The sequence below is a fragment of the Actinoplanes sp. NPDC023714 genome (genome assembly GCF_040639855.1).
Classification (GTDB): Bacteria; Actinomycetota; Actinomycetes; order Mycobacteriales; family Micromonosporaceae; genus Actinoplanes.
On sequence record NZ_JBFAAR010000003.1, the window covers coordinates 797,745 to 853,665 of the forward strand.

Below are 55,921 nucleotides of genomic sequence, written 5' to 3' on the forward strand. Positions count from 1 at the left end.
CCAGCACGGTGCGTAGAATGCCGAGGTCGAGCGAGGTCGTCTCCTGCGGGAAGCCGCCGGCGATGCCCGCGTTGTTGACGAGGACATCGAGCCGGGACAGTGAGGCGGCGGCCGCGGCGACGCTTTCGTCGGAGGTGACGTCCAGGGCGAGGCCGAACGCGTCCGCCCCTTCGGCGCGCAGTTTCGCGACGGCCTCCTCGCGGCGTTCGAGGTCGCGCGCCCCCACGGCGACTCTGAAGCCCATCGATGCGAGACCCTGGGCGATGGCAAAACCGATTCCCTTGTTCGCGCCGGTGACCAGCGCGGTTTTGGTGCCGTTCATGAAAGCGATGTTCCGCCGGCCCGGAGGAAAGGTCCAACACCATTCGGGTACGCCGTAATACCCTGCGGATATCAGCCCCCATAAACTGTGTCCGTGGACGACCTGGAGACCCGCGAACTGCGCTACTTCCTCGCGGTCGCCGACGAGCTGCACTTCGGCCGGGCGGCGGCCCGTCTCGGGATCGCGCAACCGCCCCTGTCCCGCGCGATCGGCCTGCTCGAGCGGCGGCTCGGCGTCCGGCTGTTCGACCGGGACCGCCGCGGGGTGGCGCTCACCGACGCCGGCCGGGTGCTGGTCCGCGAGGCCGGCACGGCCCTCGACGCGGTCGCGGCCGCCGCCCGCCGGACCCGCCGGGCCGGTGATCCGCACCGCCCGCTCGTCCTCGTGACCAAGGCCGGCGCCTCGCACGAGCTGCTGCGACGCCTGCTGGACGCGGTGGAGAGCCAGCCCGAGGTCGTCCTCTGCGAGGTCGGCGAGCAGGCGCACTTCCTCCGCGACGGACGGGCCGACGTCGCCATCATGCACCGCCCGGTCGACGACCTGGCCGGCTTCGACACCGAGGACCTGCACACCGAGGGCCAGGTGGCGATCGTCCCGGCGGCCCATCCGCTGGCGACCCGCGACAGCCTGACGCTCGCCGAGGCCGGCGCCGTCCCCGGCCTGCCGATGGCGCGCTGGCCACGACTCGACGGCACCTATCCGGACGGGCCCGGCCCGGAGGTGCGCACCCAGTCGCAGCTCGCCCAGCTCGTGGCGCTCGGCCGTACCCTGCTCGTGATCCCCGCCTCGAGTCGCGCCTGGCAGTGGCCGGAGCACGTGGCCGTCCCGGTGGTCGACGCCCCGGACATCACGACGGTCCTGGCCTGGCCGGCCGGCAGCCGATCGCCGGAGATCGCGGCGCTGGTCCGGACCGCGACGACGGCCATGGAGCGCGTCGAAAGGACGTAGGTTCGAACCCATGAAGACGATCGTGTTCAGCGGCACCGGCGACAGCACCGTCCTCACGCTCGTCGAGCGTGACCTGCCCGAGCCCGGCGACGGCGAGATCCGGGTACGGATCCACCGGTCCGGCGTCAACCCGACCGACTGGAAACGCCGCGCGGCCGGCGACCTCGGGTTCGCCGAGGTCACCCCGAACATGGACGGTGCCGGCGAGGTCGACGCGGTCGGGCCGGGCGTGCTGTCGCACCGGCCCGGCGACCGGGTGTGGGTCATGCTCGCGGCGCACACCGGCCCGTACGGGACCGCCGCCGAATACTCGATCGTCCCGGCCGCGCACGCGTTCCCGCTGCCGGAAGGCGTCTCGTACGACACCGGGGCCGCGCTCGGCGTCCCCGCGGTCACCGCGCACCGGGCGCTGACCGTGTCGGAGGCGGGCCCGAGCCGTCTCGAGCCGGGTGCGCTCGACGGCCGTACCGTATTGGTCGCCGGCGGCGCCGGCGCGGTGGGCCATGCCGCGATCCAGCTGGCCCGGTGGGCCGGCGCGACCGTCGTGACGACGGTGAGCAGCCCGGAGAAGGCGGCCCTCGCGCGCGCGGCCGGCGCCCACCACGTCGTCGACTACACCAGGGGCGAACCGGCGAAGGAGATCCGCGCGGTGGCCCCGGACGGCGTCGACATCATCGTCGAGGTGTCGGTGGCCCGGAACGCCGAGCTCAATCAGGCGGTCGCCGCGAACCACGCCACCATCGCGATCTACGCGAACAACGGCGGCGACACGGCGGCGTTCGACATCCGCCCGCACATGATGATCAACGCCCGGGTGCAGTTCCTCATCCTCTACACGGTCGGCGAGCAGGCGCTGCAGGCCGCTGCCGAGGACGTCGGCGCGGCCCTGCGCGACGGCGCGCTGCCGGTGGGGGAGGAGCACGGCCTGCCGCTGCACCACTTCCCGCTGGAGCGCACGGCCGAGGCCCACGACGCCGTCGAGCGGGGAGTCGTGGGCAAGGTACTGATCACTACCGACTGAGAGGCGCTCTGCTCCCGGTTCGAAACCGGCCATCCGTACGGTGTTCGCATGCTCAGCTTCGAAACCTGCTCGCTCGACGTGGGCTTCGACAACCGCGAGGCCGCCGTGCGCCGCATCGCCCGGGTCGGCATGCGCGTCGCCGGCCACCTGGACGCGATCGCCGCCGGCATCGCCGCCGAGGCGGGCGCCACGGCATCCGCGATCACCCTGGTTCTGGACCATGTGGTGGTCGCGGCGGGTGCATCGGGCCTGGGAGGTTGGGTACGGGAGTCCCGCGGCATGCCGGCCGCATGGTCGCCGTGCCTGACCGTCGCCAGCCACGACCGGCCCCGCGTCATCGGCGACATGCACGAGGAGCCGGGCGGCGTGCTGCGGACCGCCACCGTGTTTCCGGAGCTGCGCTCCTACGCCGGGGTGCCGATGCACGCCGACGGGCACGTCGTCGGAGCGATCTGCGTGCTCGACGGCCGGCCCGGCGCCTTCAACGAGGGGACGCTCCACCTGCTGGCGGCCGCCGGCGTGCGCGTACACCACCTGCTCGGCCTGTAATACCCGTCCCCGCCCTTCCATCCGCGGTGTTCAATGTCCGGATGGACGTGGTGTTCGACGCGGTGGACGCGGCGCTGGACAGGGTCCGGCGCCGCCTGCCGGCCACCCTGCTCGGCGTCGGCGGCGTCCTGTGGGTGCTGGCGACGGCCGTCTTCACGTGGGTGGCGCTCACCGAGGGCAACCTGGGGTCGGGCGCCGCCCTGACCGTGCTGCCGGGGACCCTGCTCGTCATGGTCGCGGTGCGTGGCCTCGACCGGCTGCGCCGGCCGATCTGGCCGCTCGGCGTCGCGCCGCTGGTGGTGCTCGCCGGCCTGATGATCCCGTCGGTGCCGCCGTCCCAGCCGATCGAGATGGTCATACCGGTCGTCGCCTTCCTCTACGCCCAGCTCTTCCTGGCCGTCGTCGCGGCCGCCGACGAGCTCCACCGCCGCCGTGCGACCCGGGCCGGCGAGCAGCGCCCGGCCATGACCGCCATCGGCCGGCGCCGCCTCCTGCAGACGAAGATCCTGCTGGCGACGCTCGTGGTGCTCGTCCTGTCGCAGACGGCCGGGGATCGGATATCGCTGGAGAACCGGGTGGCCGACCAGCCCGGGCAGGCCACCTTCGAATTCCTCTTCTCCTGCTTCTCCATCCCGATGTTCGTGGGCATCTGGTGGCGCCGCCGCGGCCTGGCCTGGTACGCGGCCATCGCCCTCCCGGCCGTCTTCGCCCTCAGCCTGCTGCCGCGGCCGCCGGAGGCCCTCGGGGAGGTCATCCTCACCCAGGGCTGGATCATCGTGGCCGCGACCTGGCAGTGGCTGAAGGCGGCCCGCGCACCGTTCTGGCCCCACCCGCCCCGGCCCCCGCGACCCCCGCACGAGGCCTGGCAGCAGCGCCCACCCCAGGGCTGGCCGCAGCCGCCCGCCCAGTCCTGGCCACAAGCGCCGACCCGGTCCTGGCCGCAACCGCCCGCCCAGCCTTGGACGCCACCGCCCGCCCAGCCCTGGACGCCGCCGTCCCCGCCGTCGCCGTGGCAGCCGCCACCGCCCCAGCCTTGGCCGCCGGGCTTCCCGCCGTCCTCACCGCCCGGGAAGGATCCGGGGTGAGGACGGCCTACGCGTACGGATCGCGACCCGGCCCCCGCACCGCCGCGGCGGCCGCCTCCGCGATTCCGGCGGCCGCTCCCATGGTGGCCCGGACCGCAGATGCGTCCGGAGTCCGTCGAGCATGGTCGCCGCCTCCTGCACGGTCCGGAGGTCGGAGAGGTCCAGGGCCGGCAGCGTGAAAAGCATGCTCATCAGTGTTCCGTAACCGGCCTGACACATTGACCGAACCGATTACGGCAGTTACCGTCACGGCGTGAGAGCGCTCTCACAGCGCTGAAATCCCCCGTCATCCCCGAACCGGAGGCTTCTCCATGGCCTTGTCCGCCCGCCGCAAGCCGCCGCGACTGGCCGGCCTGATAGCCGCCGCGGTGGCCGTCAGTTCCGGCATTCTGGCCGTGTCGATGACCGGGACGGCGAATGCCGCCACGGTCGGCGCCGGCAGTTACACCGAGACGCTTCCGGCCGGCGCGAAACTGCCGACCGGCTGTGGAAACGTGTCGGCGAATCCGCGGGAGAACGTCACCGCGAACGCGCCGAAGGGTGCCGTGCCGACCAACGACTGGTGGTCGTCGCTGCTGTTCAAGAAGGGTGACGACTGCGCCTTCTCGCAAGCCCTCTACGCGCACCCGGCCGCCTACCGTCCCGTTTCGAGCGGGCTTGGTTTTTCGTACGAACAGACGCCCGCGATCAGTGGCAGCCCGACCGGCCTCGGTGAGTACCACTACCCGTACGCTCAGAAGTTGGTTGTCGGGGTTGCCGGCCTGAACGCGCCGAAGGCGCTCGTCGACGACTGGACGGACTGGACGGTCACCCCGTCGTGGCGTGACGGCACGCGCACGCTGAAGGCGACGATCGGCCACGGCCTGCCGCTGACCTACTTCCAGGCGACCGGCGGCGACGCCCTGATCACCGTGACCGGCCCGCCCACGGCGTGGTCGAACAGCGGCAACCGGCTCGGGTTCTCGATCGCCGGCCAGGACTACGTGGCGTGGGCCCCGGCGGGAGCGACCTGGACGGCGAGCGGCAACACGTACCGGTCGAGCCTCGCCGGAAAGGGGTACTTCACGGTCGGCGTGCTGCCGACGACGTCGGCGACCAGCGTCGCTGACAAGATCGCCCTGGCGGACGGCTGGAATCGGTACGCGCACAACCACGTGACCGGCACGCGGGTCTCCTACTCCTACAACCAGGCGAGCGGGACGGTCAGCACCACGTACGGATTCACCACGACCGCTCGCGAGGGCACCGGCACCGGCACGGTGATCGCGCTCTACCCGCACCAGTGGCGGTACCTGACCGGGTCGACGCCGTCGCCGCAGACCTACGTCTCGCCGCGCGGCCGCATGAAGATCGTCACGGGCACGCAGTTCCAGACGACCATGAAGTACACCGGCGTGCTGCCGGAGATCCCGGCGGTCGCGGACGGCAGCGGCGCCGACCTCACCACGATCACCAACTACCTGAACGCCGAGCTGGCGAACCCGGCCGACTTCCGGGGTGACGACACCTACTGGACCGGCAAGGGCCTCGGCCGCGCCGCCCGGATCGCGGAGATCGCCGACCAGCTCAACCTCACCGGCGTCCGGGACAGCGCGCTCACTGTGATCCGGACCCGGCTCACCGATTGGTTCACGGCGTCGGCCGGCAAGACCTCGCGGGTCTTCTACTACGACAGGAACTGGGGGACCCTGATCGGCTACCCGGCGTCGTACGCCTCCGACGAGGACCTCAACGACCACCACTTCCACTACGGCTACTACGTCGCGGCGGCCGCGACGCTCGCCAAGTTCGACCCGAACTGGGCGTCGAGCGGCCGGTACGGCGGCATGGTCGACCTGCTGATCCGGGACGCCAACAACTACGACCGCGCCGACACCCGGTTCCCGTACCTGCGGGACTTCGACATCTACGCCGGCCACGACTGGGCTTCGGGGCACGGCGCGTTCGGGGCGGGCAACAACCAGGAGTCGTCGTCGGAGGGGCAGAACTTCTCCAACGCGCTGATCCAGTGGGGTCAGGCGACCGGCAACACGGCGGTCCGGGACGCCGGCATCTGGCTGCACACCACGCAGGCCGCGGCGATCAACGAGTACTGGTTCGACGTCACCGGCGAGAACTTCCCGTCCCAGTGGGGGCACAACTACGCCGCCATCGTGTGGGGTTCCGGCGGCGCGTACGCCACCTGGTTCAGCGGGGAGCACGCGCTGGTCGTGGGCATCAACATGCTGCCGATGACCGGCGGGCAGCTCTACCTCGGCGACCACCCGCAGTCGGTGATCAACACGTATGCCGAGCTGGTCCGCAACAACGGCGGCGAGCCGCAGCAGTGGCGGGACATGCACTGGCAGTTCCTGGCGCTCGGCGATCCGGACGCGGCGCTCGCGAAGTTCCGGGCGAGCGGCGGGAACTACACCTCCGAGGAGGGCGAGAGCAAGGCGCACACCTTCCACTGGATCCGCAACCTCGCGGCCCTCGGGACGATCGACAAGACCGTGACGGCCAACCATCCGCTCGCCAAGGTGTTCACCAAGAACGGCGTGAAGACCTACGTCGCCGCCAACATCACGAACAGCACGCTGAACGTGGCGTTCTCGGACGGGCGCACGATGAGTGTCGCGCCGGGGAAGACGGCTACGGTGGGTGGCCTCACCTGGAGCGGCGGCAACGCGAGCGGCGGGGGAACGGTGACGCCGTCGCCGTCTCCCTCGGCCGGTTGCTCACTTCTCTCGCAGGGGCGGGCGGCTACCTCGTCGTCGGTCGAGGAGGGCTACCCGGCCGCCAACGCGGTCGACGGCAACGCGACGACCCGCTGGTCGAGCGCCTTCGCGGACCCGCAGTGGCTGCAGGTCGACCTCGGTTCCACCCGGGCGCTGTCCCGCGCGGAGCTGACCTGGGAAGCCGCGTACGGCAGGGCGTACACCATCCAGACCTCGACCGACGGCACCACCTGGACCACCGCCGCGACCGTCACCGAAGGTGACGGCGGAACCGACACGCTCGCCCTGAGCGGGAACGCCCGCTACGTCCGGATGAACGGCACGGCGCGGGGCACGACCTACGGCTACTCGCTGTTCGAGTTCAAGATCTACGGAGGCTGCGGCACGCCTACGGCCACGACGCCGACGACCAGCCCGACGACCGCCCCCACCACGACCGCCCCGACCACGACCGCCCCGTCCGGCACCTCCTGGCAGCCGAACGTCGCCTATGCCGCCGGCGCGGTCGTGACCTACAACGGCGCGCGCTACCAGTGCCGCCAGGCCCACACGTCACTCGCGGGCTGGGAGCCGCCGAACGTCCTCTCCCTCTGGCTGCCGCTCTAGAAGACCACCGATGAGCAGGGCCGGGAGCTTTCGCTTCCGGCCCTGCCTCTTCTGTACGGGTGGGACATCAGCTCACGGCGCGCGCCGCCACCAGAAGCGATCGGCGACCACCTCGTGCAGCCGGCTCACGCGTTTGCGCAGCAGTTCCCCGCCGGCGATCCGGATGTCCGCGGCGAGATAGTTCGCCTCCCGGACCTCGCAGGCCGCGCGGAGGTGATCCTCCGGCAGCCCGGTCTCCCCGGCGACCGCGTCGAGGACGGCCGTCGTGTGCGCACCGCTGTCCGCGATCACGAAGAACCAGTCGTCCATCGGCTCCCCGAACCGGGCCCACTCGAAGTCGAGCAGCGCCGTGAGCGTCCCGTCGCAGGCGAGCCAGTTGCCCCAGTGGCAGTCGGCGTGCACCGGCGTCGTCGTGGCGGCCCGTTCCGGCGCCCGCCCGGCGATGGACAGGAGCCCGTCGAGAAGAGCGGGCGACAGGCCGGGCACGTCCATCGCCGTCAGGCCCTCGATCTCGGCGAGCAGCCCGGCCCGGCTCGCGAAGCCGCCGTGGTCGAGCGGCTCCCGCAGCACCTCCGCGGCGTGGGCCGGCGGAACCCACTCGTGCAGGACTCGCAGCCGTTCGACGGCCTGCCGCGCCAGCGACACGGCGGTGCCCTCGCCGGCCTCGGGCAGGCCCATCCCCGGAACCGTCCCGGGCACCCGCGCGTAGGCCGCGTAGCGCACCCCGCTCCCGTGCACCCCGCTGCCGAGGAGCCGCGCCGTGAGCCCGGCCGGCAGGCTCGAGCTCAGCGCGATCTCCCGGTCCAGCCGGGCGTGGCCGGCGGAGTCGATCACCTTCACGACGACGTCGGCGCCCACGTGGACCGCGTGCGAGAGGCTGTCCGCCACGGTCATCGGCCCGGGGTCGCGTCCCAGCACGGCGGTGGCGATGGCCCTGGCAGCGTCCGGTCGGGTCGTCACATCGGTCGATCTCATGTGATCACCGTAGGCGGTCCGCCGGCGTTGTAGAGTCCTGGACTGTGCCGCCGGAGCTGAAGGGGGACCACCTCATGACAGTGGCCCGGCTCACCCTCGACCCGGCCTTCGTCGTCGGCCCGGTGGATCGGAGGCTCTTCGGGTCCTTCGTGGAACACATGGGCCGCTGCGTCTACACCGGCGTCTTCGAGCCCGGGCACCCCCGGGCCGACGCAGGCGGCCTGCGCACCGACGTGCTCGACCTGGTGCGCGAGCTGGGAGTCACGACCGTCCGCTATCCGGGCGGCAACTTCGTCTCGGCGTACCGATGGGAGGACGGCGTCGGCCCGGCCGGCGACCGGCCCCGCCGGCTCGACCTGGCCTGGCGCACCCTGGAGAGCAACGCGTTCGGCCTCAACGAGTTCATGCGCTGGGCCGGGCTGGCCGGCGCCGAGCCGATGATGGCCGTCAACCTCGGCACCCGCGGCCCGGCCGAGGCCGCCGAGCTGGTCGAGTACTGCAATCTGGACGCCGGCACGGCCGCGGCCGACCTGCGCCGCGAGCACGGCGTGGCCCGGCCGCACGACATCCGGCTCTGGTGTCTCGGCAACGAGATGGACGGCCCGTGGCAGATCGGCAGCCGCACGGCCGAGGAGTACGGCCGGATCGCCGCCCGCGCCGGGCACGCCATGAAACGCGTCGACCCGGGCATCGAGCTGGTCGCGTGCGGCAGCTCGGACGCCGGGATGCCGACGTTCGCGGCGTGGGAGGCGACCGTCCTCGAGCACGCGTACGACCAGGTCGACTACCTGTCCCTGCACGCCTACTACGACCCCGAGCAGTACGACGAGGCGAGCTTCCGGGCCTCGGCGGTGCACCTCGACGCGTCCATCGACGCGGTGCTCGCCACCGCCGACCACGTCCGGGCGAAGCTGCGCCGCACCAAGCGGATCAACCTGGCCCTCGACGAGTGGAACGTCTGGTACAAGTCGCGGCACGTCGAGCCGGAGAACCGCGGCATCGAGGACAACCCTGCGCTGATCGAGGACGACTTCACCGTCACCGACGCCATGGTGGTCGGCAACCTGCTGATCAGCATGCTGCGCCACGCCGACCGGCTCACCGTCGGCTGCCAGGCCCAGCTCGTCAACATCATCGCCCCGATCCGCACCCTGCCGGGCGGCCCGGCCTGGCGGCAGACGATCTTCCATCCGTTCGCCCGGACCGCGCGGCTGGCCCGCGGCACCGTGCTGCGGCCCGCCCTCACCGCGCCGCCGATGACGACCGGCCGGTACGGCGACGTCCCGGCCGTCGACGCGGTGGCCACCCTGGACGGCCGGGATCTCACGGTGTTCGCTGTCAACCGCGGCACCGAGCCGATCCCGCTGCGCCTGGACCTGCGGGCGTTCGGCGTGCTCCGCCCCGGCGAGCACCTCGTGCTGGCGAACGCCGACCCGCACCTCACCAACACGGCCGACAACCCGGACCGGGTCACGCTCGCCGTGCGCCCCGGCGGCACCGAGGTCCTGATGCCGCCGGTCTCGTGGCACGCGCTGAGCTACGTCCTCATGCGGGAAGCGTGAACGGGGTGACTAGAGGTCGCCCATGTCTCCGGTGGCGGGCGTGCCCGGCTCGAGGCCGTAGCTGAGCATCACGGCGCCCTTCGGCGACGTGACAGCGGGCTCGAGCAGCTTCAGGTTGGCCGGCACCTCGCCGCCGTCGAACACCTTCTTGCCGGTGCCCAGCACGATCGGGTAGACGAAGAGGTTGAGCCGGTCGAACAGCCGCTCGCGGAGCAGCGACTGCACCAGGTTGACGCTGCCGATCACGTGGACGTCCTCGTGCCGGTCACGGATCTCGCGGACCGCGGCCGGCAGGTCGGCGCCGAGCTGCGACGAGCCGGCCCAGGTCAGCTTCGGGGCGCCGCGGGAGGCGACGTATTTCGGGATCCGGTTGAAGGTCGCGGCGATGCTGCTGTTCGCACCGTCCTCCTGGTGCGGCCAGTACGCGGCGAAGATGTCGTAGGTGCGCCGGCCCAGCAGCAGCGCGTCGGTCTTCCGGATGCCGGCCTCGACCCGCTCGCCGACCGCCTCGTCGAAGAGCGGCGCCTGCCACCCGCCGAACGGGAAGTCGTTCTCCGGGTCCTCCTCCGGGCCGCCCGGCGCCTGCGCGACCAGGTCGAGCGTGGTGAACAGGTCGATGGCGATGATGCCCATGATGTCCTCCTCGTTGGTCCGTCACCCCGGTAGACCACGGCCGCACCGGAAACTCACCGCTCGGCGAGCGAAGCGTCGCTCTACGAGGTGCTGAAACCGGTGATCGTGTAGCAGGCCTCGTCGTCGACGGCGTTCTCCTCGGAATCGATCCTGATCCCGGCGGGCCGGCCGGCCGGGTCGGTGGTGACCTCGGCGATGTGCGCGCCCTGGCTCCGGGCCGTGTCCACCTGGCCGAGGAGGTCGCCCAGCGTCGGCATCCGCTCGGTGCCGAGGGTCTCGACCGCCCATTCGCCGCCCTCGTCGAGGCTTTCGGCGGCGCTGACCGCGCCCTGCTCGACGGTGATCCGGAACTTCCCGATCAGGGCGCGCTCCCCGCACCGGGAATCGAGGTCGTAGCGGTAGGAGGCGGGTTCCCGCCACTCGGCGGCGGCCGGCTCGGGGGTTCCGCCACAGCCGGAGAGGGCGGCCGTGGCCACTGCCACGACCGCCCATCGGCGTCTCTGATCCGTCATGCCGCTTCGACGGGGCCGGCCTCCGCCGGGTTCCGGGCCGTCATCAGCTTTCGGAGAGACGATCAGCCCGCTTGTCGATGTCCTTCGCCTGCGCGGTGACCTCCGAGCCGAGCCTGTGCAGCCGGGCATTCGTGGCGGCGTCCGGCGACCGTTCGGCGCTGCGATGCAGGATCGCCTCGGCGATCTCCAGCCGTTCGGCGGTGTCGTGCATCGCAGCGGCGGTCCGGTCCCGGTGATTCTCGTCGCGCGCGGTCACACCGTCGCGGTACCCGAAAACGATCAAACAAATCATTCCGAGTGGATGCCCTCGGCGGTGAGCCGCTCGCCGATCCGGTGCAGCGCGTTGCGCAGCCGCCACTTCGCGGTGCCCTCCGGGATGTTCAGCGCCACCGCCACCTCCCGGTAGGTCAGCCCGTCGTAGTACGCGAGCAGCACCGCCTGCCGATGCGTGGCCGGGAGGTCCGCGACCGCCCGCCGCACCTGCGAATGGGTGGCCGACACCAGCACGGCCTCCTCGACCCGATGCTCCGGCTCGCCCTCGACCACGTAGGCCAGCGCGTGGGCCTGCGCCCGCCGCCGGCGCACCCAGTCGATCCCGCGCCGCCGGGCGATCATGCTGAGCCATCCGCCGAGCGGCGCCCGGTGCGGGTCGAACCGCTCGGGCCGCTGCCACAGGTCGACGAAGACCTCCTGGGTGATGTCCTCGGCCGCGCCGCGATCGCGCGTGGTCTGCAGCGCCAGGCCGTAGACGAGCGGGCTGTAGGTGTCGTACACCTCCGCCAGGCACTCCTCGGAACCGGCGATCAACCCGTCGCGGATCCGCACGTCCTCAGCGTCCGGAAGTGTGCGCATCTCACTCACACCCCATCGTCGAAGCCACCGTGAGCAGGCCGTTCGCGGCGGCCGCATCGCCGCTGACCGCCGCGCCGGCCACTTCCGGCTGGAGCCGCCCGGCGAGCAGGCGGCAGAATCGGTCGGCCGGCATCGACACCTCGGCGACCGCGACGCCCTCGCCGACCAGGTGGTCGCGGCCACCCTCGCCGGTCAGCGACAGATGGACCGCGCCGCGATGGCCGGCCGCTCGCATGGCCGCCGGCAGCAGCGCCAGCGCGAACCCGACGATGTCCGCGGTCTGCCGCCCGTTCGGCCGCTGCGGCGGCAGATCGAGCACCGCCCGCACGTCCTCGGCGTGGATCCACGTCTCGAATCCACGCTGGATCATCGCCTCGCGCATCGGCCGCCGCAGCGCCCGGCGCCCCGCGAGCCGCACTTCCCGCCCGAGAAGACCGGCATCCGCGTGGCTGAGCGCGGCGATGATGGCGCCGGCTTGGGTGCGCCATTCCTTGCGTACGTCGGAAGCCCCGCCACCCACCGGAATGCCGCCGCGCCCGTGGGCCGGGGATGTGCCGGCCTCCAACGGCTCGGCGTCGTCCCCGCGCGTCCGCGGCATGCCGGCCTGCGGTGGCTCGGCGTCGTCCCCGTGGGTGTGCCGCGGGCCGGCGCTCGCCGGGTCGGCGCCTCGTCCGTTCCAGCGCGCGGCGCCGGCGCCGGCATGGGGTCCGCCTATCCCCGCCGCGGCGGCGACCAGGCGATCGTTGCCGGACAGGTGGACCATCAGAGCGGTCACGGTCGGGTGTGGTTTCGACGGGCGGCGCCACTGGTCGGCGCTGAGGGCGGCCAGCAGCGTGTCCAGTTCGGCCACCTGGGCGGCGTAGACGTCGCTGAGCCGGCGCGCCTCGGTGAGCCGGGCCGGCCGGGCCGCGAGGGCGGCGGTCAGCACCCGGGAGCGCAGGGCGGGCGCCGGCCGGCGGGCCGCGGACGCGCCGATCCACTCGGCCGTGCGGGAGAGCGTGTCGATCTCCGCGGCGCAGGCCGGGCAGGTGGTCACGTGCTCGGCGACGGCGGCCGTCTCGTCGGGGGAGCAGGCGCCGACCGCGTACGGCCCGGCGAGGTCCCCGATGTGTCCGTTCTCGAACATTTGATCTCCGCTGCGAGGGCGGTCCGTGGGAAACGTGAAGACTGGCACCGATCGCTCGGATTCCGTGTCGTTGATCCGGCCCTGTCGCAAGTGGGACAACGGCCGCCGAGATGTGACCCCGGTCACAACACCGATCGATCTCCGTCTAAGCCGCGGGGTCGGCCGAACGCTGTGTGCCAGTCGAACGGCTCGAGGGGAGAAACCTCCATGCCCAAAGCCCACATCGCTCTGCTCGCCACCGGCGCCCTGGTGGCCGGCCTGTTCAGCGGCGCGCCACCGGCGGCCGCGGCCCCGGCTTCGGTGACCCGGGACGTCAACGGGGTTCCGCACCTGCGGGCCGGGAGCCAGTACGACCTGTTCCGCCTCCAGGGCCGGGTGCACGCCGAGGACCGGATGTTCCAGATGGACGTCTCGCGCCGGCGGGGATCGGGCACCCTCGCCGAACTGATCGGCAGCAGCGCCCTCCCGAGCGACGTCCAGATGCGGACCATGGGTTTGCGCCGCACCGCGGAGAAGGGCCTCACGCTTCTGTCGGCGGACACCCGCACGGCACTCCGGGCGTACACGGAAGGGGTCAACGAATGGCTCGCGCGCGGCGATCTGCCTGAGCAGTATCGGACCGTGCGGGTCACGAAGGTGGCGCCGTGGACCGAGGTGGACAGTCTCGTCGTGATCAAGACGCTGGCGTTCAGCCTCTCGTTCGATCTCGACATCGATCGGACCACGGCGGTGAGCGCCTACGACGCGGCCGGCTACGACGGCCAGAAGGCGGTCTTCGGCGACCTCATGCCGTTCGCGCCGTTCCGGCAGGCCACGCCGGGGGAGGACTTCCGGCCGACCCCGCGGGTGGACCAGCCGGAATCGGTCACGCGGATGGCGGACGACTACCTCGCCCGAGCCCGCCAGGCCCCGCCGATCGAGGAGGCGCTGAACCGTTCCGGCGACCGCGGCTCCAATTCCTGGGTGATCGGCGGCCGGCACACCGCGAACGGCCGGCCGATCCTCGCCAGCGATCCGCACCTCAGCCTCGAATCGCCGTCGACATTCCACCCGATCGATCTGCGCGGCGGCGGATTCGACGTTCGCGGCGACAGCCTGCCCGGGGCGCCGTTCGTGATCCTGGGACAGAATCAGAGGATTTCGTACGCCGCGACACAGCATTTCATGGACGTCACCGACACCTACGTCGAGAAGGTCCGGCCCGACGCCGCGTCGCCGAGCGGCCTGTCCACCCTCTATCGGGGCGGGCGCGAGCCCGTCGTCGCCATTCCCGAGACGTTCCGCGTCAATCCGCGCGTGGCCGGACGACAGGACGCGCTCGACGTGGTGCCCGCCGGCGGGGCGATCCCGGCCCGCACGCTCATCGTGCCGCGACGCAACAACGGACCCCTTCTCTCGTACGACGAGAAGGCCGGCACCGGGTTGTCGGTGCAGTACACCGGCTTCTCGCCGTCCGCCGAGCTCGACGCGTTCCGGCTGTTCAACCTGGCCGGCGACGTGGACGACTTCCGCGAGGCGCTGCAGTTCTTCGACGTGGGCGGGCAGCATTTCGTCTACGCCGACGTGAAGGGCACGATCGCCTACTTCACCAATTCCGAGATCCCGGTGCGCGAGGACCTGCAGGCGGGAAAGGTGCACGGCAACCCGCCCTATCTGCTCCGGGACGGCACCGGAGGCAATGAGTGGCTCCCGGTGCGGAACCGGCAGCCACATCAGGCGCTGCCGTACGAAATAGTGCCTTTCCGGGAATTGCCCTCGGTGGTGAATCCGTCGTCCGGGTTCATCGTGTCGGCGAACAACGACTCGACCGGGAACACCTTCGACAACGACATGCTGAACCAGCGGCGGCCCGGCGGCGGAATCTCCTACGTCAGCTTCTTCCACAACGGATTCCGGGCCGCGCGGATCACCGACATGATCCGTGCCGCGGTGCGCCGGGGCGGGATCACGCCCGAGGACGTGGTCGCCATGCAGGCCGACACCACGGCGATCGACGCGCAGTTCTTCGCCCCGATGATCGCCGCCGCGCTGAAGAGGGCCGCGTCCGGTTCCGATCCGGCGCCGGCCGCCCTGGCCTCGGACAAGCGCATCGTCGAGGCGGCCGGTCGCCTGGCCCGGTGGAACCACACCTTCCCGACCGGCATCGCCGAGGGCTACGACGCCGCGGACGACGGCGACCGGCTCGCCCCGCCTGCCCGGCAGGAGATCGACGCCAGCGTGGCCGCCACGATCTACGTGCTGTGGCGCGGCCGGTTCGTCACCGAGGTCTTCGACAAGCACCTGAAGGCCGGGCTGCCACCGGCCGGCGACTTCCACGCGATGCAGGCCCTCAAGCGGCTGATCGCGCGCGGCGGCGCCGGCGAATCCGGCATCGACTTCTTCGCGGTGCCCGGCATCGAGGACCCGGAGGCCCGGCGCGACTACCTGATGCTGAAGAGCCTCGGCGACGCGCTGACCCTGGCGGCCGGCCCCTCCTTCGAGGCGGCGTTCGCCGGTTCCACCGACCAGGACGACTACCGGTGGGGGAGGCTGCACCGGATCACGCTGGTCTCACCGCTGGGCGCGCCCTACTCGGTTCCGTCGGCGGGCAACCGCTTCGCGCCGCCGCTGGCCGGCCTGTCCGGCATCCCGGTCGACGGCGCCGGCAACGTGCCGGACGTGGCGGGCCACCCGCTGCGCGCCGACACCCCCGAGAAGTTCGTGATCAGCCTGGTGCCGGCCCGCCGCTTCGTGGCCCAGGCCCAGCCGTCCGGATGGCGGACCCTGGACGCGCTGCCGGGCGGCGTCAGCGAGCGGCCCGGCGACCGGTTCGAGCAGAACCTGCTGCGCGGCTGGCTCGCGAACGACCCCTATCCACTGACCACCCGCTGACCCTCCGGATCTCCGGCTCCCTCCGCGAGGGCCAGGGCGTGTGCCCGGCCCGGGCAGCGGCGGGGGCCGGCGCCGAAGGCCAGGTCGCCGGCGAGGCGGACCTCGACCACCTCGCCGGCCTCGACGGTCCGGCCGCCGATCGTGGTGGCGGTCAGGGCCTGGCGCTTGGTCGCGACCACCGGGGGATCGTCGCGCAGGACGGCGTCGATCGTGCGGTCGCGGGAACGGGCGATGAGGGCGGCGGTGGCCTCGCAGGCCTGAACCAGGATGCCGATGCGGGCCGCCGTGGCCTCGTCGAAGGTGCCGCCGAACACCCGGACCAGGGCGTCGACGGCCGGGTCCGCCAGGGCGTCGTCGCCGGTGCCGGGCTGGTAGGCCTGGGCGGCCGCGCGGACGAGACCGACGACCGGCTCGGTGACGCCCATGGCCGCGGCCAGGATCGCGACCGGGTGAGCCGGGCCGGGATCGCGGAGGTGGGCCAGGGGGATCGCGTCGAGGATGGCTACCTGGATGGCGCGGCGGCGTTCGTGGGTGGCGCCGTTGCTGAAGCGGCCCACGGTGGCGCGCAGCCAGGCGATCCCGGTCCGGCCGGGCGGCACGGGCGGAACCACGAAATCGGGGGAGCCGAGCACGGCCCGGGCGTCGTCGATCTGCTGCATGGGGTGACGGTAGGGGCGGGACTGTTCGGTGAGTGCCGAACCGTGCGGCGCCTATCGTCGGATCGTGGGATCTGCTGAAGGGCTCGCCGCGTTCGCCGGGCTGCTCGCCGACCGGACGCGGGCGGCCATCTGCCTGGCGCTCCTCGACGGGCGGGCGTGGACCGCCGGTGAGCTGGCCGCGCACGCCGGGGTGGCGCGCCCGACCGCCACCGGGCACCTCCACCGCCTGATCGCCGGCGGGTTGCTGACCGAGGTGCGGCAGGGGCGGCACCGCTACGTCCGGCTCGCCGGGCCGGCCGTGGCGCAGCTCCTCGAGGACATGGCGGGTGCGTTTCCCGGGACCGACATGGCGGGAGCGCTTCCGGGAACCGGGGTGGCGGGTGCGCTTCCGGGAACCGGGGTGGCGCCCCGGGGATTGAAGGCGATCACCGCTGCGGAGGCCCTGCGGCGCGGCCGGACCTGCTACGACCATCTGGCCGGGCGGCTCGGGGTGGCGGTGACCGACGCGATGACCGCGCGCGGGCTGCTCGACCAGGCCGGCGGCTTCGCGTTGACCGCGGCCGGCCGTGCGTGGTTCGCCGGGACGCTCGGGGTGGACGGGGCTTCCCTCGTACACGGAAGGCGCTCCTCGGTCCGGGGTTGCCTGGATTGGACCGAGCGCCGTCCCCACCTCGCGGGCGTGGCGGGCGCGCGGCTGTGCGAGCAGCTGTTCGTGCGGGAGTGGCTGACGCGGATCGGGACGGGGCGTGCGGTCCGGCTCACCGCGAGCGGGCGGACCGCCCTGCTCGATCTGCTCGATGTAAAGGAAGCTTGACACCGTGCCGACGCGGTCGCACCATGTCAAGTGTCCTTTACATGGAGGAGGGCAGTCATGCAGGTGGTCAGCGAACTCAAGGCAACGGGCCTCCTGGCGCTCGGGACGTTCGGCTGGACGGCGACGATCGCCCTGGCCCGGTTCGGTCCCGGGCTGCTCTGGGAGACGTCGAACCAGGTGGCGAGCTGGGGCGCGGTCGCCCTCAATGTCGTCGCCGGCTTCGGCTGGATCGTCACGTTCATCCGCTATCTGCGCGCCGTCGACGAGCTGGAGCGCAAGATCATGCTGGACGCCCTGGCGGTGACGCTCGGGGTGGCCTGGGTGGCCGGGTTCGCCTACGTCGTGGCGCACGCGGCCGACCTGGTCGCGAGCGAGCTCGACGTGGCGGCTCTCTCCGTACTCATGGCGGTGGTCTTCGTCGGAACCATCGGCGTCAGCAAATTCCGCTATCGATGAGGAACCACATCACCGCCCGCCGCGCCGAGCGTGGCTGGACCCAGGCCGACCTGGCCCGGCGCGCCGGCGTCTCACGGCAGACGATCAACGCGATCGAGACCGGCAAGTTCGATCCGAGCCTGCCGCTCGCGTTCCGGCTCGCGAAGCTCTTCGAGCAGCGGATCGAGGAGTTGTTCCTCGACGAGTGCTGACCGCGGCCTTGCCGATGTGGCGCGGGTCACAACTCGATCGCCAACCTTTTCCGGTTCGGCGCGTCCCTCCAGGCGACAGTTGTCCGACTGACAGTGCTGGAGCTTGAGATGCGCAGATCCACCCGGGCCCTCGCGGTCGCCGCCGGAGCCGTGGCCGTCGTCGCCGTCGGCGGGGTGTCCGCCATGGCCGCCTTCGCCGACGACGCGGCTCCGGCTCCGTCCCCGGTGGTCGCTTCCTCGGAGGCGGCCGCCGATCCGGCTCCCACCACGGTCGAGGAGGAGGCTTCGCCCGTTCCTGCGGAGACGGCTGCGGCTTCCCCCGTTCCTGCGGAGACGGCCGCGGCTTCGCCCGTTCCTGCGGAGACGGCCGCGCCCGTGCCCGCGGAGGCCGAGGTGACTCCACCTTCGGACGCCGGGCCGACCCGGTCGGCGACGGCGGCGCCGGTCCCGGCCGAGAGCGTCGCACCGACGCCCACTGCCGCGTCGTCGCCGCGATGACCCACTAGTCGAGGGTGGTCGGCTCTTCGGGGAGGCCGACCGCTCCCTCGCGCCACCCGGTTCGACCGCCCTCCTGAGAGGTCCTCACCTTTGATCTTCGTGCTGCCGATGCCGACGTCGCTGCTGCGGTGGTGGCGAGGTGCGTCCGCGAGCCCGGTCGCGGCGGCCGTGAGCGCGGCGCCCGCCATCGACGAGCTCTACCGGGAGCGGCGGCTGCCATTGGTACGGCTGGCCGTGCTCATGGTCGACGACCTGCCCACCGCCGAGGACATCGTCCAGGACGTCTTCACCCGGCTGTACCGCCGGCACGGCACGGCCCTCACCGCCGTCGCCGACCCGAACGCGTACCTGGTCTCGTCCGTCATGAACGCGGCCCGGTCGGCGCTGCGCCGGCGCCGGATCGCCCGGGCCTACCTGCCGCCGCGTCCGGACCCGGCGCCGGCCGCCGAGGACGAGGCCCTGCTCGGCACCGGCGACCGTGAGGTGATCCGGGCGCTGGGCCGGCTCACCGCACGCCAGCGCCAGGTGATCGTGCTGCGGTACTGGTCCGGCCTCTCCGAGCAGGAGATCGCCGGCACGCTGCGGATCACCACCGGAACCGTGAAGTCGACAGCGCACCGCGCCCTGACGCTGCTACGCGCCCAGCTGGGGGAGAGATGACCGAAACCGATCTGGAGCGGCGCCTGCGCGGGGCGTTGTCGGCCCGAGCCACCGCCGTCACGTCCCACCACCTGCGCCCGGACCCGGCGCCGTCCCAGGCGGCCGCATCGCGGACCGCCGCCTCTCGCGGCACGCCCGGCCTTCGCCGATCCGCGGGCCGATGGTGGCTGCCGCTGACCGCCGGGCTGGCTGCCGCCGCGGTGTCGATCACGGCGTTCGCGGTGCTCAGGCCCACGGAACCGGCGCCGGCCCCGCCCGCCTCGCCGGCGTCGCCCACGCAGCCGGCCGTGCCGTCCCCGACCGTTCCGCCCAGCGAGACGCCGGCACCGATCCCGACCGCCTCGATACCCGCGCCCGCCGAGACCGTCGGGCCCAGCGACAACGCGAGGCCCGCCGAGACCACCGCCGCCGGCAGCGCCAGGCCCGCCGGGACCATCGGTCCCACCGACAACGCCAGGCCCGCCGAGACCGCCGGTCCCACGAACGACATTCACGAAGACAAGGCCGAGACCGAGGCGGCAACGACCGGGACGGCGGCCGAGCCCACCCCGGGCTGAGAGCGCCGGCCCCGGACGGCGGATATCGTGGACCTCGTCCTGAACAGCCGGCCCCGGGAGCCCGTCGATGGCCCGTTTCACCGTCACCCGTGACGTGGCGGCTTCCGCCGCCGACGCCTGGGCCGTCCTGGTCGACTGGCCGCGGCACGGCGACTGGGTGCCGCTGACCACGGTACGCACGCTCACCCCGCGTCCCGACGGCGTCGGCGCCCGGTTCGTGGCCCGGACCGGCGTCGGGCCGCTGGGATTCGACGACCCGATGACGGTGACCGTCTGGGAGCCGCCGCAGGGTGACCGTCCCGGCCGGTGCGAGGTGGTGAAGTCGGGGCGGGTCGTGCTCGGCAGCGCGCTGTTCACGGTGATCCCGCTCGGCGCCGCCCGCTGCCGGGTGGCGTGGACCGAGGACGTGACGGTCCTGAGCAGGCACGCCGACCCGGTGGTGGGGTTCGCCGGCCGCTTCGCCTTCGCCGCCACCCTGCGGGCCTTCGCCAAGGACGCCGAACGGGCGGCCACGCGCAGATAGGGAACCGATCAGACCGCCCGGGCGATGCAGATCCTCGCGTTCAGCCGCGCCCCCGCCTCGTAGAACATGTACGACACCCCGCCGTCGGTCCCGAACGACGGCGCCGCCACCCGCCCGTTGTCCGAGGCGATCGGCGAGTGGAACACCCCGAGGTGGACCTCGCGGTCGAAGGCGTTGCCCACCTCGGTGATCCGCATCCGGCCGTCGTTGCCGTGGTAGGCCACGTACGTCGTGCCGTTGCGCTCCACCACGTGCGGCCCGGAGATGTCGGTGAGGCCGTCCGGTTCCGGGTTGACCAGGGCGGTCTGCGCGAACGTCCACTGGTCCCAGCCGTTCGGCGACCACCCGTGGTAGATCCGCCGCCGGCCGCCGAGGACGCCCATGTAGACCATCACGTAGCGCCCACCGTGGGCGAACACGCGGGCGTAGGAGGTCTCGGTCAGGCCGGGCACGAGCCGCGTACTCAGGATGGGTGTCTCGTCGCGGAAGGTGAGGCCGTCGGATGACCGGGCGACGCGCGTCGTGGTGTTCTCGCCGTGGTAGTAGAGGTAGAACTGGCGGGCCGACGGGATCCAGGTGACGTGCGGCGACGACACGTGCGAGACCGTCGTGCTCGGCAGCACGTTGTCGATGATCGGGTTGCCGGCGGACGAGGTGAACGGCCCGGCCAGCGAGTCCGCCCAGGCCACGCAGATCCCGCCGGGTTTCTCGTGCGGCGCGTAGTAGAGGTAGTACCGCCCGCGGGCCCCGCTGATCTTGTCGTAGACGCCGCGGATGCACGGGAAGATGAACTCGCCGGTCGGGTTGTAGGCGAGCGGCATCCGCAGCGCGTCGCGCAGATAGGTGTAGGCCGGCATGCCCGCCGGACCGGCCGCGCGGGCCGCCGCGGGAACGCCGAACAGGCCTGCGGCGCCGCCCGCGAGCGCGCCGCCGATCAAGGTGCGTCGATTCAGGGTCACGGGTCGAAGTTTCGTCATCGTTAACAACGCCGGTCAAGATGCTAATACCTATTACCGCTGGAGATTCCTTGACGGGCGTCGAACCGGTGCCCGACGATCTCCCCAGTTTGTTAATGCGTATTACCGGCGTAACAGAGGGGACCGGTGACCGTGCCTTCCACGAACCGGCGGGTGACGCAGCAGGACATCGCCCGGATGACCGGGGTCAGCCAGACCACCGTCTCGTTCGTGCTGAACGAGCGGGACGACACCGACATCAGGATCGCCCCGGAGACCCGGGAGCGGGTGCTCGCCGCGATCCGCAGGACCGGCTACGTGGCCGACCCGATCGCCCGCCGGCTGGCCGCCCGGCGCAACCGGTTCCTGGGCGTCTTCACCTACGAGCCGGTGTTCCCGGCCGGGCTCGGCGACTTCTACCACCCGTTCCTCGTCGGCATCGAGGAGTGCGCCGAGAGCATCGGCTGCGACCTGCTGCTGTTCACCAGCGCGCCGGTCGTGGACGGCCGGCGGCGCATCTTCCACCAGGACAACCGGCTGCGGCTCGCCGACGGCTGCGTCCTGCTGGGCCGCTGGCTCGACCCGGCCGAGCTCGCCCGGCTGCTCGCCGAGGGGCAGCCGTTCGTGAGCGTGGGCCGGCGCGACGACGCGGGCGGGCCGGTGCCCTATGTGGGCGCCGACTATCCGGCGGCCACCGCGGCCCAGGTACGCCGGGCCGCCGGCCTCGGACACCGGCGGATCGCCTACGTCGGCGAGGGGGCGGGCGCCGAATCGCACGCCGACCGGCTCCGCGGGTTCACGGCCGCGGTCGAGGAGGCCGGGATCACCGGGACGCACGTGCGGTTCACCGACGCCGCGACCGTGCTCGATCAACTATTGGAACAGGGGGTGACGGCGATTTTCGTCGAGGAGTTCGCGGACGGGGCGGTCCTGGCGGGGGAGGCCGGGAGCAGGGCTTTGAACGTACCCGAAGATCTGTCTTTTGTGGCTCTGGGCGATCCCACCCGGCCGGCCAGCACGGACCTGGAGTTCAGCGGGTTCCGGATCCCGCGCCGGGAGATGGGGTGGCAGGCCGTGGAGGTGCTCTCGGCCCTGCTGGACGGGACCGGTGGCGAGACGCAGCGGCTGCTGCCGTGCGAGCCGGTGACCGGGGCGACGCTGGCGGTGGCCCGTGCCTGAGAGGGAGATGCGCGCCGACGTCCTCGTGATCGGCGGCGGGCTCGGGGGAGTGGCGGCCGCGCTGGCGGCGCTGCGGGCCGGGCGGACCGTGCTGCTGACCGAGGAGTATCAGTGGCTCGGCGGGCAGCTGACCAGCCAGGCGGTGCCGCCGGACGAGCACAGCTGGGTCGAGCGGTTCGGTGTCACGGCGAGTTACCGGGCGCTGCGCGACGGCATCCGTGACTACTACCGGTCGCACTATCCGCTCACCGACCGGGCCCGCCGCACCCGCGACCTCAATCCCGGTGCCGGCCACGTGAGCAGGCTCTGTCACGAGCCGCGCGTGGCGGTCGCGGTGATCGAGCAGATGCTGGCGCCCTACCGGGGCTCCGGCCGGCTCACCGTGCTGCAACCGGCGGTCCCGGTGGCGGCGCACACCGACGGTGACCGGGTCACCGCCGTGACCGTCTCCTTCGAGGGCGGGCCGGTGGTGCTCACGGCGCCCTTCGTGCTGGACGCCACCGAGACCGGCGACCTGCTGCCGATGACCGGAACCGAGTACGTCACCGGCGCCGAGTCGCGGACCGAGACCGGTGAGCCGCACGCTCCCGCGGTCGCCGATCCGGCGAACATGCAGGCGCTGTCGGTGTGCTTCGCGATCGACCACGTCGACGGGAACCACGTCATCGACCGGCCCGCGTCCTACGACTTCTGGCGGGCCTACGAACCCCCGTTCTGGGGCGCGCCGATGCTCTCCTGGCAGACCCCGAACCCCCGTACGCTGCAGATCTCGACCCGGTCGTTCACCCCGAACCCGGACGACGACCCGTGGCTCGTCGACGCCGACCAGCGGGTCAACCCGGGCGACGGCAACCTGTGGACGTTCCGCCGGATCGCCGCGCGCCGCAACTTCACCGGCGGTCTCTACCCGAGCGACGTCTGCCTGGTGAACTGGCCGATGATCGATTACTTCGAGCATCCGTACGTGGACGCGCCCGACCCGGCCGCCGTCGAGCGCGCCGCCCGCGAGCTGTCGTTCTCGGTGCTCTACTGGCTGCAGACCGAGGCGCCGCGCCCGGACGGCGGCACCGGCTGGCCCGGGCTGCGGCTGCGCGGCGACGTCACCGGCAGCCCGGACGGCCTGGCCATGGCGCCGTACGTCCGCGAGTCGCGCCGGATCCGCGCCGAGTACACCGTCGTCGAGCAGGACCTGTCCCTCGAGATCCGCGGGGACAAGGGCGCCGCCTCGTACCCGGACTCGGTCGGCGTCGGCATGTACCGGATCGACCTGCACCCCTCCACCGGCGGCGACAACTACATCGACGTGGCGTCCTGCCCGTTCGAGATCCCGCTCGGCGCGCTCATCCCGCAGCGGATGGAGAACCTGCTGCCGGCCGGCAAGAACATCGGCACCACGCACATCACGAACGGCTCGTACCGGCTGCACCCGGTCGAGTGGAACGCCGGGGAGGTGGCCGGGGCGCTCGCCGCCTTCTGCCTCGACCGGGCGGTCTCCGCGCGGGCCGTGCGCAACACCCCCGCCCTCCTGACCGAGTTCCAGAGCCGTCTGATCGCGGACGGCGTGGAGCTGCGCTGGCCCGACATCAGCGGATATTAGAGAGGTTTCACCGATGCGACGCTTTTATGCCCTTATATCGGTTGGTGCCCTGCTCGGCGCCCTGTCGGCCTGCGGTGGCGGCGGCGAGTCCGAGGCCGGCGGCCCGATCACTCTACGGATGACGACCTGGTCGGCGAACCCGGCCCACGTCGAGCTTTTCGACGCCATCGCCGCCGACTACAAGGCGACGCACCCCGACGTGACCGTCAGCTTCGAGGCCCTGCCGCTGGAGAGCTACACGACCACCGTCACCACCCAGATCGCCGGCGGGAACCCGCCCGACATCGCGTGGATCCTCGAGGGAGCGGCGCCCGACTTCGTCTCGTCCGGCGCGCTCGTCCCGCTCGACGACAGCATCGAGGACACGGCGGACCTCGCGCCGGCCGCGACCGCGCTGTGGAAGCAGGACGGCAAGCTGATGGGCTACCCGTTCTCCACCTCGCCGTTCGGCGTCTTCGTCAACACCGATCTGCTGAAGCAGGCCGGCCAGGAGCTGCCGTCCGGGACCGGGTGGACCTGGGACTCCGCGGTCGCCGTGGCCGGCGCCACCGCCGCGAAGACCGGCAAGCAGGGCCTGGTGATCCGCGACTTCGACTACAAGGACTGGACCAACCTGGCTACCGTCTTCCGCGGCTGGGGCGCCGAGGCGTGGAGCGCCGACGGTAAGACCTGCGGGTTCGACCAGAAGCCGATGACCGATGCCATGACGTTCCTGCACCGGGCGATCTTCACGGAGAAGGCGCTGCCGGCGCCCGGCGTGGCCGCCGACTTCTTCGCCGGCGAGTCGGCCATGACGATCGCGCAGATCTCCCGGGCGTCGCTGCTGAAGGAGGCGAAGTTCGGCTGGACGCTGGTGCCGCTGCCGGCCGGGCCCGCCGGGTCCTACTCGGTGATCGGGCAGGGCGGCCTCGGCGTCCTGAAGAAGAGCGAGCACGCCGAGGCGGCCGCCGACTTCGTCGCGTTCTTCACGAGCCCGGCCAACTCGGCGAAGCTCGCCGCGTTCTTCCCGCCGCCGCGGCAGTCCCAGCTCACCGCCGAGACGCTGGCGAAGGCGAACCCGTTGCTCAAGCCGGATCAGCTGCAGGACGTCGTGATCGACGGCATCGCGAACGGCGTGGTGAAGCCGAGCCACACCGGCAGCGCCGAGATCAACCAGGCGGTGCGCTCGTCGCTCGACCCGCTGTGGAAGGCGGACGCCGACGTGACCGGCGTGCTCGGCGGCGTCTGCGCGGCGATCCAGCCGCTGCTGGCCAAATGACGATGCTCCAGGACCGGGCCGTGCGCAAGCCGGCCCGGCCCGTTCCCGCCCCGTCGTTCTGGACCATGCGCCGGCGCGACAACCTGACCGGCTACCTGTTCATCACGCCGGCCCTGTTCGGCGCGGCCGCGTTCGTCTTCCTGCCGCTCGTGCTCGTCGTCTGGTACAGCCTGCACGAGTGGAACGTGCTCGCCGGCACCTTCGACTTCGCCGGCGCCGAGAACTACCGGAAACTGGCCGACGACCCGAATGTGCCGTCGGTCCTGAGGGCGACCGGGCTTTTCTCGGCGGGTCTCGTCGTACTCAATCTGGGTCTTGCTCTGGTCCTTGCGGTTCTTCTCAACCAGAAACTGCGGGGTACGACGTTCTTCCGGGTGCTGTTCTTCTCGCCGGTCGTCGTGTCGCTGCTCGCCTGGACCATCGTCTGGGGTTTCCTGCTGCAGGAGAACGGCGGCATCAACGGCCTGCTGTCCACTCTCGGCATCGACGGTCCCAATTGGCTTCGCTCCGGCGGAACCGCGATGGCATCGGTCGTCATCGTCCAGGTCTTCAAGAACGTCGGCCTCAACATGGTGCTTTTCCTCGCCGCGCTCCAGGGTGTTCCGCAGGAGCTCTACGAGGCGGCCCGGACCGACGGCGCCGGCCCCTGGACCGTTTTCCGCCGCATCACCCTGCCTCTGATCAGCCCCACCATCCTGCTCACGTCGATCATCACGGTGGTCGGGTCGCTGCAGGTCTTCGCGCAGATCAGCGTCCTGACGCAGGGCGGGCCGGGCACCTCCACGACCGTGCTCGTCTATTACCTCTACCAGCAGGCGTTCCAATTCCACGCGTTCGGTTACGGCTCCACCCTTTCCGTCCTGCTCTTCCTCATCGTCCTGGCGCTGACCGTTCTCCAATGGCAGATGCGCAAGAGGTGGGTCTTCCATGAGAATTAAGACAAAGCTTTTTCTGTACGCCGTGCTGCTCGTGCTGTGCGTGCCCTTCGTCTTCCCGACCTGGTGGATGATCACCAGTTCCTTCAAGCCGAACGCGGAGATATTCTCGTCCTCGTTGTGGCCGCGGGAATGGACGATCGAACCGTGGCGTCAGGTGTTCGCCATGCAGCCGTTCGCCCAGCAGTACTTCAACAGCGCCTACATCGCCGTCGTCGTCACCATCGGCACGCTCGTGGTGGCGGCGATGGCCGGGTACGCCTTCGCCCGGATCCGTTTCCCCGGCCAGAATCTGCTCTTCCTGGTCGTGCTCACCGGTCTGCTGATTCCGAGCGAAGTGACGATCGTGCCGCTCTTCCGCATCTTCAACGGACTCGGCATGGTCGACACGCACTGGCCGCTCATCCTGGTCCCGATGCTGGGCCCGCCGAGCGTGCTCGCCACCTTCATCATGCGGCAGTTCTTCATCACGCTGCCCGGCGAACTGGAGGAGGCCGCCCGGATCGACGGCCTCGGCCGCCCGGCCATCTTCCGCCGGATCGCGCTGCCGCTGGCCCGGCCGGCGCTCGGGGCGGTCGCCATCTTCACGTTCCTGCACAGCTGGAACCTGTATCTGGAGCCGGTCGTCTACATCTCCTCGCAGGCGAAGTACACGCTGCCGCAGGCGCTGACCCAGTTCACCGACGCCTACCAGGGTCAACTGTGGAACGTGCAGCTCTCCGCCGCCTCGATGACGGCCATCCCGGTCCTGATCGTCTTCGTGATCGCCCAGCGGCAGTTCATCGAGGGGCTGGCGCACACCGGCCTCAAGGGTTGAATCGGGAGAACTCCGGGTCGGTCCAGCGCAGCGGGGAGGCGCCGTCGATCCGGATCACCCTCTCGATCGTGAAGTCGACGGCGCGCTCGGCGGCGTCCCAGTCGACCGCGGCGGTGCCGGTCAGGTGCAGCAGGGCGCCGGTCGACCAGTCCGGCAGCAGCAGGCCGGCCCGCGGGTTGACCTCCAGGTTGCCGAACGTGTTGAACATCGCGTTGCCGGGATAGTCGGGCCAGCGCAGGTGGGCCGGGCTCAGCGCGCGCAGGAAGCCCGGGTTGCCGCCGCGGTGCGAGGCGTCGGCGTTGCCCTCGGCGTCGGTGGTGGCGACGAAGAACGTGTCGGCCGCGGCGACGAAGTCCATCTCGTCCGCGGTCAGCCGGTCACCCCGCCGCGGGATGCCGGGGGTCGCGGGCTCGTATTCGGGGAGCCGCTTCTGGATGTACTTCGGGCAGTTGGCGTAGACCTGATCCATGTCGACGCGGAGGCCGCCGGGGATCGGGCGGGAAGTGCCGTTCATCCGTACGCGGCGGCGCGTGCCCGGCTCGATGCCGATCATCCCGACCCGCGCCGGACCGGCCAGGACGTCGTGCAGCGGGTCGCCGGCCGCCGGCGTGGCGGCCACCGTGATCGACGACGTGCCGGTGACCGCGAGGAAGCCGGGCTCGCCGGTCAGCATCGTGGCCCAGACGGCGCCGTCCCGGCCGGCCGCCCCGACGACCACCATCGGCTGCGCGGCCAGGAACGTGCGGGCCACCCGCGGGATCTCGGCGCCGAGCAGGGCGGCGACGTGGGCGGCCTCGCGGACGACGCCGGCCCGCTTCTGCGCGGCCAGCTCGCCGTGGTGGTAGCTCTCAGAAGAAGCCACAGGTCGGCGCCTCTCCGGCCGGTGCGGGCGCGCCCTCGGCGCCGGTCGCCGCGTACACCTCGAGGCGGACCCCGTCCGGGTCGGTGAAGAAGATGCCGCCGGACGCGGCGCCCTCGCTGTGCGCGACCACCCCGTCGTGGAGCAGGTTCGCGCCGAGGTCGCGCAGCACGGCCTCGGTCGCCCGCACGTCGTCGAGCGAGCCCACCTGGAACGCCAGGTGGTGCAGCCCGGCCGAGGCGGGGTCGTAGGCCGCCGCGCTCTGCTGCCACAGCGTCAGCACCAGGTCGCCGTCCCGGCCGAGGAAGGCCCAGCGGCGGCTCTCGTCCCGGCCCTCGGCGATCGTCTCGAACCCGAAGACCCGGCGGTAGAACGGCAGCGACCGATCGAGGTCGGTGACGCCGAGGCCGACGTGGCCGGTCGTGAACGTGCTCATGCGGATGCCTTCCGTTGGAGCTAACCAGTGAATCGAACTTTAGCGGTTAGTGTTCCTTGTGGCAACCGGTTAAAGCGCGTTAGCCGGTTAGGTGGCGGCCGTGGTGGAATGGATCAGGACGAAAGGGCACGACGGATGGACGTACACGCGGACCCCCGCCCCCTGGTCGGGGAGCCTCTGCCGCTGGACCTGGTGAACACCCGCTGGACCGGCGACGACGGCCCGCACGACCTGCTGGAGCTCCCCGGCGGCCTGGCGATCTGGCTCTCCTCGGCCGGCCTCGCGGCGGCCGCGCCGGGCACCCTCGACGCGCTCCTCGCCACCCGGGAGGCGCTGACCGAACTGCTCCAGCCGTCGCCGTCCGATCCGGAGCGGGCGCGCGAGCTGCTCAACGCGACCCTGCGCCACGGGCGGATCCGGCGACTGCTGGGGGAGGACGGCCCGGAGGACGTCGTCGAGACCGACACGCCCGGCTGGCTCGCCGCCTGGACGGCCGCCGACCACTACCTGCGCCTGCTCGCCGAGAACCCGGCCCGCATCCGCAAGTGCGCCAACCCGGTCTGCACGCTGCGCTTCTACGACGTCTCGAAGGCCGGCGCCCGGCGCTGGTGCTCGATGGCGACCTGCGGGAACCGGGCCAAGTCACGCAGCCACTACGCCCGCAACCACGCCGCCCGATGAACCCACCGAGGGATGGCGCCGCATCGAGGCCGACGCGATGATCCGCATCACTGATCAGGCGTCGGGGGCGGCGGTGGGGTCGTAAGGATCGCGGGCCGCCGGCATCGTGGCCATCGGGATGCCGCGGCGGGCGGCGATCCTGCGGCGCCGGCGCACCTGGGCGCTCGTGCGAGGGCGGTACTGCGGATAGCGCCCGCAGCCGCACGTCTCGAAACCGTCGTAACGCAGCCCCGCACCGAGCACCGCCGCCACGGCGGCCCACCCGGACCGGTCCCGGCGTCGCGGGGCGGCGAAGTCGTGGCCGGCGGGCAGCATCGGAGCGCGGCAGTGCCCGGCCGAGGTGACCACTACCGCGAGCGGTTCAACGGGGGAGTCGCCGGTAGCGGTCCGCCAGCGCTTCGGCCCTCCGGTGCAGGGCTTCGCGCAGGGAGGGCGGGGACAGCGCCTCCGCGTCCAGGCCGAGTTGCCACAACGCCCAGACCGCGTGCCTGAGGTCCTGGAACGTCACCTCCAGGCGCAGCCAGCCGGCCGCATCCGGCTCCGGATCCTCGGTTCGGGCCGCTATGGCCGTACCCAAAAGGTCCTCCCGCCTGGTCGGGGCGACCCTGACCATGACCGTGATGTGGTCGTCGGAGAGGAACTGCGCGCAGCGCTCCCGCCAGATCCGGTCGAGGTCGACGCTGCCGGGGCGCTGCGCGGGCTCCGGGAGTTCGGCGGCCTCGGCGATCCGGGAGAGGCGATAGGTGCGGTCCGAGCCGGCGCGCGTGGCGAGCAGATAACCCCGATCGCGGACGGTGACCAGGCCGATCGGATCCACCACACGCCACTGCGGACCCTGGCCCGTGGCGGCGTAGTGGATGCGCAGCCGGCGGCCGGCCACCACGGCGCGCCGCACCTCGGCCATCACCGCGGCGGAGACCTCCTCGGCCGTGGTCCGGCGGGAGAGCAGGTCGGTCTCCGGCTCGACGAGGAGGCGCTGAACCGCGTCGTCCGCCGTGGCCCGATGGCTCTCCGGGAGGGCGTCGACCACCTTGCGCAGCGCCGACGCCCGCGCCGACCCCAGGCCGAACGCCTCGCCGGTGGTCAGCAGCGCCAGGGTCTCCTCGTGGTTGAGGCCGGTCAGCTCGGTGCGGAAGCCGGGTAGCAGCGCGAAACCGCCGTGCCGCCCGCGTTCGGCGTAGACCGGGACGCCCGCGGCCGACAGCGCCTCGATGTCGCGCAGCACGGTCCGGGTGGAGACCTCCAGCGCGGCGGCGAGCGCCTCCGCCGTCATCCGGCCGCGGCGGCGCAGCAGTAGCACCAGCGAGACCAGACGATCAGCGCGCATGACCGGAAAAATACATGACAGGAGGTGTCGTGATTGGCCGCGAGGCTGATCGGCATGACAGTGGAACGCACAGCAGTCAACCCGTGGCCGTGGTCCGCGGAGTTGGGGTTCAACCAGGGTGAGCTGGTCGGCGGCCAGACCCGCACGCTCTACCTCTCCGGGCAGACGGCGATGGACGCGGACGGCAAGCCGCAGCACTTCGGCGACATGGAGGGCCAGTTGACGCTGGCGCTCGACAACCTGGAGGCGGTGCTCGCCGAGGCCGGCATGTCACTGGCGAACCTGGTACGCCTCAACGTCTACACCACCGACGTCGACGTCCTGTTCCCGCACTACGGGGTGCTGGCGTCGCGCCTCGCCAAGGCGGGGGTGGCGCCGGCGACCACGATGCTCGGCGTCGCGCGGCTCGCCATACCCGGCCAGATGATCGAGCTGGAGGGCACCGCGGTCTCCTGAAGAACGAGCGCAGCGCCCGGTGTTCCGGGCGCTGCGCTCCGGATCTTCAACCGATCACTGGAGCGCGCGACAAGGCTGCCCTGGAGCGATGTCGGGATTCTCCGCCGTCATGTCCAGGAGTGTTTCCTCGTCGCACTCCGGGCACTGCACGTCAGCCTCGCCATCGTTGAGGCGATCGAGTTCCTTGCCCCAGACCTCGTTCCCTTCCGAGCCGAGGATTGCTTGGAGCAGGTGGACGAAAGCGTGATCGTCGGAGGCCTCGGGTAGGCGATCTCCTGCGAGAGCCCGTAAGACTTCGATCTTTTCGGCGTAGGTCACACGGTCCGCGGCGGTGGCATCGGCGGTGATGAAGCCGGCCAGAATCAATGGCGTGTCCTGCTGGTCACCGGCGAAGTCGGCTGCGGTCGTCGCAAGCCAGGGCAGCAGAGCAGCGCTGTCGGGATCGCAGGTGCCCTGGTGGCAGGCCTGCCCCCAGATGGTTTCCCAAGCGGGGGAGGCGGAGTCGGTTGCCGCTGCTCGCAGGACCTCTGACGTGATGTGCACGCGGCGGAGCGTGGCACATTCCAAGGTTCGGCGCACCGATTTGGCAGGCTCCTGCCGCATCTCGAGCAAGTGACGGTCATCTGCCGGGACCGGGCGAGTGCCTGTGCCGAGGCGGCCAAGACCCTACCTGATCGAACGGATCGTCTATTTCTCGGCGCGACGAAGGAGCAGCTTTCACAGGCGGGTGGCGGCGCGCACCAGGCCGGCCACCGCCCGCGATCGGCTGTGCGAGGGCCAGGCGATCACGGTGGTCACTCGCGGGGCGTCGAGCAGGGGAACGGCCACGACGTCGTCCCGGAGCTGGGCCCGGACCGTCTCCGGCACCACCGTGAGGGCGCGGCCCAGGGCGATCAGCTGGAGGATCTGGGTGTGGTCGCGGACCTCCGGGCCCGGGCCGTCGGGATAGGTGCCGTCCCGGCGCGGCCAGCGCGGCATCGGCAGGTCGGGCAGGTTCTCGACGTCGGCCAGGGTCAGGCTCTCGCGGGTGGTCAGCGGATGCCCGGCCGGCAGGACCACGACCTGGCCCTCGGTGCTGAGCTCCTCGGTGTCGAATCCGGCGGCGCTGTCGAACGGGCGGTGCAGCAGCGCCACGTCGGCCCGGCCGTCGCGGAGGATCATCTCCTGTTCGCCGGGGCCGCACAGGAAGACCTCGACGGCCACCGCGTCCGGCTCGGCGGCGTAGGCGTGCAACAGCTTCGTGAGCAGTTCCACGGAGGCCCCGGCCTTGGTGGCGAGGACCACGCCGGGGCTGCCGGGTTCGGCGGAACCGGCCCGCCGGGTACGCCGTTCCGCGGCCTCGACGGCGTCCAGCGCGGCCCGGCCCTCGTCGAGCAGGACGGCCCCGGCCTCGGTCAGCGCCACCCGGTGGCTGTCCCGGTCGAACAGGGTCGTGCCGAGGCGCCGCTCCAGCTGCCGGATCGCGCGGGACAGCGGCGGCTGGGCCATGCCCAGCCGTTGCGCGGCCCGCCCGAAGTGCAGCTCCTCGGCCACGGCGAGGAAAAAGCGCAGCTCACGCGTCTCCATGCGGACGACGATACCCGCCGGGTATCGCACCGGATCGAGTCGGTGTTGCCCGCCCACGGCTGTCCGGCGAGGCTCGATTGCATGAACGACATGGGAAACCCCCTGAACGACATGCGAATCGCGCTGGTGACCGGCGCCAACAAGGGCATCGGGTACGAGATCGCGGCCGGGCTCGGCCGGCAGGGCTATCGGGTGGGCGTCGGCGCCCGGGATGAGCAACGCGGGGAGGACGCCGTAGCCAAGCTGCGCGCATCCGGCGTGGAGGCTTTCGTCGTACCCCTCGACGTCACCGACGACGAAAGCGTGACCACCGCCGCCGCGCTGATCGAGGACCGTTTCGGGCGGCTGGACGCGCTGGTGAACAACGCGGGCATCACCGGGGGCGTGCCGCAGAACCCGGCCGGCGTCGACCTCGGCATCATCCGCACGGTGGTGGAGACGAACGTGATCGGCGTCGTCCGGGTCACCAACGCGATGCTGCCGCTGCTGCGCCGCTCGCCGTCACCGCGGATCGTGAACATGTCGAGCAGCGTCGGCTCGCTGGCCCGGCAGTCCGGTCCCGGCAGCGCCACCACGACCGGTCCGATCGCGGTGGCCTACGCGCCGTCGAAGACCTTCCTCAACGCCGTGACCGTGCAGTACGCCCGCGAGCTCGACGGCACCGGCATCCTGATCAACGCGGCCTGCCCCGGGTACGTCGCGACCGACCTGAACGGTTTCCGCGGCGTGCGCACCCCGGAGCAGGGCGCGGCGACGGCGATCCGCCTCGCGACGCTGCCGGACGACGGGCCGACCGGCGGCTTCTTCGAGGACGACGGCGAAGTGCCCTGGTAGCCCGCCGGCGACCAACGTCGGCGTCCACTGACGACGGCCGGGAGTACGCTGCGTCCTCGTGACGGAACCGAGCGAGCACGTCGAAGGCATGCTGACCCGGCTCTTCCTCGAAGCGGCAACCGCGGTGACACGGCGTCTGGAATCGGCCGGGCTGCCGTTGACCGCGACAGAGGCTCGTGAGTACGTCGAGATCTTCCGCTCCGACAACGGGCAGGGCTGGTCCTACGGCGAGGAGGACCGCGACGTCAACATTCTGCGGTCATACGAACACGACCTCGATGCGGCCTGCCCTCTGCTTGACGATGCCGCACAGGCGCGACTGCGCGACTGTGCGGCTCGGATGGCTCAAGGCATGGACACGGCGCCGTTCGACGCGTTCCTGAGCCCGGGCCGGGATCTGCTGGCGGCCAGGAACGATCGCTTGCCCGACCAGGAGTTCGCGGACGATCCGGCGGAGTGGCTCGCCCGGCACGTTCTGACGGCGGCGCTCCGGGAGCACCTGGGCGCGTTGCCGAGCGTGGCTTCGGCCGGCCCGGCCGAGGCGGAGGCTTTCAGCACCGAGGTGCTGGAAGTTTCCTCCGCCGAGGCGCAGACGGGGGTGGTGCGCGTTTTCCTGGACGGGCTCGATCTCGCTGCTGACGAGTACACCGAGGGCGCTGTCACGCTCCGGCGCATCACGGCCGACGAGATGATCCCGTTTTTCCGAGGCTCCGGCTGGGACGAGGACGACCCACCGGAGACGGTTCTTCAGCTGCCCGTGACCTCTCCGCGCGGGCAGACGCCACAGCCGGCGAACGGGGCGGCACAGGCCCTCGTCACCGCTCTGCAGCTTCACGGATACCGCTGCGCCGGCCCGTCGGCCCGGCAGGACGCCGCGCCGTCCTGGGTCTCCGGGGGCTGGCAGCCGTTGTCCCTCATCGTGCCCGCCTACGACGACGGTTGGAGGACCCGGCATACGAAACACCACTGCATCGACGCCGAAGGCTTCCGCACCGTGGTCGCGACATCACGCCGGCTCGGCAGGCAGGACCTGATTCGGCCCCAGTCGTCCCGCGACCTGGCTCTGCATCGGTTCAGCCTGGGCCTGTCCCGCGATCATGACTCGAACGCCGACGCCATCCTGGACTTCACGATCGCCCTGGAAGCGCTGCTGCTGCCGTACGACGCGAACGCGCGCCGCGGCGACCTGAGCTATCGGTTTCGGATGCACGGCGCGCACTACCTGGCACCCGCGCCGGATGCCCGGCGTGACACCGCGAAGTCGTTGACCCGTATCTACGAGACGCGGAGCCGTCTCGTCCACGGCGGGAAGTACCCGGCCGAGGACGAGACGGCGGAGGTCCGCGACCACGCCTACGAGCTGGCTCGGCGAGGCCTGCTGCGAGCGGTCACCGAGGGCTTCCCGACGGCTGAGGCGTTCAACGGGATGGTGCTCGGTTCGAGCTGATCACGGCGCGTCCGCTAGCGCCCGATCAGGCCGAGCGCGGCGTCGACGACCGAGGCGGCGTCGATGCCGTGCAGGCGGTAGGCGTCGGCCAGGCTCGAGGACTGGCCGAATTCGGTCACGCCGAGGCAGCGGATCCGGTCGCCGCGGGCGCCCGCGAGGAAGGCGAGCGTGTGCGGGTGGCCGTCCATGACGGTGACCAGGGGCGTGGGACGGCCGGCCGGGAAGAGCTCGTCGACGATGGCGCCGCCCAGCCCGGCGTCCCGGCTGCCGCGCTGCTGGAACGAGCGGAACACCAGGTCGGGACTGGTCAGGCAGACGACCCCGGCGTTGACGCCGTGCGCGGCCAGCGACCGGGCGGCCGCCACCACCTCCGGCATGATCGCGCCGGCCCCGACCAGCGTGACGTGCTCGTCCTCCGGGCCGAACGGGACCGGCAGCCGGTAGCCACCCGCCACGGCCTGACGCCGGCGGCGCTCGCGCAGGGCCGGATCGTCGGGGACGGCGGCCAGGGCCGGGTCGATCGGGCGGGTCGACAGCCGGAAGTAGGCGGACGTCCCGCCCTCCACGCCGACCCGGCTCATCGCGTGCAGGAAACACCACTCCAGGTCCTGCGGGAACGCCGGCTCCCAGGCCACGCACCCCGGCTGTTCGAGGCCGATCGACGGGGTCGTGATGGACTGGTGGGCGCCGCCCTCCGGCGCGAGGGTGACCCCGGACGGCGTGCCGACCAGGATCGACTGCCCGCCCGCGTAGATGCCGTAGGACCAGGGTTCGAGCGCGCGGGAGACGAAGGGGTCGTAGAGGGTGGCGATCGGGATGAGCCGCTCGCCCCAGCGTGACCAGGTGGCGCCCAGCTCGCCGAGCAGGGAGACCAGGTTGACCTCGGCGATGCCCAGCTCGATGTGCCGGCCGTTGCTGTTCTCCTGCCAGCGCAGCACGCGTTCGGTGTCGTCGGCGAACCAGTCGCGCCGGTCCTGGACCGACCAGACGCCGGTCTTGTTGATCCAGCCGCCGAGGTTGGTGGAGGAGGCGACGTCGGGGGAGCAGGTGACCACGCGGGCCGCGGCGGCGGGGGCGTCGCGGGGGAGGTCGGCGAGGAGTCGCCCGAGCGCGGCCTGGGTGCTGATCGGCTTGCGGTAGGGGTGGCCGAGCTGCGCCGGAACCGGCAGCGGAGCCGTCGGCGTCACCGGCGTCCGGCGCAGCGCCCCGGCCCGCGCGGCACAGAGCTTCCCGGCGTCGGTGTCCGGCGCGAACCGCTGCCACGGATCGTCACGATCTATTCCCGAGGACAGGGCAAGAGCGTCCATCTGTACGGGGGAGAGCAGCGCCGAATGATTGTTCGGGTGACCCTCGGTCGGCAGGCCCCGGCCCTTCACGGTGTAGGCGAACACCACCGTCGGCCGGTCGTCGTCGACACCGCGGAACGTGTCGACGAGCAGTCCCAGATCGTGACCGCCGAGGTCGCGCACCGCGGCGGCCAGCTCGGCCGGGTCGATGTCGTCCAGCAGGGGTTTCAGGTCGGGCGCGCCGGCCAGGATCCGTTCGGCGGTCTGCGCGGGCGCCCGCAGCATCCGCTGGTACTCCTCGTTCGGCATCGCCTCGAGCCGCTCCCGCAGCGCCTCCCCGCCGGGCCGCTCGAACAGCCGCGAGATGATCCGCCCCCACTTGAGGACGACGACCTGCCAGCCGGCCGCCGCGAACATCCCCTGCAGCTTGGCGATCTGGATGTCCGGCACGACCCGGTCCAGCGACTGCCGGTTGAGGTCGACCACCCAGAGCAGCTCGCCCATCCTGGCGACGGCCGGGTCCATCACGGCCTCCCAGATGGCGCCCTCGTCGAGTTCGGCGTCGCCGAGCAGGCTGACGAACCGGCCGCCGGCGGGTGTGCCGGGGAACTGCGAGGCGAGGTAGCGGTGGGCCATCGCGGCCCAGAGCGCGGCCGTCGCGCCGATCCCGACCGAGCCGGTGGAGAAGTCGACGGTGTCCGGGTCCTTGAGCCGGGACGGGTACGACTGCAGGCCGCCCTTGGCCCGCAGCAGCGGAAGGTACGACTCGTCGAGGTCGCCGAGCAGGTAGTTGACGGCGTGCAGCACCGGTGAGGCGTGCGGCTTGACCGACACCCGGTCGGCGGCGGTGAGCTCGGCGAACCAGAGGGCGACCATGATGTCGACCATCGAGGCGCTGGAGGCCTGATGGCCGCCGACCTTCACGCCGGAGTCGTTGGGGCGGCCCGCGTTCGCGGCGTCGACGATCGAGGCCGACAGCCACAGCACCCGGCGGGCGATCTCGCGCAGGACCTCGATGTCCTTGGAGGGGTCGTTCATCGCCAGAGGGTAACCGCATCCCCGGGGTTCGGAGCCCGGCCCCTCACGGCTTGCCCGGTGTCGGCATTCATCACCACCCATCCGTATCGGACGCCGGCGCGAATTCCTGCCGAGAAGCGATACCGCCGGACATCTCGCCGGCGGGCCATCAACGGCACGGAAGGAACCGCAATGCCGGTCGATCCGACAATCGCGCGAAGCCGAACCCGGCGCACCGTCGCCGCGCTCGGCGTGGGCGCCCTCATCATCGGTACGTTGTACGGGCTCGGCCCGGGCGCCGCGACGGCCTCGAGCCACCGGGAGGCGCCCCTGATCGCCGCCGACCCGGCGGTCGACAACACCGACCTGTACGCCTTCGTCAGTCCCGAGCGGCCCGGGTACGTCACGTTCATCGCGAACTGGCAGCCGTTCTCGGAACCGAACGGCGGCCCGAACTTCTACCCGTTCGCCACCGACGCCACCTACCACATCAAGGTCGACAACGACGGGGACGCGCGGCCGGACGCCGAGTTCCGGTGGAAGTTCACGAACATCGACAAGCGCGGCAACGACACGTTCCTCTACAACAACGGCCCGGTCACCTCGCTCGACGACGAGAACCTGCTGTTCAAGCAGACCTACACGCTGGAGTCGTCGTTCGACGGCGGGGCCTTCAAGACCCGGGTCGAGGACGCGCCGGTCGCGCCCTCCCGCGTGGGGGCGGCGTCGATGCCGGACTATGCGAAACTTCGCGACCAGGCCACCCGTACCCTGCCCGGGGGTTGGAAGATCTTCGCGGGGCAGGCCGATGACCCGTTCTTCCTCGACCTCGACGTCTTCAACCTGCTCTACAACGGCGACCTCTCCGGGACCGGGACCGACACCCTGGCCGGCTACAACGTCAACACCATCGCCATCCAGGTGCCGTTCAAGGACGTGGCGCTGAAGGGCGACGCCGGGCGCAACCCGGTGATCGGCACCTGGACCACCACCGAGCGGGACCGGGTACGGATCAGCGGCGGCACCGGATCCGGCGGCAAGGTCCAGGTCTCCCGCCTGGGCAACCCGCTGGTCAACGAGGTCGTCGCGCCGGCCGGCCTGAAGGACGCCTTCAACGCGAGCACGCCGCGGATGGACGCGCAGACCCCGGCGCTGGTGAAGCGGGTGCTCGAGCCCGAGGTGCCGAAGCTGATCGAGCAGATCTACAACATCCCGGCGCCGAAGACGCCGCGCAACGACCTGTTCGAGATCTTCCTGACCGGCATCACCACGAAGGCCGGCGGACCGATCAAGGCGGACCTGAACTCGCAGCTCGACAACAAGGACGTGCGGAAGGATCGGTTCCAGCCGGCCGAGGAGCTGCGGCTCAACCTGTCGGTGCCGGTCAGCGGCGACCCGGCCCGGCTCGGTGTGCTCGCCGGTGACCTGCAGGGGTTCCCGAACGGGCGGCGGCTCACCGACGACGTCGTGGACATCGAGCTGCAGGCGCTGGAGGGCGCGGCGCAGACCGGCAAGCTGGTCGACGCGCTCGCGGCCGGTGACCGGGTGGACGTCAACGACCGGAAGTTCGGCACCGCGTTCCCGTACCTGGCGCTGCCGAACCAGGACCCGGTGAACACGCGCGGATCGTCGGGCGGCCCCGCGCCGTCGGCAGCCGCGGCCGAGCCCTCCGAGAGCACCGACAGCGGCAGCGGCACCGACGGCAGCGGCAGCGGCACGGTGAGCGGCACGTCCGGTGACGAGGACACCACGGCCAGCCTGCAGGCCGCGGACACCGAGCCGGCGCCGGACACCGTCCCGGTGGCCTACGCGACCGGCGCCTCCGGCCTGGCGATCCTGATCGTCGCGGGCGGCGCGCTCGTCCTGTTCCGGTGGCGTCGCCGGAGCACCCCGCACGTGTACCGCGACGACGACCCGACCATCCGGCTCTGACCAACCCATCCGGGCGGGTGCGCCGCCGTCTCCCCGCGGCGCACCCGCCCCCTTCCGGGAGGAACCACCGATGCGACGAATCCTCAGCGCGGTCGTCCTCGCGGCCGCCCTGCTCACGGCCGCGGCGCTGGTGACGCTGCCGGGCCGTGCCCCGCAGCCCGGCCCGGTCGCCGCGGCGCGCCCCGCCGACCTGCTCGCCGACCGCATCGCCCGGACCCAGCAGCGGCTCCGCGACGTGCCCGGTGACTGGCCGGGATGGGCCGGGCTCGGCGCCGCGTACCTCGAACAGGCGCGGATCACCGCCGACCCCGGGCTCTACGCCAAGGCCGAGCAGGCCGCCGGCCGGTCGCTGAAGCTGCGGCGGGACGGCAACAGCGACGCCCTGGTGGTCCTCGGCGCCCTCGCGAACGCCCGCCACGACTTCGGGACGGCGCGCGACCGGGCCCGGCAGGCGATCGCGGCCAACGAGCACGGCGCCGATGCGTACGGGGTGCTCGCCGACGCCCTCACCCAGCTCGGCGACGCCGCCGGGGCGACCACCGCCGTCCAGCGGATGCTCGATCTGCGGCCGGGCCTCGCCGCCTACACCCGCGCCTCCTACGACCTCGAGCTCCGCGGCGAGCGGGCCGAGGCGACCGCCCTGATGCGGCGCGCCCTCGACGGCGCGGTCGACCCGCACGACATCGCGTTCTGCCGCGTCCAGCTCGGCGACCTGGCGTTCGGCCGGGGCGACCTGGACACCGCGCAGGTCTCCTACACGGCCGCGGCCGCCGCCGACCCCTCCTCGATCGCGGCCCGGCACGGCCTGGCCCGGCTCCAGGCGGCCCGCGGCGACCTGTCCGGCGCGCTCGCCGGATACGCCGAGCTGACGGCCCGTCTTCCGCAGACCACGACCCTTCTCGAGTACGCCGGCCTGTTGCGTGCGGCCGGCCGCACCGCCGACGCCGGCCGTCAGCTGAGACTGGCCGCCGCGAGCGAGCGGCTGTTCACCGCGAACGGAGGCGTGGACGGGCTGGTCACCGCCGCCCTCGCGCTGGCCGCCGACCGGCCCGGCGACGCCGTGACCGCGGCCCGCGCCGAGTGGTCCCGCCGGCAGCACCCGGACGTCGCCGACACCCTCGCCTGGGCCCTGCACGCCGCCGGCCGGGACGCCGAGGCCCTGCCGTACGCCCGGCGCGCCGTGGCCACCGGCGGCAGGCCGGCCGCCTACGCCTACCACCTCGGCATGATCCACCTCGGCCTCGGCGACCGGGCCGCCGCGCGCGCCGAGCTCGGCCGGGCGCTCGCCACCAACCCGTACTTCTCGCCGGTCGACGCCCCCATCGCCCGCCGCGCCCTGCTCGCCGCCGGAGGCACACGATGAGAAAGCTCGGCCTGATCGCCCTCCTCGCGCTGGTCATCGGCCTGATCTGCTGGCCCGCCGCACCGGCGTCGGCGCACCCGCTCGGCAACTTCTCGGTCAACCAGTACGCCGGGCTGACCCTGCGCCCCGGCCACGTCGCGGTGGACGCCGTCGTCGACGTGGCCGAGATCCCCGCGCTCCAGGACCGGACCCGGGCGGACACCGACGCCGACGAGACGCTGTCGCCGGTCGAGCGCGACGCGTACGCCCGGGAGGAATGCGCCCGGCTCGCCGCGGGCCTCGCGGTGAGCGTGCGCGGGCAGCGCCTGGAGTGGGCGATCCCGCGGGCCGGCTACGACGTGATCCCGGGCGCGGGCGGGCTGTTCACCGCGCGGCTCGGGTGCGGGCTCGACGCCACCGCGGACCTGGACTCGGCGGCGTCGTTGTCCGTCGAGAACGCCTACCGCGCCGACCGGGTGGGCTGGCGGGAGATGACGGCCGTGGGCGACGGGGTGCGGGTGACGTCCTCGACGCTGCCGGTCTCCAGCGTCTCCGGGCGGCTGCGGTCCTATCCGGCCGATCCGCTGTCCTCGGCGCCCGACGTCCGATCCGGATCGATCGAGGTGGCCGGGCTCGGCGCGGCCGCCGCAGCACCGGCCTCGCCCGCCGCCGGTTCCGCGCCTGCCGGTTCCGCGCCTGCCGGTTCCGCGGCCGCCGGTTCCGTCCCTGCCGTCGAGGGGCCGGCGTGGCTCGCCGCGGCGCAGCACCGGGTCGAGGAGGTGCTCGGCGGCCGGCTCGATCCGCTCGTCGTCGGGCTGGCGTTCCTGCTGGCGCTGCTGCTCGGCGCCGGCCACGCGATCCTGCCCGGCCACGGCAAGACGGTGATGGCCGCCTACTTCGCCGGCCGCCGGGGCGGGGTCCGCGACGCCGTGGCGATCGGCGGGACGGTCACGGTGGCGCACACCGGCGGCGTCATGCTGCTCGGCCTGATCCTGACCACCTCCACCGCCCTCGCCGGTGAGCAGGTGCTGCGCGTGCTCGGCGGCATCAGCGGCCTGGTGGTGGTGACGGTGGGCGTCGGCATGCTGATCACCGCCCGGAGGAACCGGGCCGCCCACACGCACGCACACTCGCACGGCCCGCACGCGCACTCGCACGGCCCGCATGCACATTCGCACGAACACTCCCATGGTCATTCTCATCGGCCGGGCGGCGTCCACCACCGCCTCAACCTCGCCGGGATCGGACTGGCGGGCGGCCTGGTGCCGAGCCCGTCCGCGCTGGTGGTGCTGCTCGGCGCGATCGGGCTGGGCCGGGCCGGGCTGGGTTTCGCGCTGGTCCTCGCCTACGGCGCGGGCATGGCCGCCACCCTCACCGGCGCCGGGCTCCTCCTCAACGTGGCCCAGCACCGCCTGGGTCAACTCGTCACCCGGGCCGGCCGGCTGGGCGGGCTCTCCCGGCTGGGCCGGCGCCTGGCCGCGAGCGCACCGACCGCCACGGCCGCCCTGATCGTCGTCGTCGGGCTGGGCATCGGCACCCGTGCCCTCGCCTGATCCGTCTCCGCCGGAAAGGAATCGTCATGAGGACCGACGTGCGCATCACCCGCGCCGAAGCGTTGTTCGCCAGCGACCTGCCACAGAGCGCCTTCCCCGACTTCACCGAGGTCTCGGCCGCCATCGCGCGGACCTGGCGCCGGCACGGCGGCTCCCGGGGCTGCGCCGCCGTGCTGGCCACCGAGTACGGCGACCACCCGGAGACGGCGGCCGCCCGGATGCGCTGGGCCCTGCGCACCGTGGCCCGCGTCTACTGACAGCCGGTTTCATCCATGGCGGACGATCCGGGCGGCCCGGCCCGGCCGTGACGATGAGGACATGGCAGCTACGACGCGCAGGACCGGGGCGGTGCCCCTGCTCGGACTACTGGTGATCATCGCGGGCGCGGTTCTGCTGATCGCGGGCGTGATCACGTACGCCACGGTCAGCTCGACGCTGTCCGATCAGAAGATCACGGTGTCCGACGACGCCGGCATGTTCGCGGGACAGCACGTGTCCCAGCCGTGGGAGGCGTACGCCGAGGCCATGGTCATCGGCGAGCACGCCAGCGAGATGGCGGGCGGCAAGACGTACGCCGAACTGCCCCGCGACGACCCCAACCGGGAATCGGTGATGACGGCGTCGTTCCTCCAGGCGTCGCTGTTCACGTCGGTGGTCGCGTTCGGCGTCGCGCTGCTGGCCGCCGGGCTCGGCCTCGTCCTGCTGCTGATCGGCTACGCCCTGCGCCGCCTCGCCCGCGTCGCCGAATCGTCCGACGTCGCGACCGTCAGCTGACCGGCCCCGGCCCGGCCGGGCCCCGGAAGGCCGGCGCCGGACCGGCCGGCCCTCAGCCGGCCGATCGGGCCGACCACGCTCCCCACAGCTGCGCGTAGCGGCCACCCGCCGCGACCAGCACCTCGTGCGGCCCGCTCTCGACGATCTCGCCGTGCTCCATGACGACGACGCGATCGGCGGCGGCCGCCTGGGTGAGTCGGTGCGCGACCACCAGCGCGGTACGCCCCTCGAGCGCCGCGGCGGCCGCCCGCTCCAGGTCGCGCGCGCCCGCGCTGCCGGCCTCGGCGGTGGCCTCGTCGAGCACCACGACGGCCGGGTCGAGCAGGACGACCCGGGCCAGCGCCAGTTGCTGCGCCCGGGCCGCGGTCAGGTGGTGGCCGCCGTCGCCGACCACGGTGTCCAGGCCGGCCGGCAGGTCGCGGGCCCAGTCCAGCGCGCCGACCCGGTCCAGCGCCGCGGCGAGGTCCTCGTCGGTGGCCTTCGGCCGGGCCAGCCGCAGGTCCTCGCCGAGCGGGCCGGCGAAGACGTGCGTCTCCTGGCTCACGATGGCGATCGTCCGGGCCGGCAGGTCGGCGACCGGTACCCCGCCGAGCGTCGCGGTGCCGGAGGTGGGCCGCAGGATGCCGGCCGCCAGCGACGCCGCGGTGGTCTTGCCGGCGCCGGTCGAGCCGACCAGCGCCACGACCTCGCCCGGAGCGAGCCGCAGCGTGACGTCGCGCAGCACCGGCGGGCCGTCGTCGTAGGCGAAACCGACGCGGTCGAGCACCAGCTCACCACCTCCGGGAGCCGGCGAGGAGGGCGCCCGGGGGAGCGGCATCTCCAGCACGCCGACGAGCCGGGCCAGGCTCGCGCCCGCGTCCTGCGCCTTGTCGAAGGTCACCATCAGCAGGATCAGAGGACCGAAGAGCCGGTGGAACAGCAGGGCGGTGGCGGAGACCTCACCGACGGTCACGGCGTTCTTCTGTACGAGGAGAAACCCCACCACCAGCACCGACCCGAGCCCGACGAGCTCGGCGCGGCTGATCCGCCCGACGAACCGGGTGTAGAGCGCGAACACGCTCATCGAGATGTCCCGGGCCCGCGCCGACGCGGTCGCGATCCCGTCGAGGTGACGGTCCTCCAGGTGGTAGGTGTGCACCGTACGGATGCCCTGCATGCTCTCGACGAGCTGCTGCGACCGGTCCGCGATGGCGACCCGCTCGGCCGCGTAGGCGGGGGCGGCCCGTGGCAGGTACCAGCGCAGGCCGAGCACGTAGAGCGGCACCGCGACGGCCCCGGCCAGGCCGAGCCGCCAGTCGATGCCGGCGATCGCGGCGAGGCTGATCACGGCCAGCAGCAGCGCCGAGATCATGGTGGGCAGCACCTCGGAGACGGCCCGGTCGACGGCGGTGATGTCAGCGCTCACCCGGGAGAGCAGGTCGCCGCGGCCCACCCGGTCGAGCACCTGGGCGGGCAGCCGCAGGGCCGTGTCGACGGTGCGTTCGCGCAGGTCGGCGAGGATCCGGGAGCCGAGCCGGCGGATCAGGTAGCCGGCGTACCCGGTGGCCGGGCCGCCGACCAGCGCCGCCACCACGATGACCGTGGCGACCGGGAGGATGGCGCCGATGTCGCCGCCGGCCCGGATCCGGTCGACGAGCAGGCCGAGGGCGTACGCCGGGACGATCGTGGCGCCGGCCGCGAGCACGCCGGCGATCAGGGTGAGCGTGGCCGACGCCCGGCGGGCCCGGAGCTCGGCGCCGAGCCAGGAACGGGTCGCCGCGGCGCCGGCGATCGGCAGGGTGTTCATCGCAGCACCGTCCGGCGGTAGGTCTCGTCGCCGGCGGCCAGCTCGGCGTGGGTGCCCTCGGCGGTGACCGTGCCGTCGCCGATCACGACGACCCGGTCGGCGGCCGCCAGCATCGCCGGGCTACTGGTGATCACGAGGGTGCCGTACCCGGCGTCCGGTCCGTGCCGCAGCGCGCGGATGCCGCCCGCGATGGCGTGCTCGGTGACCGCGTCGACGGCCGTGGTCGGGTCGTGCAGCACCAGCAGCGGCGGCCTCGCCAGGAGCGCGCGGGCCAGGGCGATCCGCTGGCGCTGGCCGCCGGAGAGGTTGGCGCCGCGCTCGCTCACCGGGGCGTCGAGGCCGTCCGGGTGCAGGTCGGCCACCTCGTCGGCGGCCGCGGCCCGGAGCGCGTCCGGCAGGCCGTCCGCACCGGTGGCGGCGCGGACACTGATGTTCGAGGCGAGCGTCCCGGAGAACAGGTCGGTCCGGTGCGGCTCGACGTGCAGCAGCCGGCGGGCGCGTCCCCGATCCACCGCGTCGAGCCGCTCCCCGGCGAGGAGGATGTCTCCCCCGTACCCATGAGGGGTTGTCAGAAGACGCACGAGAGCCTCGGCGTCGGCGGGCCGGTGCGCCACCACGCCGACGAACTCGCCCGGCCGGACATGCAGGTCGAGACCGTCGAGCGAACCGTGCGTGACGCGTGAGAGGCGCAGGTCGCAGCGGGTGTCCGCGGGGGAGGCGGCGCCCTCCGGCAGCACCAGCCCGGCCTCGGTCACCGAGGCGACCCGGCCGGCCGCGGCCCGCGCCGCGGCGACCCAGCTCGGCACCACCGCGAGCACGCCGAACGGCTCGATCAGGAACTGCGCCGAACCGATCACCGTGATGAACTGACCGACGGTGATCCGGCCGGTGAGCGCCGACCAGCCGGCCGCGATCGCGATGCCGCCGGCCAGCAGCGTGCTCAGCGTCGTCGAGGCGGCCAGGTACGCGTTCTGGGTCCGCGAGGCCCGCAGCGTGGCGTCCAGCGACTGCCGGCTGACGACGCGGTACCGCTCGGCGGCGGCGTCCTGCGCCCCGATGCCGCGCAGCGGGCGCAGCCCGGTGACCAGGTCGGTCGCGAGCGAGGTGGCCCGGCCGGCCTGATCCTGCTGGTCCTTGACCCGGCGGGCGATCAGCGGCGCGGTGAGGTTGAGCACGGCCAGCACGATCGGGGTGGCGATCAGCACGGCCAGCCCGAGCGGCGCCGAGATCAGCAGCAGGGTGACCGCGCTGACCCCGACCGCCACGAGCGAGCTGGTGATCCGCGGGATGTGGTCGAGGAAGTAGGACGTGTAGTCGGCGTCCGACGTGGAGACCGTGAGCAGGTCGCCGGCGTGCCGGTCGGTCCGCAGCCCGCGCGGGTGCAGGATCCTGGCGGCCACCTCGACGCGCAGCAGGTGGCCCTCCTGGGCGATGGCCCGCTGCAGGTGCCGGGCGCCGTAGCGGTAGGTCACCACCAGCACGAGGTAGGTCAGCGCGAGGACGCCGATCCAGAGCAGCAGCGCGGCCACGTCGCCGGTGCTGACCGCCCGGTCGACGATGACGCCGATGAGCACCGGCACGAGCGCGGCGCAGAGCTGGTAGACGCCGGCGAGGGCGGTCCCGGTCCAGAGGTGCTTGCCGTTCCGGGCCACGGCCCGGCGGAGGATGTGGTTCACCTTCTCCTCATTCGAGATCAACTAAGGCGAGCCTAACCCCCGATGAGCTGCAAGATCGCGTCGGTGTTAGGTTAGGCACCCCTAACCCCTGGTCCATTGGAGTTCCTCAGCATGCGCGCCCCCCGATTCCTCGCCGGAATCGTCGCCCTCACCACCGCCCTGGCCCTCACCGCCTGCGGCTCCTCGTCCGACGATGAGGCCCCGGCCGCCTCGGGCAGCGCGGCGGCGACGTTCCCGATCACCATCACCCACGCGCTCGGCACCACCACCATCGAGAAGAAGCCCGAGCGGGTCGCCACCGTGAACTGGGCGAACCACGAGGTGCCGCTCGCCCTCGGCATCGTCCCGGTCGGCTACGCCAAGGCCAACTTCGGTGACGAGGACGGCGACGGCCTGCTGCCCTGGGACGCCGCGAAGCTCAAGGAGCTCGGCGCGCCGACCCCGGTGCTCTTCGACGAGACCGACGGCATCGACTTCGAGGGCGTCGCGAACACCAAGCCGGACGTCATCCTGGCCGCCTACTCGGGTCTGACCCAGCAGGACTACGACACCCTCAGCAAGATCGCTCCGGTCGTCGCGTACCCGTCGGCGCCGTGGGCCACCTCGTGGCGCGACAGCATCAAGCTGGAGAGCAAGGCGCTCGGCCTGGCCGCCGAGGGCGACGCGCTGATCGCTGAGATCGAGGGCGAGATGAAGACCGAGGCCGCCCGCTACCCGAAGCTGGCCGGCAAGTCGGTGATGTTCCTGACCCACATCGACCCGACCGACCTCAGCAAGGTCAGCTTCTACACCACGCACGACACCCGCGCGCAGTTCTTCACCGACCTGGGCATGAAGCACCCGGCCAGCATCGAGAAGGCGTCGGCCGCCACCAAGGAGTTCAGCCTCACCCAGAGCGCCGAGCAGGTGCAGAACCTCAGCGACGTGGACATCATCGTGACCTACGGCGACGCCGAGGGCACCACCCTCGCGACGCTGCAGAAGGACCCGCTGCTGTCGAAGATCCCGGCGATCGCCCGTGGCTCGTTCGTCTCGCTGCCCGGCAGCACGCCGGTGGCCACCGCCGCCAACCCGACGCCGCTCGCCGTCTCCTTCGTGCTGAAGGACTACGTCGACCTGCTCGGCGCCGCCGCTGACAAGATCTGATGAGCTCGGTCGCAACTCCGCCCGCGCCGGGTGTCGCTGTGCTGCGACGCCCGGCGCGGGTGCGCCTGGCCTGGCTCCTGGTGGTTCTCGCCGTGCTGGTCCTGGTCCTGCTCGCCTCGGTCGCCTTCGGGTCCCGGATCGTCGGCTGGTCCGACATCACGGCCGCCTTCGGCGGCACCGACGAGACGCTCAACCAGGCCGCCGTGGTCAAGCGCATCCCGCGTACGGTGCTCGCCGCGCTGGTCGGGGCGGCCCTCGCCCTCTCCGGCGCGGTCATGCAGGGCGTCACCCGCAACCCGCTGGCCGACCCCGGCGTGCTCGGCATCAACATGGGCGCCATGCTCGCGATCGCGGTCGGCATGACGACCGTCGGGCTGTCCAGCGCCACCCAGTACATCTGGTTCGCCATCGCGGGCGCCGCGATCTCGGCGGTCTTCGTCTACGCGGTCGGCTCGCTCGGCCGCGGCGGCGCGACGCCGCTCAAGATCGCCCTGGCCGGCGCGGCCACCTCGGCGGCGCTCGCCTCGCTGGTCTCGGCGGTCGTGCTGCCCCGCGGCGACATCGCCGAGAACTTCCAGTCCTGGCAGGTCGGCGGCGTCGGCGGCGCCTCCTGGGAGAGCATCGGGCAGGTGTCGCCGTTCCTGATCGGCGGCCTGATCGTCTGCCTGCTCTGCGCCCGCCCGCTGAACTCCCTGGCCCTCGGCGACGACCTCGCCGCCGGCCTGGGCGAACGCGTCGCCGTGGCCCGGGGGATCGCCGCCCTCGGCGCCGTCGTGCTCTGCGGCGCGGCCACCGCGGTGGCCGGCCCGATCGCCTTCGTCGGCCTGATCGTGCCGCACATGTGCCGGCTGCTCGTCGGCCTCGACCACCGCTGGCTGCTGCCGTTCGCCACCCTCGTCGGCGCGGCGCTGCTGACCGCCGCCGACGTGATCGGCCGCGTCGTGAACCGCCCCGACGAGATCGAGGCGGGCATCATCACGGCCCTGATCGGCGCGCCCTTCTTCATCTACGTCGTCCGCCGGCAGAAGGTGCGGGAGCTGTGACAGTCACTCTTGCCGCCGTCACCCGCGGCCGCGTGCGGCGCGGCCGGCGACGGTACGCCGTGCTCGGCGTGCTCTCCCTCGCGATCCTGGCGATCTTCGCGGTCTCGCTGATGGTGGGGCAGACGTTCTACCCGCCCGCCGACGTGTTCCGGGTCATACTCGGCGAGACCGTCCCCGGCGCCTCCTTCACGGTCGGCGAGCTGCGCCTGCCCCGGGCCGTCCTCGCGCTGGTGACCGGATTGTGCTTCGGCATGGGCGGCGTCACCTTCCAGACCATGCTGCGCAACCCGCTCGCCAGCCCGGACATCATCGGCATCAGCTCCGGCGCGAGCGCGGCCGCCGCCTTCGCCATCATCGTGCTGCACCTCGACGAGGCCGGGGTCTCGGCGTTCGCCATCGTGGCGGGCCTCGCCGTCGCGCTGATCATCTACGTGCTGTCGTACAAGGACGGGGTGGCCGGCACCCGGCTCGTGCTCATCGGCATCGGGATGGCCGCCATGCTGAACAGCGCCACCTCGTACGTGCTGAGCCAGGCCGGCCAGTGGGACCTGCAGGCCGCGTCGCGCTGGCTCAACGGCAGCCTCAACGGCTCCACCTGGGACGAGACCGTCCCGGTGCTGGTCGCGCTGCTGGTCTTCGGGCCGCTGCTGCTGTCCCAGGCCCGCAACCTCAGCATGCTCCAGCTCGGCGACGACACCGCCGCGGCGCTGGGCACCCGGCTGGAACGTACCCGTCTCGTCTCGATCGTGGCGGCAGTGGGCCTCATCGCCTTCGCCACCTCGGCCACCGGCCCGATCGCGTTCGTGGCCTTCCTGGCCGGACCCATCGCCGCCCGCCTGACCGGGCCCGGCGGATCGCTGCTGATGCCGTCCGCGCTGGTCGGCTCGCTGCTCGTGCTGGCCGCCGACTTCCTCGGGCAGTTCGCCTTCGACACCCGGTTCCCGGTCGGCGTCGTCACCGGGGTGCTCGGCGCCCCGTACCTCATCTACCTGCTCGTCCGTACCAACCGTGCCGGAGGCTCGCTGTGACCACTTCGCACTCGCTCTCCGTTTCCTCCTTGACCGTCGGCTACGGCGACCGGACCGTCATCGAGTCCCTCGACCTGCTCATCCCGCCCGGGAAGATCACCGCGATCGTCGGGGCCAACGCGTGCGGCAAGTCGACGCTGCTGCGCTCGATGTCCCGGCTGCTCGCCCCGCGCGCCGGCCACGTGCTGCTCGACGGCCGCGAGGTGCACCGGATGCCGGCCAAGGAGCTCGCCCGCACCCTCGGCCTGCTGCCCCAGTCGCCGATCGCGCCGGAAGGCATCACCGTCGCCGACCTGGTCGGCCGCGGCCGCAACCCGCACCAGCGCATCCTCTCCCGCTGGAACGCCGCCGACGACGCCGCGGTGGCCGCCGCCCTGGACGCCACGCACACCGCCGACCTGGCCGACCGCTCGGTCGACGAGCTCTCCGGCGGCCAGCGCCAGCGGGTGTGGATCGCGATGGCGCTCGCCCAGCAGACCGAGCTGCTGCTGCTCGACGAGCCCACCACGTTCCTCGACGTCAGCCACCAGGTCGAAGTCCTGGACCTGCTCACCGACCTGAACGCCGCCCGCGGCACGACGATCGTGATGGTCCTGCACGACCTCAACATGGCGGCCCGCTACGCCGATCATCTGATCGCCCTGGCGGCGGGCTCGCTGCACGCGGCGGGTGAGCCGGGCGCGGTGCTGACCGAGGATTGTGTACGGGCCGTGTTCGGCCTCGACAGCCAGGTCATCACCGATCCGGTCTCCGGCAAACCGCTGATGCTGCCGATCGGCCGCCACCACGTCATCGCCGACGCACCGGCCTGAGCTGTTCGTTCCGGTCCGACCCCACGTTTCATCCCGGGTTCCTAGGACGCCGTGGAACCCGCCTTCCATCCTGGTTTCCTAGGACGCTTTACGGGGTGTGCGGGTGACTGCTCGTGCGGCGTCGGCGATCGCGGGCGAAGGCCGTCGTTATGCTGCTGCCGGAACTGCTGCTCGACCGAGGATGGCGACATGACCGACGGCCCATCCGCCGTCACGCTGCGATTCGAGATCCTCGGGCCGGTGCGGGCGTTCCGCGGGGCGGAGCAGGTCGACATCGGGCCGGTGCGGCAGCGGGCCGTCCTCGCGTTGTTGCTGCTCAACGCCGGCACGCCGGTGCCGCTCGAGGAGATCGTGACGGCCCTCTGGAACGGTGACCCGCCGGAGAACGGCGTCGACATCGTGCAGCGGTACGTCGGCAACCTGCGGCGGGCGCTCGACCCGGACCGGACCGCGCTGATCGCGTACACCGAGGGCGGCTATGTCCTCCGGCCGAGTGAGAGCGACGCCGGGGAGTTCCGGGCCGCGCTGACCCGGGCGCACACCGAGCACCGCACCGGCAACCTCGACGAGGCGACCTCACAGGTGAGCCGGGCGCTCGACCTGTGGCGGAGCGAGCCGCTGACCGGCCTGACCGGCCCGGTCTTCGAGTCGGCGCGGGCCCGGCTCAACCTGGAGCGGGCCACCGCCGCGAAGCTGATGTCGCGCCCGGCCCAGGCCCGTCCCGATCAGGAGCCACCCCCGACGCGGCTGATGGAACCCGAGCCCACCGGCGACCCCTATCCCGAGGCCGTCGACCCGTGGCACGGCCACGACCTCTTCCCGCCGGACCCGCTCACCGGCCGATAGGCGCACCTTAGGCCATTCCACAATGGCCGGACGGCTCCTTGTTTCCGGGTCGGTGCGCACGGTTGCATCCATCAGGTGCTGGGACGGATGTGGGCCGTGTTGGCGGCCAAGGCTGCGGTGCGCGCCTTCGAACGAGGGGACCTGGACCGGGCCGAAGCCCGGCTGCGGCGGGCCGCGCGCCTGTTCGGGCGGGAGGAGGACTCCGTCCACCGGCGCAGCGACCTCGGCCGGGTGCACCACCTCAACGCGCTCGTCCACCTGGAGCGGCGGGACGTCGAGGCGGCCCTGCACTGCTTCGCCCTCGCCGAGGACGAGCTCGGGCGCGACCCGCGCAACCGGGTCGACCACGGCCGGGCCATGCTCGACGCCGCCAAGGCGCTGATCGACCTCGGCATCGGCAACCTCGGCGCGTCCTACCTGGACCGGGCCGAGCGGTCGCTCGGTGACCGGCCGGAATACCGGGATCAGCTCCTCCAGATGCGGTTCGCGCAGCGGGCCGGCACCGGCCAGCCGCTGGACGAGGTCACCGTCGCGGCGATGCGGCGCCGGACCCGGCAGGCCACCGACCCGGCCGAGCGGGCCGCCGCCGAGTTCAACCTCGGCGCCGCGCTGCTCGACTCCGGCGGTTCCCGCGACGAGGCCTGGAATCTCATGAAGAAGTCCGTCGACTTCCTCGCCGGCCACCACCTGGGCCACTTCGTGGACGCGCTCGCCGTGCTCAGCGACTCCCGGCGGCGCGGCGAGGACTTCCCGCCGTGGTGCGACGACGCCTCCCGGCGGGCGGTGGCGGCCGCCGAGCGCTCCGGCAACCTGGAGCTGCGCGCCTCCGCCCACCTGCACCGGGCCGGCTACCTGCTCAGCGCCGGCGACCTCGACGGCGCCCTGCGGCACGCGCTGACCGCCGTGGCCCGCGGCACCGAGCTGAGCCTGCGCACCGAGGCGTCGGTGATCCGGCTTCTGCAGAACTCCGGCGGCGAGGCGGCCCGCGAGATCGCGCTCATCGTCGCCTGCCGGCGCGGGGACGCCGCCCACGCCGCGCTCGCCGCGGAGCTCATCGAGAGCGCGCGCCTGCAGGTGCTGCCGGTCACCACGGCCGAGGGCCGGTCCTACCGGGGGCGGTCGACGGCGGGCCTGCTCACCTCGATCGGGGCGTCCGGCACCACCCGGCTGCGCCCGGTGGCCGTGGACGGGACCTCCCGGCTGGCCGGAGAGTACGCGGCCGGCTCGACCGGCCCGGCGCTGGACTTCCAGGAGTACGTCGAGCGGGTCGGCGGCCCCGGCGCGTGGTGGTGGGGCGGCTGGGCGTTCAACGAGCGGGTCTACTGGTGCGTCCGCGGCGAGGGCGTGGCCGAGTGCGGGTACGTCGAGGCCGGCGACGACACCGAGGCGGGCCGGCTGCTGCACGAGCTGACCTCGGCGAGCCCGGTGAACCCGGACGCCGACCTGGACAGCGAGTTCAACTTCTCGTACCGGGTGGAGGAGGAGCTCTCGGTGGCGCTGGGCCGGGAACTGATCCCGCCGCCGCTGCTGCGGGCCCTCGCCGGCCGGGAGCGGGCGGATCCGCTGTCGCTGGTCCTCAGCGGCGTCATGTTCGCGGTGCTGCCGACCGCGCTGCTCGGCGTCGAGCCGCCGTCGCCGACCCGGCATCCGAAGCGGCTCCTCGAGGTCGCGGTCCTCCGGACGGCGGCGCCGGCCGTGCTGATCGACCACGTGGCGGGCCACCCGGCGTACCCGGCCGAGGTGTTGCCGATCGGCGTGGCCTGCGTCGACCCGACCGGCGACCTGGCGCACGCCCGGGTCCCGCCGGACGGCGCCGGGGTGGTGCTGTCCGGCGCGCCCGGCGCCCGCGCGGCCACGGCCCGGGAACTGCGGGAGGCGCTGGAACGGCAGGGCCGGTCGTACCCGGGCCTGTTCTACTACTCCGGGCACGCCGGCGGCGACGGCGACCTGGAGAGCGGCCTGCTCCTGCAGGACGCCGAGCTCACCGCGGCCGACCTGTTCACCGCGCGGGACGGCCGGCCGGCGTACCCGTTCCCGGTCCGTGCCCTGCTCGCCGCGTGCTCCTCGGCGGGCGCCGGCGGCTCCGGCGCCGGCGAGTGGTTCGGGCTGTCCGCCGCGGTGCTGTGGTCCGGCGCCCGTCAGGTGGTCGCTACCAACTGGCCGGTGCTCGACACCCGCTTCACCACGCGGTTCGACCACGATCTCGCCCGCGAGCTGTGCCACTCCTCGGACGCGGCCCGGGCCCTGCGCCGGGTGCAGCTCGACTGCCTGGAGCGCTGGCGGTCGGCGCCGCACGGCCCGCCGCCGATCATCTGGTCCGCGTACGCCTGCGTCGGCACCCACTGGTGATCCGCCCGGCTGGCTATCGTGAGGGACATGGATCGCCCCGGGAAATGGGACACCGAGACCGCCGGCGACGCTCTCGCCGTACTCGAAGATCTTGCGCTCTGGATCGTGACGCCCGGACGGTGGGAGCGGATCGACGGCCTGCTCGCCCGCATGCAGGACGCGCTGTCCACCGGCGACCCGGCCGGGCTGGCGGGGATCGTCGCCCAGCTGGAGCTGTGCGCGCCGTCCCGGATCACGCCGATCGGCGCGGACGGCGCCCGGGGGATACCGGAGCCGGTGCTCGAACGGCAGAACCGGCTCGTGCACGCGCTGACCCCGGATCGGGGTGCGGACCGGCCGGACGGGCCGCGGACCGGAGCCGGCCGTGGTGACCAGCCCGCCCGCTGAGCAGGAGTTCGTCGCGCACCTGTTCGCGCCGCTCGACGGGCCGGACGCCGGGCTCGCGGCGGAGCAGCTCGGACTGCTCTTCCAGGCGTGCCGGACCCAGCTGGGCATGACCCACCGGATCGCCCGCACGGATCTGCCGGCCGGGCTGCCCGCCGATCCGCACGCCGCGCCGGACGGTCCGCTGGCCGCCATCGAGGATCCGGACGCCGACTTCCAGGCGATCGTCCGGCGCGAGCACGACGTCCTGGTCCTCTCCCTGGCGATGGCGACGCCGGAGTCCCGGCGGCGGCGGATGTCGCCCGGCTGGGTCGAGTACGCCCGGTGGTGGCGCCGGCTCGCCGCGGGCGGCCTCAGCGCCTTCCTCGGCGGCGTCACCGTCTATCAGGCGAAATCGCCGGACGGCGTGCGGGCCGGCGTCCGGGAGGCGGTGCCGGAGCAGGACGACGACGGCGCGCACTGGTGGACCCGGGGGACGACGGCCGGCGACTTCGCGGTGTGGGAGGTGACCCCGGGCGGCGACCGCGCGGTGCGCCGCCTCGTCGTGCTGGGCCGGCCCGGCGAGGACGCCGAGCTGAGCGCGTTCACCTGGAGCGCCGGTGACGTGGCGCTGCCGCCGCTGGGCCGCTATCTCATGCACGCCGCGAAGCTGCGCTACGCGGCCCGGGTACGGGGCGACGGCAGCCGGCTCGCGGCGGTGCGGGCCGCGACGACGGCCCGCCTGGACCGGATCACCGCGCTGCTGTCGGCCGGCGCGTTCGCGGGGGAGGAGGCGGCCGGGCTCGCCGCGGACGAGGCTGCGGTGGCCGGCACCCTGCAATCCCTGCGCGACATGCGGCGCGGCGTCGAGATCGCGGCCGACAACATGACGCGGTCGCTGGCCGAGCCGCTACCCGCCGACCGGGTCCTCGCCGACGTGCTGGACCAGCGGCTCGCCGACGACCTGTACTACCTGGAGCAGGTGCATCTGCGGGCCGGGCAGACCCGGCAGCTGATCCCGGCCCCGATCCACGCCGAGCCGGCCCGCTCGGCGTTGCGGGCCCCGGTCGCCCAGCCGGTCACGCGGCCGGCACCCGGCCCGCCGTCCGCGGTGGAGCAGCGGATGGGCCTCGGCGTCGACGTGGTGAAGTACAGCGATCGCAGCACCCCGCAGCAGGGCGCCGTGCAGACCCGGCTGGCCGGCATCGTCGAGCGGGTGCTCGGCGTGGCCGGGCTCGCGCTGCGGGACACCGACCACCAGGACGCCGGCGACGGCATGATGATCGTGCTGCCGGCCCACGTCCCGCCGCACCTGGCGCTGCCGAAGCTGCTCAACGCGTGGCGGGCGCAGGTGGCGGTGGACAACGCCGAGCACCCGGAGGACCGGATCCGGCTGCGGCTGTCGATGACGACCGGGCCGTTCTCCCCGTCCGCGATCGGGTTCACCGGCGCCACCATCATCGAGACCGGCCGGCTGCTCGACAGCGACGCCCTGCGCCGGGCCGTGGTCGACCACCCGGCCGCCGACCTGGTGGCGCTGATCTCCGACCGGCTGCACGCCGACGTGGTGGGCGAGGGCTATCCCGGGCTGAACGCCGACCACTTCGTGCGGGTGCGGGTCCAGGTCAAGAGCTACGACCGTACGGCCTGGCTGTGGCTGGGCGCCCCACTGTGAGGGAACCCGTCGCCGACCACTGACAACCCGGCCCACGTCGCCGGCGGCATCGGCCCGCGCCGCCGCAGATAGCCGAGCTGCACGGCCCGCAGCGCGTCCACCGGCGCCGCGCCGCCGGCCAGTTCCCGGTAGAACGCGCCGAGCAGGCTGGCCGTCGTCGTGGTGGCGATGTCGACGGTCCCGGCCAGCACCCAGCGCGCCCCGGCCAGCAGCGCCGCGGTCGGCAGGCCGAGCGGCTCGGCGGCGGCGCGCAGGTCGAGGCGGCCGGCCCAGCACGCCGGCATCAGCATCGCCTCCGGCAGCCGGCAGGTGAGCAGGTCCGCGGCGGTCAGCGCGTCGCCGGGGGCCAGGGTCAGCGCGTGATCCAGTCCGGCGGCGGCGGTGCCGTGCACGCTCAGCACGACCGCCGCCAGGCCGGCGGCGCCGGCCAGGAGGGGACGGATCTCGCTGGGGGCGATCATGCGTACGCCGGGAAAGGCCTCCTCCAGGAACCGCCGCTCGCGCCGGGTGCCGGGCAGGTGGTCGTCGAGATGGGCCGCCACGCCGGCGCCCGGACGCGGCGGACGGCCGCGCAGGGCCGTCCAGAGTCCGATCGCCGGCACCACCGCGATCCGGGCCAGCTCGACGAGGTAGCGCCCGCCGATCCGGATCGCCGCGACCGGCACCGGACCCAGCACCCCGCCCGTGGAGATCACCAGGGCCGGCGCGCCGCCGCGCTCCAGTTCGCGGGCCAGGCCCGCCGGGACGACGGCCGCGCCGAGGGCGGCCAGGTCGTCGTCCTGGTCGGTGGCGGCGAGGCCGGCCTCGG

The 55,921-nt window shown here is 72.7% G+C and carries 55 protein-coding genes (2 of these 55 only partly in view); 36 read left to right on the forward strand and 19 right to left on the reverse strand.

Going from position 1 to position 55,921, the window contains the following annotated elements; translation table 11 throughout:
• Positions 1-322, reverse strand: partial view of an SDR family oxidoreductase gene (locus AB0G10_RS19015; protein ID WP_360922847.1) — the 5' end (the start) only. It extends 374 nt beyond the left edge of the window; only the first 322 of its 696 coding nucleotides appear in the window; the start codon lies at positions 320-322; its stop codon lies beyond the left edge, outside the window.
• A gap of 93 nt (positions 323-415) precedes the next feature.
• Between AB0G10_RS19015 and AB0G10_RS19020 the strand changes: the two genes are divergently transcribed.
• The 5 genes from AB0G10_RS19020 (at position 416) to AB0G10_RS19040 (ending at position 7,248) form a co-directional block, all read left to right on the forward strand.
• Positions 416-1,270 carry a LysR family transcriptional regulator gene (locus AB0G10_RS19020; protein ID WP_360922850.1) on the forward strand — a complete coding sequence of 285 codons (855 nt, stop codon included), beginning with the start codon at positions 416-418 and terminating at the stop codon, positions 1,268-1,270.
• A 10-nt stretch (positions 1,271-1,280) separates the two neighbouring features.
• A complete protein-coding gene (locus tag AB0G10_RS19025; RefSeq protein WP_360922853.1) occupies positions 1,281-2,291 on the forward strand; it encodes an NADPH:quinone reductase in 1,011 nt (336 codons plus the stop codon).
• Positions 2,292-2,339: 48 nt separating this feature from the next.
• Positions 2,340-2,840, forward strand: coding sequence for a GAF domain-containing protein (locus AB0G10_RS19030; RefSeq protein ID WP_360922856.1), 501 nt, complete (start codon positions 2,340-2,342; stop codon positions 2,838-2,840).
• A gap of 41 nt (positions 2,841-2,881) precedes the next feature.
• Positions 2,882-3,925: a hypothetical protein gene (locus tag AB0G10_RS19035; RefSeq protein WP_360922859.1), complete on the forward strand. Its 1,044-nt coding sequence runs from the start codon at positions 2,882-2,884 to the stop codon at positions 3,923-3,925.
• A 311-nt stretch (positions 3,926-4,236) separates the two neighbouring features.
• On the forward strand, positions 4,237-7,248 hold the full coding sequence (locus tag AB0G10_RS19040) for a glycosyl hydrolase (protein WP_360922865.1): 3,012 nt from the start codon (positions 4,237-4,239) through the stop codon (positions 7,246-7,248).
• Positions 7,249-7,320: 72 nt separating this feature from the next.
• Here AB0G10_RS19040 and AB0G10_RS19045 read toward each other — a convergent pair whose 3' ends face one another.
• Positions 7,321-8,223 carry a phosphotransferase gene (locus AB0G10_RS19045; protein WP_360922868.1) on the reverse strand — a complete coding sequence of 301 codons (903 nt, stop codon included), beginning with the start codon at positions 8,221-8,223 and terminating at the stop codon, positions 7,321-7,323.
• A 74-nt stretch (positions 8,224-8,297) separates the two neighbouring features.
• Between AB0G10_RS19045 and AB0G10_RS19050 the strand changes: the two genes are divergently transcribed.
• On the forward strand, positions 8,298-9,785 hold the full coding sequence (locus AB0G10_RS19050; RefSeq protein WP_360923071.1) for an alpha-N-arabinofuranosidase: 1,488 nt from the start codon (positions 8,298-8,300) through the stop codon (positions 9,783-9,785).
• Positions 9,786-9,794: 9 nt separating this feature from the next.
• Here the strand turns inward: AB0G10_RS19050 and AB0G10_RS19055 are convergent, their stop codons facing one another.
• The 5 genes from AB0G10_RS19055 to AB0G10_RS19075 form a co-directional block, all read right to left on the reverse strand.
• Positions 9,795-10,418, reverse strand: a complete 624-nt coding sequence (locus AB0G10_RS19055) for a dihydrofolate reductase family protein (RefSeq protein WP_360922871.1) — start codon at positions 10,416-10,418, stop codon at positions 9,795-9,797.
• Between the two features lie 80 nt (positions 10,419-10,498).
• Complete coding sequence (locus tag AB0G10_RS19060; protein ID WP_360922874.1) at positions 10,499-10,930, reverse strand: DUF6174 domain-containing protein; 432 nt, start codon at positions 10,928-10,930, stop codon at positions 10,499-10,501.
• Between the two features lie 43 nt (positions 10,931-10,973).
• Positions 10,974-11,186 carry a hypothetical protein gene (locus AB0G10_RS19065; RefSeq protein ID WP_360922877.1) on the reverse strand — a complete coding sequence of 71 codons (213 nt, stop codon included), beginning with the start codon at positions 11,184-11,186 and terminating at the stop codon, positions 10,974-10,976.
• A 32-nt stretch (positions 11,187-11,218) separates the two neighbouring features.
• Positions 11,219-11,782, reverse strand: a complete 564-nt coding sequence (locus tag AB0G10_RS19070; protein WP_360922880.1) for a sigma-70 family RNA polymerase sigma factor — start codon at positions 11,780-11,782, stop codon at positions 11,219-11,221.
• Between the two features lies 1 nt (position 11,783).
• Entirely contained in the window at positions 11,784-12,908 is a 1,125-nt protein-coding gene (locus tag AB0G10_RS19075) for a zf-HC2 domain-containing protein (RefSeq protein WP_360922883.1), read from the reverse strand.
• A gap of 207 nt (positions 12,909-13,115) precedes the next feature.
• Between AB0G10_RS19075 and AB0G10_RS19080 the strand changes: the two genes are divergently transcribed.
• Positions 13,116-15,779, forward strand: a complete 2,664-nt coding sequence (locus AB0G10_RS19080; RefSeq protein ID WP_360922886.1) for a penicillin acylase family protein — start codon at positions 13,116-13,118, stop codon at positions 15,777-15,779.
• Here AB0G10_RS19080 and AB0G10_RS19085 read toward each other — a convergent pair.
• Complete coding sequence (locus AB0G10_RS19085; protein ID WP_360922889.1) at positions 15,758-16,438, reverse strand: hypothetical protein; 681 nt, start codon at positions 16,436-16,438, stop codon at positions 15,758-15,760. The two genes, AB0G10_RS19080 and AB0G10_RS19085, sit on opposite strands and share 22 nt — an antisense overlap.
• A gap of 64 nt (positions 16,439-16,502) precedes the next feature.
• Between AB0G10_RS19085 and AB0G10_RS19090 the strand changes: the two genes are divergently transcribed.
• From AB0G10_RS19090 to AB0G10_RS19120, 7 genes are all read left to right on the forward strand, one after another.
• Entirely contained in the window at positions 16,503-17,252 is a 750-nt protein-coding gene (locus AB0G10_RS19090) for a winged helix-turn-helix domain-containing protein (protein ID WP_360922892.1), read from the forward strand.
• Positions 17,253-17,309: 57 nt separating this feature from the next.
• Positions 17,310-17,708 (forward strand): hypothetical protein, encoded by a 399-nt coding sequence (locus AB0G10_RS19095; protein ID WP_360922894.1) that lies wholly within the window; start codon positions 17,310-17,312, stop codon positions 17,706-17,708.
• On the forward strand, positions 17,705-17,899 hold the full coding sequence (locus AB0G10_RS19100; protein WP_360922897.1) for a helix-turn-helix transcriptional regulator: 195 nt from the start codon (positions 17,705-17,707) through the stop codon (positions 17,897-17,899). The genes AB0G10_RS19095 and AB0G10_RS19100 overlap by 4 nt, the downstream gene beginning before the upstream one ends.
• Positions 17,900-18,007: 108 nt before the next feature.
• Positions 18,008-18,397 carry a hypothetical protein gene (locus AB0G10_RS19105; RefSeq protein WP_360922900.1) on the forward strand — a complete coding sequence of 130 codons (390 nt, stop codon included), beginning with the start codon at positions 18,008-18,010 and terminating at the stop codon, positions 18,395-18,397.
• Positions 18,398-18,496: 99 nt separating this feature from the next.
• Positions 18,497-19,057 (forward strand): sigma-70 family RNA polymerase sigma factor, encoded by a 561-nt coding sequence (locus tag AB0G10_RS19110; protein WP_360923074.1) that lies wholly within the window; start codon positions 18,497-18,499, stop codon positions 19,055-19,057.
• Positions 19,054-19,614 carry a hypothetical protein gene (locus AB0G10_RS19115; RefSeq protein WP_360922903.1) on the forward strand — a complete coding sequence of 187 codons (561 nt, stop codon included), beginning with the start codon at positions 19,054-19,056 and terminating at the stop codon, positions 19,612-19,614. Before AB0G10_RS19110 ends, AB0G10_RS19115 begins: the two co-directional genes overlap by 4 nt.
• A 67-nt stretch (positions 19,615-19,681) precedes the next feature.
• Positions 19,682-20,137, forward strand: a complete 456-nt coding sequence (locus AB0G10_RS19120; protein ID WP_360922906.1) for an SRPBCC family protein — start codon at positions 19,682-19,684, stop codon at positions 20,135-20,137.
• Between the two features lie 8 nt (positions 20,138-20,145).
• Here AB0G10_RS19120 and AB0G10_RS19125 read toward each other — a convergent pair whose 3' ends face one another.
• Positions 20,146-21,096, reverse strand: a complete 951-nt coding sequence (locus AB0G10_RS19125) for a hypothetical protein (RefSeq protein ID WP_360922909.1) — start codon at positions 21,094-21,096, stop codon at positions 20,146-20,148.
• Between the two features lie 144 nt (positions 21,097-21,240).
• Between AB0G10_RS19125 and AB0G10_RS19130 the strand changes: the two genes are divergently transcribed.
• From AB0G10_RS19130 to AB0G10_RS19150, 5 genes are read left to right on the forward strand one after another with little or no spacing between them, the layout of a single operon-like run.
• Positions 21,241-22,272 (forward strand): LacI family DNA-binding transcriptional regulator, encoded by a 1,032-nt coding sequence (locus AB0G10_RS19130; RefSeq protein ID WP_360922912.1) that lies wholly within the window; start codon positions 21,241-21,243, stop codon positions 22,270-22,272.
• Positions 22,265-23,869 carry an FAD-dependent oxidoreductase gene (locus AB0G10_RS19135; RefSeq protein ID WP_360922914.1) on the forward strand — a complete coding sequence of 535 codons (1,605 nt, stop codon included), beginning with the start codon at positions 22,265-22,267 and terminating at the stop codon, positions 23,867-23,869. The genes AB0G10_RS19130 and AB0G10_RS19135 overlap by 8 nt, the downstream gene beginning before the upstream one ends.
• A gap of 13 nt (positions 23,870-23,882) precedes the next feature.
• Entirely contained in the window at positions 23,883-25,127 is a 1,245-nt protein-coding gene (locus AB0G10_RS19140; protein WP_360922917.1) for a sugar ABC transporter substrate-binding protein, read from the forward strand.
• On the forward strand, positions 25,124-26,065 hold the full coding sequence (locus AB0G10_RS19145; RefSeq protein WP_360922920.1) for a sugar ABC transporter permease: 942 nt from the start codon (positions 25,124-25,126) through the stop codon (positions 26,063-26,065). The genes AB0G10_RS19140 and AB0G10_RS19145 overlap by 4 nt, the downstream gene beginning before the upstream one ends.
• A complete protein-coding gene (locus AB0G10_RS19150; protein ID WP_360922923.1) occupies positions 26,055-26,879 on the forward strand; it encodes a carbohydrate ABC transporter permease in 825 nt (274 codons plus the stop codon). Before AB0G10_RS19145 ends, AB0G10_RS19150 begins: the two co-directional genes overlap by 11 nt.
• Here AB0G10_RS19150 and AB0G10_RS19155 read toward each other — a convergent pair.
• Positions 26,869-27,741 (reverse strand): pyridoxamine 5'-phosphate oxidase family protein, encoded by an 873-nt coding sequence (locus tag AB0G10_RS19155; protein ID WP_360922926.1) that lies wholly within the window; start codon positions 27,739-27,741, stop codon positions 26,869-26,871. The two genes, AB0G10_RS19150 and AB0G10_RS19155, sit on opposite strands and share 11 nt — an antisense overlap.
• Positions 27,728-28,174 (reverse strand): VOC family protein, encoded by a 447-nt coding sequence (locus AB0G10_RS19160; protein ID WP_360922929.1) that lies wholly within the window; start codon positions 28,172-28,174, stop codon positions 27,728-27,730. The genes AB0G10_RS19155 and AB0G10_RS19160 overlap by 14 nt, the downstream gene beginning before the upstream one ends.
• 135 nt (positions 28,175-28,309) lie before the next feature.
• Here AB0G10_RS19160 and AB0G10_RS19165 point away from each other — a divergent pair, with 135 nt between their 5' ends.
• Positions 28,310-28,855, forward strand: coding sequence for a CGNR zinc finger domain-containing protein (locus tag AB0G10_RS19165; protein ID WP_360922932.1), 546 nt, complete (start codon positions 28,310-28,312; stop codon positions 28,853-28,855).
• A 54-nt stretch (positions 28,856-28,909) separates the two neighbouring features.
• On the opposite strand, the gene AB0G10_RS19170 is transcribed toward AB0G10_RS19165, so the two are convergent.
• Positions 28,910-29,170, reverse strand: coding sequence for a hypothetical protein (locus AB0G10_RS19170; protein ID WP_360922935.1), 261 nt, complete (start codon positions 29,168-29,170; stop codon positions 28,910-28,912).
• Positions 29,171-29,216: 46 nt separating this feature from the next.
• Complete coding sequence (locus tag AB0G10_RS19175) at positions 29,217-30,182, reverse strand: WYL domain-containing protein (protein ID WP_360922938.1); 966 nt, start codon at positions 30,180-30,182, stop codon at positions 29,217-29,219.
• A gap of 54 nt (positions 30,183-30,236) precedes the next feature.
• On the opposite strand from AB0G10_RS19175, the gene AB0G10_RS19180 reads away from it, so the two are divergent.
• The gene (locus AB0G10_RS19180; RefSeq protein WP_360922941.1) at positions 30,237-30,638 is read left to right on the forward strand and encodes a RidA family protein; all 402 of its coding nucleotides are present in this window, start codon (positions 30,237-30,239) and stop codon (positions 30,636-30,638) included.
• Positions 30,639-30,692: 54 nt separating this feature from the next.
• Here the strand turns inward: AB0G10_RS19180 and AB0G10_RS19185 are convergent, their stop codons facing one another.
• Positions 30,693-31,181: a hypothetical protein gene (locus AB0G10_RS19185; RefSeq protein WP_360922944.1), complete on the reverse strand. Its 489-nt coding sequence runs from the start codon at positions 31,179-31,181 to the stop codon at positions 30,693-30,695.
• 174 nt (positions 31,182-31,355) lie between these two features.
• On the reverse strand, positions 31,356-32,204 hold the full coding sequence (locus AB0G10_RS19190; protein ID WP_360922947.1) for a LysR family transcriptional regulator: 849 nt from the start codon (positions 32,202-32,204) through the stop codon (positions 31,356-31,358).
• A 102-nt stretch (positions 32,205-32,306) separates the two neighbouring features.
• Here AB0G10_RS19190 and AB0G10_RS19195 point away from each other — a divergent pair, with 102 nt between their 5' ends.
• On the forward strand, positions 32,307-33,038 hold the full coding sequence (locus AB0G10_RS19195) for an SDR family oxidoreductase (protein ID WP_360923077.1): 732 nt from the start codon (positions 32,307-32,309) through the stop codon (positions 33,036-33,038).
• An 88-nt stretch (positions 33,039-33,126) separates the two neighbouring features.
• Positions 33,127-34,485, forward strand: a complete 1,359-nt coding sequence (locus tag AB0G10_RS19200) for a hypothetical protein (RefSeq protein WP_360922949.1) — start codon at positions 33,127-33,129, stop codon at positions 34,483-34,485.
• Positions 34,486-34,499: 14 nt separating this feature from the next.
• Here AB0G10_RS19200 and AB0G10_RS19205 read toward each other — a convergent pair whose 3' ends face one another.
• On the reverse strand, positions 34,500-36,809 hold the full coding sequence (locus AB0G10_RS19205; RefSeq protein ID WP_360922952.1) for a pyruvate dehydrogenase: 2,310 nt from the start codon (positions 36,807-36,809) through the stop codon (positions 34,500-34,502).
• Between the two features lie 171 nt (positions 36,810-36,980).
• Between AB0G10_RS19205 and AB0G10_RS19210 the strand changes: the two genes are divergently transcribed.
• The 5 genes from AB0G10_RS19210 to AB0G10_RS19230 all read left to right on the forward strand — a co-directional run bounded on the left by AB0G10_RS19210 (position 36,981) and on the right by AB0G10_RS19230 (position 42,389).
• Complete coding sequence (locus tag AB0G10_RS19210) at positions 36,981-38,720, forward strand: DUF4331 domain-containing protein (protein ID WP_360922955.1); 1,740 nt, start codon at positions 36,981-36,983, stop codon at positions 38,718-38,720.
• 70 nt (positions 38,721-38,790) lie between these two features.
• A complete protein-coding gene (locus tag AB0G10_RS19215) occupies positions 38,791-40,083 on the forward strand; it encodes a tetratricopeptide repeat protein (RefSeq protein WP_360922959.1) in 1,293 nt (430 codons plus the stop codon).
• Positions 40,080-41,615 (forward strand): hypothetical protein, encoded by a 1,536-nt coding sequence (locus tag AB0G10_RS19220; RefSeq protein WP_360922962.1) that lies wholly within the window; start codon positions 40,080-40,082, stop codon positions 41,613-41,615. The genes AB0G10_RS19215 and AB0G10_RS19220 overlap by 4 nt, the downstream gene beginning before the upstream one ends.
• Before the next feature lie 26 nt (positions 41,616-41,641).
• Entirely contained in the window at positions 41,642-41,872 is a 231-nt protein-coding gene (locus AB0G10_RS19225; protein WP_360922965.1) for a hypothetical protein, read from the forward strand.
• Positions 41,873-41,933: 61 nt separating this feature from the next.
• Positions 41,934-42,389: an aromatic ring-opening dioxygenase LigA gene (locus AB0G10_RS19230; protein ID WP_360922968.1), complete on the forward strand. Its 456-nt coding sequence runs from the start codon at positions 41,934-41,936 to the stop codon at positions 42,387-42,389.
• A 52-nt stretch (positions 42,390-42,441) separates the two neighbouring features.
• Here the strand turns inward: AB0G10_RS19230 and AB0G10_RS19235 are convergent, their stop codons facing one another.
• Positions 42,442-44,175 (reverse strand): ABC transporter ATP-binding protein, encoded by a 1,734-nt coding sequence (locus AB0G10_RS19235; protein ID WP_360922970.1) that lies wholly within the window; start codon positions 44,173-44,175, stop codon positions 42,442-42,444.
• Positions 44,172-45,872, reverse strand: coding sequence for an ABC transporter ATP-binding protein (locus AB0G10_RS19240; protein WP_360922973.1), 1,701 nt, complete (start codon positions 45,870-45,872; stop codon positions 44,172-44,174). The genes AB0G10_RS19235 and AB0G10_RS19240 overlap by 4 nt, the downstream gene beginning before the upstream one ends.
• Before the next feature lie 90 nt (positions 45,873-45,962).
• Between AB0G10_RS19240 and AB0G10_RS19245 the strand changes: the two genes are divergently transcribed.
• From AB0G10_RS19245 to AB0G10_RS19280, 8 genes are all read left to right on the forward strand, one after another.
• The gene (locus AB0G10_RS19245) at positions 45,963-46,997 is read left to right on the forward strand and encodes an iron-siderophore ABC transporter substrate-binding protein (RefSeq protein WP_360922975.1); all 1,035 of its coding nucleotides are present in this window, start codon (positions 45,963-45,965) and stop codon (positions 46,995-46,997) included.
• A gap of 38 nt (positions 46,998-47,035) precedes the next feature.
• Complete coding sequence (locus tag AB0G10_RS19250) at positions 47,036-48,040, forward strand: iron ABC transporter permease (RefSeq protein WP_360922978.1); 1,005 nt, start codon at positions 47,036-47,038, stop codon at positions 48,038-48,040.
• A complete protein-coding gene (locus AB0G10_RS19255) occupies positions 48,037-49,068 on the forward strand; it encodes an iron chelate uptake ABC transporter family permease subunit (RefSeq protein ID WP_360922981.1) in 1,032 nt (343 codons plus the stop codon). The genes AB0G10_RS19250 and AB0G10_RS19255 overlap by 4 nt, the downstream gene beginning before the upstream one ends.
• Positions 49,065-49,880, forward strand: coding sequence for an ABC transporter ATP-binding protein (locus tag AB0G10_RS19260; RefSeq protein ID WP_360922984.1), 816 nt, complete (start codon positions 49,065-49,067; stop codon positions 49,878-49,880). The genes AB0G10_RS19255 and AB0G10_RS19260 overlap by 4 nt, the downstream gene beginning before the upstream one ends.
• A gap of 189 nt (positions 49,881-50,069) precedes the next feature.
• The gene (locus AB0G10_RS19265) at positions 50,070-50,726 is read left to right on the forward strand and encodes a winged helix-turn-helix domain-containing protein (RefSeq protein ID WP_360922986.1); all 657 of its coding nucleotides are present in this window, start codon (positions 50,070-50,072) and stop codon (positions 50,724-50,726) included.
• An 87-nt stretch (positions 50,727-50,813) separates the two neighbouring features.
• Positions 50,814-53,075 carry a CHAT domain-containing protein gene (locus tag AB0G10_RS19270; protein WP_360922988.1) on the forward strand — a complete coding sequence of 754 codons (2,262 nt, stop codon included), beginning with the start codon at positions 50,814-50,816 and terminating at the stop codon, positions 53,073-53,075.
• A 27-nt stretch (positions 53,076-53,102) separates the two neighbouring features.
• Positions 53,103-53,462 (forward strand): CATRA system-associated protein, encoded by a 360-nt coding sequence (locus AB0G10_RS19275; RefSeq protein ID WP_360922990.1) that lies wholly within the window; start codon positions 53,103-53,105, stop codon positions 53,460-53,462.
• Positions 53,440-55,113 (forward strand): CATRA conflict system CASPASE/TPR repeat-associated protein, encoded by a 1,674-nt coding sequence (locus AB0G10_RS19280; protein WP_360922992.1) that lies wholly within the window; start codon positions 53,440-53,442, stop codon positions 55,111-55,113. The genes AB0G10_RS19275 and AB0G10_RS19280 overlap by 23 nt, the downstream gene beginning before the upstream one ends.
• Here AB0G10_RS19280 and AB0G10_RS19285 read toward each other — a convergent pair.
• Positions 55,071-55,921 carry the end of a CHAT domain-containing protein gene (locus AB0G10_RS19285; protein WP_360922994.1) on the reverse strand. The gene runs 1,885 nt beyond the window's last position, so only the last 851 of its 2,736 coding nucleotides appear in the window; its start codon lies beyond the right edge, outside the window — the gene reads right to left on this strand; its stop codon occupies positions 55,071-55,073. The two genes, AB0G10_RS19280 and AB0G10_RS19285, sit on opposite strands and share 43 nt — an antisense overlap.

Coding starts and splice junctions, on each gene's coding strand:
- AB0G10_RS19025 (WP_360922853.1), top strand. CDS start 1,281: ATGAAGACGATCGTGTTCAGCGGCACCGGCGACAGCACCGTCCTCACG.
- AB0G10_RS19030 (WP_360922856.1), top strand. CDS start 2,340: ATGCTCAGCTTCGAAACCTGCTCGCTCGACGTGGGCTTCGACAACCGC.
- AB0G10_RS19035 (WP_360922859.1), top strand. CDS start 2,882: ATGGACGTGGTGTTCGACGCGGTGGACGCGGCGCTGGACAGGGTCCGG.
- AB0G10_RS19040 (WP_360922865.1), top strand. CDS start 4,237: ATGGCCTTGTCCGCCCGCCGCAAGCCGCCGCGACTGGCCGGCCTGATA.
- AB0G10_RS19045 (WP_360922868.1), bottom strand. CDS start 8,223: ATGAGATCGACCGATGTGACGACCCGACCGGACGCTGCCAGGGCCATC.
- AB0G10_RS19050 (WP_360923071.1), top strand. CDS start 8,298: ATGACAGTGGCCCGGCTCACCCTCGACCCGGCCTTCGTCGTCGGCCCG.
- AB0G10_RS19055 (WP_360922871.1), bottom strand. CDS start 10,418: ATGGGCATCATCGCCATCGACCTGTTCACCACGCTCGACCTGGTCGCG.
- AB0G10_RS19060 (WP_360922874.1), bottom strand. CDS start 10,930: ATGACGGATCAGAGACGCCGATGGGCGGTCGTGGCAGTGGCCACGGCC.
- AB0G10_RS19070 (WP_360922880.1), bottom strand. CDS start 11,782: ATGCGCACACTTCCGGACGCTGAGGACGTGCGGATCCGCGACGGGTTG.
- AB0G10_RS19075 (WP_360922883.1), bottom strand. CDS start 12,908: ATGTTCGAGAACGGACACATCGGGGACCTCGCCGGGCCGTACGCGGTC.
- AB0G10_RS19080 (WP_360922886.1), top strand. CDS start 13,116: ATGCCCAAAGCCCACATCGCTCTGCTCGCCACCGGCGCCCTGGTGGCC.
- AB0G10_RS19085 (WP_360922889.1), bottom strand. CDS start 16,438: ATGCAGCAGATCGACGACGCCCGGGCCGTGCTCGGCTCCCCCGATTTC.
- AB0G10_RS19095 (WP_360922894.1), top strand. CDS start 17,310: ATGCAGGTGGTCAGCGAACTCAAGGCAACGGGCCTCCTGGCGCTCGGG.
- AB0G10_RS19100 (WP_360922897.1), top strand. CDS start 17,705: ATGAGGAACCACATCACCGCCCGCCGCGCCGAGCGTGGCTGGACCCAG.
- AB0G10_RS19105 (WP_360922900.1), top strand. CDS start 18,008: ATGCGCAGATCCACCCGGGCCCTCGCGGTCGCCGCCGGAGCCGTGGCC.
- AB0G10_RS19115 (WP_360922903.1), top strand. CDS start 19,054: ATGACCGAAACCGATCTGGAGCGGCGCCTGCGCGGGGCGTTGTCGGCC.
- AB0G10_RS19120 (WP_360922906.1), top strand. CDS start 19,682: ATGGCCCGTTTCACCGTCACCCGTGACGTGGCGGCTTCCGCCGCCGAC.
- AB0G10_RS19140 (WP_360922917.1), top strand. CDS start 23,883: ATGCGACGCTTTTATGCCCTTATATCGGTTGGTGCCCTGCTCGGCGCC.
- AB0G10_RS19145 (WP_360922920.1), top strand. CDS start 25,124: ATGACGATGCTCCAGGACCGGGCCGTGCGCAAGCCGGCCCGGCCCGTT.
- AB0G10_RS19150 (WP_360922923.1), top strand. CDS start 26,055: ATGAGAATTAAGACAAAGCTTTTTCTGTACGCCGTGCTGCTCGTGCTG.
- AB0G10_RS19160 (WP_360922929.1), bottom strand. CDS start 28,174: ATGAGCACGTTCACGACCGGCCACGTCGGCCTCGGCGTCACCGACCTC.
- AB0G10_RS19165 (WP_360922932.1), top strand. CDS start 28,310: ATGGACGTACACGCGGACCCCCGCCCCCTGGTCGGGGAGCCTCTGCCG.
- AB0G10_RS19170 (WP_360922935.1), bottom strand. CDS start 29,170: ATGCTGCCCGCCGGCCACGACTTCGCCGCCCCGCGACGCCGGGACCGG.
- AB0G10_RS19175 (WP_360922938.1), bottom strand. CDS start 30,182: ATGCGCGCTGATCGTCTGGTCTCGCTGGTGCTACTGCTGCGCCGCCGC.
- AB0G10_RS19180 (WP_360922941.1), top strand. CDS start 30,237: ATGACAGTGGAACGCACAGCAGTCAACCCGTGGCCGTGGTCCGCGGAG.
- AB0G10_RS19190 (WP_360922947.1), bottom strand. CDS start 32,204: ATGGAGACGCGTGAGCTGCGCTTTTTCCTCGCCGTGGCCGAGGAGCTG.
- AB0G10_RS19200 (WP_360922949.1), top strand. CDS start 33,127: ATGCTGACCCGGCTCTTCCTCGAAGCGGCAACCGCGGTGACACGGCGT.
- AB0G10_RS19205 (WP_360922952.1), bottom strand. CDS start 36,809: ATGAACGACCCCTCCAAGGACATCGAGGTCCTGCGCGAGATCGCCCGC.
- AB0G10_RS19210 (WP_360922955.1), top strand. CDS start 36,981: ATGCCGGTCGATCCGACAATCGCGCGAAGCCGAACCCGGCGCACCGTC.
- AB0G10_RS19215 (WP_360922959.1), top strand. CDS start 38,791: ATGCGACGAATCCTCAGCGCGGTCGTCCTCGCGGCCGCCCTGCTCACG.
- AB0G10_RS19220 (WP_360922962.1), top strand. CDS start 40,080: ATGAGAAAGCTCGGCCTGATCGCCCTCCTCGCGCTGGTCATCGGCCTG.
- AB0G10_RS19225 (WP_360922965.1), top strand. CDS start 41,642: ATGAGGACCGACGTGCGCATCACCCGCGCCGAAGCGTTGTTCGCCAGC.
- AB0G10_RS19230 (WP_360922968.1), top strand. CDS start 41,934: ATGGCAGCTACGACGCGCAGGACCGGGGCGGTGCCCCTGCTCGGACTA.
- AB0G10_RS19235 (WP_360922970.1), bottom strand. CDS start 44,175: ATGAACACCCTGCCGATCGCCGGCGCCGCGGCGACCCGTTCCTGGCTC.
- AB0G10_RS19245 (WP_360922975.1), top strand. CDS start 45,963: ATGCGCGCCCCCCGATTCCTCGCCGGAATCGTCGCCCTCACCACCGCC.
- AB0G10_RS19265 (WP_360922986.1), top strand. CDS start 50,070: ATGACCGACGGCCCATCCGCCGTCACGCTGCGATTCGAGATCCTCGGG.
- AB0G10_RS19270 (WP_360922988.1), top strand. CDS start 50,814: ATGTGGGCCGTGTTGGCGGCCAAGGCTGCGGTGCGCGCCTTCGAACGA.
- AB0G10_RS19275 (WP_360922990.1), top strand. CDS start 53,103: ATGGATCGCCCCGGGAAATGGGACACCGAGACCGCCGGCGACGCTCTC.